This is a genomic window from Sphaerisporangium rhizosphaerae, assembly GCF_042665155.1.
GTDB lineage: Bacteria > Actinomycetota > Actinomycetes > Streptosporangiales > Streptosporangiaceae > Sphaerisporangium > Sphaerisporangium rhizosphaerae.
The window spans coordinates 1-53,460 of the sequence record NZ_JBHTCG010000045.1; the positions used below are offsets into that span (position 1 = coordinate 1).

Annotated in this window: 49 protein-coding genes; 14 read left to right on the forward strand and 35 right to left on the reverse strand. The window is 72.1% G+C overall.

All coding sequences use genetic code 11. From position 1 onward, the window contains the following. Window positions 1-189 precede the first annotated feature (189 nt). The 3 genes from aspS to ACFQSB_RS36845 are packed head-to-tail and all read right to left on the reverse strand — an operon-like array spanning window position 190 to window position 3,908. Window positions 190-1,968: an aspartate--tRNA ligase gene (gene aspS / locus ACFQSB_RS36835; protein WP_380831718.1), complete on the reverse strand. Its 1,779-nt coding sequence runs from the start codon at window positions 1,966-1,968 to the stop codon at window positions 190-192. Beyond that, window positions 1,965-3,224 (reverse strand): histidine--tRNA ligase, encoded by a 1,260-nt coding sequence (hisS, locus tag ACFQSB_RS36840; RefSeq protein WP_354923672.1) that lies wholly within the window; start codon window positions 3,222-3,224, stop codon window positions 1,965-1,967. The genes aspS and hisS overlap by 4 nt, the downstream gene beginning before the upstream one ends. Beyond that, window positions 3,225-3,908, reverse strand: a complete 684-nt coding sequence (locus ACFQSB_RS36845) for an MBL fold metallo-hydrolase (protein ID WP_380831720.1) — start codon at window positions 3,906-3,908, stop codon at window positions 3,225-3,227. Between the two features lie 192 nt (window positions 3,909-4,100). Between ACFQSB_RS36845 and ACFQSB_RS36850 the strand changes: the two genes are divergently transcribed. Continuing rightward, window positions 4,101-4,973: a peptidylprolyl isomerase gene (locus ACFQSB_RS36850; RefSeq protein WP_380831721.1), complete on the forward strand. Its 873-nt coding sequence runs from the start codon at window positions 4,101-4,103 to the stop codon at window positions 4,971-4,973. A 59-nt stretch (window positions 4,974-5,032) separates the two neighbouring features. Then, window positions 5,033-6,262: a DUF349 domain-containing protein gene (locus tag ACFQSB_RS36855; RefSeq protein WP_354847855.1), complete on the forward strand. Its 1,230-nt coding sequence runs from the start codon at window positions 5,033-5,035 to the stop codon at window positions 6,260-6,262. A gap of 70 nt (window positions 6,263-6,332) precedes the next feature. Here ACFQSB_RS36855 and ACFQSB_RS36860 read toward each other — a convergent pair whose 3' ends face one another. From ACFQSB_RS36860 to ACFQSB_RS36940, 17 genes are all read right to left on the reverse strand, one after another. Next, the gene (locus ACFQSB_RS36860; protein WP_380831724.1) at window positions 6,333-8,519 is read right to left on the reverse strand and encodes a RelA/SpoT family protein; all 2,187 of its coding nucleotides are present in this window, start codon (window positions 8,517-8,519) and stop codon (window positions 6,333-6,335) included. A gap of 236 nt (window positions 8,520-8,755) precedes the next feature. Beyond that, a complete protein-coding gene (locus ACFQSB_RS36865) occupies window positions 8,756-9,274 on the reverse strand; it encodes an adenine phosphoribosyltransferase (RefSeq protein WP_354847849.1) in 519 nt (172 codons plus the stop codon). A 123-nt stretch (window positions 9,275-9,397) separates the two neighbouring features. After that, entirely contained in the window at window positions 9,398-10,474 is a 1,077-nt protein-coding gene (secF, locus tag ACFQSB_RS36870) for a protein translocase subunit SecF (RefSeq protein ID WP_380831726.1), read from the reverse strand. Continuing rightward, window positions 10,474-12,222: a protein translocase subunit SecD gene (secD, locus tag ACFQSB_RS36875; protein ID WP_380831728.1), complete on the reverse strand. Its 1,749-nt coding sequence runs from the start codon at window positions 12,220-12,222 to the stop codon at window positions 10,474-10,476. The genes secF and secD overlap by 1 nt, the downstream gene beginning before the upstream one ends. Window positions 12,223-12,303: 81 nt before the next feature. After that, window positions 12,304-12,678: a preprotein translocase subunit YajC gene (yajC, locus tag ACFQSB_RS36880; RefSeq protein WP_354847841.1), complete on the reverse strand. Its 375-nt coding sequence runs from the start codon at window positions 12,676-12,678 to the stop codon at window positions 12,304-12,306. Window positions 12,679-13,095: 417 nt separating this feature from the next. Beyond that, on the reverse strand, window positions 13,096-14,154 hold the full coding sequence (gene ruvB / locus ACFQSB_RS36885; RefSeq protein WP_354923680.1) for a Holliday junction branch migration DNA helicase RuvB: 1,059 nt from the start codon (window positions 14,152-14,154) through the stop codon (window positions 13,096-13,098). A 195-nt stretch (window positions 14,155-14,349) separates the two neighbouring features. Further along, window positions 14,350-14,970, reverse strand: coding sequence for a Holliday junction branch migration protein RuvA (gene ruvA, locus ACFQSB_RS36890; protein ID WP_354847832.1), 621 nt, complete (start codon window positions 14,968-14,970; stop codon window positions 14,350-14,352). Then, the gene (gene ruvC, locus ACFQSB_RS36895) at window positions 14,967-15,572 is read right to left on the reverse strand and encodes a crossover junction endodeoxyribonuclease RuvC (protein WP_380831779.1); all 606 of its coding nucleotides are present in this window, start codon (window positions 15,570-15,572) and stop codon (window positions 14,967-14,969) included. The genes ruvA and ruvC overlap by 4 nt, the downstream gene beginning before the upstream one ends. A 142-nt stretch (window positions 15,573-15,714) precedes the next feature. Continuing rightward, window positions 15,715-16,878: a GNAT family N-acetyltransferase gene (locus tag ACFQSB_RS36900; RefSeq protein ID WP_380831731.1), complete on the reverse strand. Its 1,164-nt coding sequence runs from the start codon at window positions 16,876-16,878 to the stop codon at window positions 15,715-15,717. 77 nt (window positions 16,879-16,955) lie between these two features. Next, entirely contained in the window at window positions 16,956-17,705 is a 750-nt protein-coding gene (locus tag ACFQSB_RS36905) for a YebC/PmpR family DNA-binding transcriptional regulator (RefSeq protein WP_354847827.1), read from the reverse strand. A gap of 3 nt (window positions 17,706-17,708) precedes the next feature. After that, a complete protein-coding gene (gene pdxT / locus ACFQSB_RS36910) occupies window positions 17,709-18,299 on the reverse strand; it encodes a pyridoxal 5'-phosphate synthase glutaminase subunit PdxT (RefSeq protein ID WP_380831733.1) in 591 nt (196 codons plus the stop codon). 133 nt (window positions 18,300-18,432) lie between these two features. Continuing rightward, a complete protein-coding gene (locus tag ACFQSB_RS36915; protein ID WP_380831735.1) occupies window positions 18,433-19,941 on the reverse strand; it encodes an alkaline phosphatase D family protein in 1,509 nt (502 codons plus the stop codon). Between the two features lie 199 nt (window positions 19,942-20,140). Further along, complete coding sequence (pdxS, locus tag ACFQSB_RS36920; protein WP_354923688.1) at window positions 20,141-21,058, reverse strand: pyridoxal 5'-phosphate synthase lyase subunit PdxS; 918 nt, start codon at window positions 21,056-21,058, stop codon at window positions 20,141-20,143. A 139-nt stretch (window positions 21,059-21,197) separates the two neighbouring features. Beyond that, a complete protein-coding gene (locus ACFQSB_RS36925; RefSeq protein WP_380831737.1) occupies window positions 21,198-22,220 on the reverse strand; it encodes a DUF3048 domain-containing protein in 1,023 nt (340 codons plus the stop codon). Window positions 22,221-22,433: 213 nt separating this feature from the next. Then, window positions 22,434-23,492: a hypothetical protein gene (locus ACFQSB_RS36930; protein WP_380831739.1), complete on the reverse strand. Its 1,059-nt coding sequence runs from the start codon at window positions 23,490-23,492 to the stop codon at window positions 22,434-22,436. Continuing rightward, a complete protein-coding gene (locus ACFQSB_RS36935) occupies window positions 23,489-24,037 on the reverse strand; it encodes an RNA polymerase sigma factor (protein ID WP_380831741.1) in 549 nt (182 codons plus the stop codon). Before ACFQSB_RS36935 ends, ACFQSB_RS36930 begins: the two co-directional genes overlap by 4 nt. A gap of 170 nt (window positions 24,038-24,207) precedes the next feature. Continuing rightward, window positions 24,208-24,840 carry a TetR/AcrR family transcriptional regulator gene (locus ACFQSB_RS36940; RefSeq protein ID WP_380831746.1) on the reverse strand — a complete coding sequence of 211 codons (633 nt, stop codon included), beginning with the start codon at window positions 24,838-24,840 and terminating at the stop codon, window positions 24,208-24,210. A 60-nt stretch (window positions 24,841-24,900) separates the two neighbouring features. Here ACFQSB_RS36940 and ACFQSB_RS36945 point away from each other — a divergent pair, with 60 nt between their 5' ends. Then, window positions 24,901-25,245 carry a hypothetical protein gene (locus tag ACFQSB_RS36945; RefSeq protein WP_380831748.1) on the forward strand — a complete coding sequence of 115 codons (345 nt, stop codon included), beginning with the start codon at window positions 24,901-24,903 and terminating at the stop codon, window positions 25,243-25,245. Window positions 25,246-25,292: 47 nt separating this feature from the next. Here the strand turns inward: ACFQSB_RS36945 and ACFQSB_RS36950 are convergent, their stop codons facing one another. Next, window positions 25,293-26,669: a helix-turn-helix domain-containing protein gene (locus ACFQSB_RS36950; RefSeq protein ID WP_380831750.1), complete on the reverse strand. Its 1,377-nt coding sequence runs from the start codon at window positions 26,667-26,669 to the stop codon at window positions 25,293-25,295. A 256-nt stretch (window positions 26,670-26,925) separates the two neighbouring features. Between ACFQSB_RS36950 and ACFQSB_RS36955 the strand changes: the two genes are divergently transcribed. Then, window positions 26,926-27,783 (forward strand): ATP-binding protein, encoded by an 858-nt coding sequence (locus ACFQSB_RS36955; RefSeq protein ID WP_380831752.1) that lies wholly within the window; start codon window positions 26,926-26,928, stop codon window positions 27,781-27,783. A 30-nt stretch (window positions 27,784-27,813) separates the two neighbouring features. On the opposite strand, the gene ACFQSB_RS36960 is transcribed toward ACFQSB_RS36955, so the two are convergent. The 4 genes from ACFQSB_RS36960 to pgsA all read right to left on the reverse strand — a co-directional run bounded on the left by ACFQSB_RS36960 (window position 27,814) and on the right by pgsA (window position 31,150). Next, window positions 27,814-28,350: a hypothetical protein gene (locus tag ACFQSB_RS36960; RefSeq protein WP_380831780.1), complete on the reverse strand. Its 537-nt coding sequence runs from the start codon at window positions 28,348-28,350 to the stop codon at window positions 27,814-27,816. A 5-nt stretch (window positions 28,351-28,355) separates the two neighbouring features. Continuing rightward, window positions 28,356-29,513, reverse strand: a complete 1,158-nt coding sequence (locus tag ACFQSB_RS36965; RefSeq protein ID WP_380831754.1) for a glycosyltransferase family 4 protein — start codon at window positions 29,511-29,513, stop codon at window positions 28,356-28,358. A 43-nt stretch (window positions 29,514-29,556) separates the two neighbouring features. Further along, complete coding sequence (locus ACFQSB_RS36970; RefSeq protein WP_354847792.1) at window positions 29,557-30,459, reverse strand: phosphatidylinositol mannoside acyltransferase; 903 nt, start codon at window positions 30,457-30,459, stop codon at window positions 29,557-29,559. 91 nt (window positions 30,460-30,550) lie between these two features. Next, the gene (gene pgsA, locus ACFQSB_RS36975; RefSeq protein WP_354847790.1) at window positions 30,551-31,150 is read right to left on the reverse strand and encodes a phosphatidylinositol phosphate synthase; all 600 of its coding nucleotides are present in this window, start codon (window positions 31,148-31,150) and stop codon (window positions 30,551-30,553) included. A gap of 299 nt (window positions 31,151-31,449) precedes the next feature. Between pgsA and ACFQSB_RS36980 the strand changes: the two genes are divergently transcribed. The 3 genes from ACFQSB_RS36980 (at window position 31,450) to ACFQSB_RS36990 (ending at window position 37,906) form a co-directional block, all read left to right on the forward strand. Further along, entirely contained in the window at window positions 31,450-33,609 is a 2,160-nt protein-coding gene (locus ACFQSB_RS36980) for an elongation factor G-like protein EF-G2 (RefSeq protein ID WP_380831756.1), read from the forward strand. Between the two features lie 386 nt (window positions 33,610-33,995). Next, window positions 33,996-35,642, forward strand: coding sequence for a glycoside hydrolase family 10 protein (locus tag ACFQSB_RS36985; protein ID WP_380831758.1), 1,647 nt, complete (start codon window positions 33,996-33,998; stop codon window positions 35,640-35,642). Between the two features lie 98 nt (window positions 35,643-35,740). Next, window positions 35,741-37,906: a hypothetical protein gene (locus ACFQSB_RS36990; protein WP_380831760.1), complete on the forward strand. Its 2,166-nt coding sequence runs from the start codon at window positions 35,741-35,743 to the stop codon at window positions 37,904-37,906. A 90-nt stretch (window positions 37,907-37,996) separates the two neighbouring features. Here the strand turns inward: ACFQSB_RS36990 and ACFQSB_RS36995 are convergent, their stop codons facing one another. From ACFQSB_RS36995 to ACFQSB_RS37005, 3 genes are all read right to left on the reverse strand, one after another. Further along, the gene (locus ACFQSB_RS36995) at window positions 37,997-38,539 is read right to left on the reverse strand and encodes an HIT family protein (protein WP_354847778.1); all 543 of its coding nucleotides are present in this window, start codon (window positions 38,537-38,539) and stop codon (window positions 37,997-37,999) included. A gap of 71 nt (window positions 38,540-38,610) precedes the next feature. Then, the gene (gene thrS, locus ACFQSB_RS37000; RefSeq protein WP_354847775.1) at window positions 38,611-40,578 is read right to left on the reverse strand and encodes a threonine--tRNA ligase; all 1,968 of its coding nucleotides are present in this window, start codon (window positions 40,576-40,578) and stop codon (window positions 38,611-38,613) included. Window positions 40,579-40,664: 86 nt separating this feature from the next. Then, on the reverse strand, window positions 40,665-41,282 hold the full coding sequence (locus ACFQSB_RS37005) for a glycoside hydrolase family 25 protein (protein ID WP_354847773.1): 618 nt from the start codon (window positions 41,280-41,282) through the stop codon (window positions 40,665-40,667). 144 nt (window positions 41,283-41,426) lie between these two features. Between ACFQSB_RS37005 and ACFQSB_RS37010 the strand changes: the two genes are divergently transcribed. The 3 genes from ACFQSB_RS37010 to ACFQSB_RS37020 all read left to right on the forward strand — a co-directional run bounded on the left by ACFQSB_RS37010 (window position 41,427) and on the right by ACFQSB_RS37020 (window position 43,031). Next, a complete protein-coding gene (locus ACFQSB_RS37010; RefSeq protein ID WP_354923706.1) occupies window positions 41,427-41,693 on the forward strand; it encodes a DUF1876 domain-containing protein in 267 nt (88 codons plus the stop codon). 177 nt (window positions 41,694-41,870) lie between these two features. Then, window positions 41,871-42,296 (forward strand): Hsp20/alpha crystallin family protein, encoded by a 426-nt coding sequence (locus ACFQSB_RS37015; protein ID WP_380831763.1) that lies wholly within the window; start codon window positions 41,871-41,873, stop codon window positions 42,294-42,296. A 93-nt stretch (window positions 42,297-42,389) separates the two neighbouring features. Next, window positions 42,390-43,031 carry a response regulator gene (locus ACFQSB_RS37020; RefSeq protein WP_380831765.1) on the forward strand — a complete coding sequence of 214 codons (642 nt, stop codon included), beginning with the start codon at window positions 42,390-42,392 and terminating at the stop codon, window positions 43,029-43,031. Here the strand turns inward: ACFQSB_RS37020 and ACFQSB_RS37025 are convergent. The 6 genes from ACFQSB_RS37025 to ACFQSB_RS37050 all read right to left on the reverse strand — a co-directional run bounded on the left by ACFQSB_RS37025 (window position 43,009) and on the right by ACFQSB_RS37050 (window position 49,540). Next, on the reverse strand, window positions 43,009-44,442 hold the full coding sequence (locus ACFQSB_RS37025; protein ID WP_380831766.1) for a GAF domain-containing protein: 1,434 nt from the start codon (window positions 44,440-44,442) through the stop codon (window positions 43,009-43,011). The two genes, ACFQSB_RS37020 and ACFQSB_RS37025, sit on opposite strands and share 23 nt — an antisense overlap. Window positions 44,443-44,503: 61 nt before the next feature. Beyond that, a complete protein-coding gene (locus tag ACFQSB_RS37030) occupies window positions 44,504-45,418 on the reverse strand; it encodes a universal stress protein (protein ID WP_380831768.1) in 915 nt (304 codons plus the stop codon). An 82-nt stretch (window positions 45,419-45,500) separates the two neighbouring features. Continuing rightward, on the reverse strand, window positions 45,501-46,178 hold the full coding sequence (locus ACFQSB_RS37035; protein ID WP_380831769.1) for a CBS domain-containing protein: 678 nt from the start codon (window positions 46,176-46,178) through the stop codon (window positions 45,501-45,503). Window positions 46,179-46,401: 223 nt separating this feature from the next. Further along, complete coding sequence (locus ACFQSB_RS37040; RefSeq protein ID WP_380831770.1) at window positions 46,402-47,577, reverse strand: zinc-dependent alcohol dehydrogenase; 1,176 nt, start codon at window positions 47,575-47,577, stop codon at window positions 46,402-46,404. Continuing rightward, window positions 47,574-48,047 (reverse strand): hypothetical protein, encoded by a 474-nt coding sequence (locus ACFQSB_RS37045; RefSeq protein WP_380831771.1) that lies wholly within the window; start codon window positions 48,045-48,047, stop codon window positions 47,574-47,576. The genes ACFQSB_RS37040 and ACFQSB_RS37045 overlap by 4 nt, the downstream gene beginning before the upstream one ends. A gap of 1,160 nt (window positions 48,048-49,207) precedes the next feature. Beyond that, on the reverse strand, window positions 49,208-49,540 hold the full coding sequence (locus ACFQSB_RS37050) for a histone-like nucleoid-structuring protein Lsr2 (protein WP_354847746.1): 333 nt from the start codon (window positions 49,538-49,540) through the stop codon (window positions 49,208-49,210). Window positions 49,541-49,862: 322 nt separating this feature from the next. Here ACFQSB_RS37050 and ACFQSB_RS37055 point away from each other — a divergent pair, with 322 nt between their 5' ends. Beyond that, window positions 49,863-50,726, forward strand: coding sequence for an NAD(+)/NADH kinase (locus ACFQSB_RS37055; RefSeq protein WP_380831772.1), 864 nt, complete (start codon window positions 49,863-49,865; stop codon window positions 50,724-50,726). Between the two features lie 15 nt (window positions 50,727-50,741). On the opposite strand, the gene ACFQSB_RS37060 is transcribed toward ACFQSB_RS37055, so the two are convergent. Next, window positions 50,742-52,094 (reverse strand): MFS transporter, encoded by a 1,353-nt coding sequence (locus ACFQSB_RS37060; RefSeq protein ID WP_380831773.1) that lies wholly within the window; start codon window positions 52,092-52,094, stop codon window positions 50,742-50,744. 106 nt (window positions 52,095-52,200) lie between these two features. Here ACFQSB_RS37060 and ACFQSB_RS37065 point away from each other — a divergent pair, with 106 nt between their 5' ends. The 3 genes from ACFQSB_RS37065 to crcB are packed head-to-tail and all read left to right on the forward strand — an operon-like array spanning window position 52,201 to window position 53,377. Beyond that, window positions 52,201-52,620, forward strand: a complete 420-nt coding sequence (locus ACFQSB_RS37065) for a fluoride efflux transporter FluC (protein ID WP_380831775.1) — start codon at window positions 52,201-52,203, stop codon at window positions 52,618-52,620. Further along, a complete protein-coding gene (locus ACFQSB_RS37070) occupies window positions 52,617-53,018 on the forward strand; it encodes a DUF190 domain-containing protein (protein WP_380831776.1) in 402 nt (133 codons plus the stop codon). Before ACFQSB_RS37065 ends, ACFQSB_RS37070 begins: the two co-directional genes overlap by 4 nt. Beyond that, window positions 53,015-53,377, forward strand: a complete 363-nt coding sequence (gene crcB, locus ACFQSB_RS37075) for a fluoride efflux transporter CrcB (protein WP_380831778.1) — start codon at window positions 53,015-53,017, stop codon at window positions 53,375-53,377. The genes ACFQSB_RS37070 and crcB overlap by 4 nt, the downstream gene beginning before the upstream one ends. Window positions 53,378-53,460: the final 83 nt, after the last annotated feature.

Genomic DNA, 53,460 nt, shown 5'->3' on the forward strand with positions numbered 1-53,460 from the left:
TGTCGCTGCCCGGTTGAACAGCCGGCCACGCAAAACGCTCGGCTGGGAAACCCCAGCCGAGCGTCTCACCAAGCTCCTGGCACTCGCCAGTTGATCGATCAGTGTTGCGACGACCCCTTGAATCCGCCCACGCGGCCGGGGCTCTCTGGCGTCTCAGCGGACCGGCGTCTCAGCGGACCGCGGCGGCGGTCACCCGGTGGCCTTGCGCGCCTCCGTGGGGGCCCCAGGGGCTCGTCCGGCGTCCACCCCGGCCTCCTTGCGCTGCTCGGGGGTGATGGGCGTCGGAGCGGCCGTCAGCGGGTCGAAGCCGGAGGCGGTCTTCGGGAAGGCGATGACGTCGCGGATGGAGTCGCCGCCCGCCAGCAGCATGCAGATGCGGTCCCAGCCGTAGGCGATGCCGCCGTGCGGCGGCGGGCCGTACTTGAACGCCTCCAGCAGGAAGCCGAACTTGCTCTCGGCCTCCTCCTTGGAGATGCCGAGCACCTCGAAGACCCGCTGCTGCATCTCGGCCCGGTGGATACGGATCGAACCGCCGCCGATCTCCATGCCGTTGCACACCATGTCGTAGGCGTAGGCCAGAGCCTCGCCGGGACGCTCGTGGAAGGTGTCGGCGAACTCGGGCTTGGGGCCGGTGAACGGGTGGTGCACGGCCGTCCAGCCGGTCTGGCGGCCCACCTCGTCCACCACCGGCTCGAACATCGGCGCGTCGACGACCCACAGGAAGCTCCACAGCGACTCGTCGATCAGGCCGCAACGCCGGCCGATCTCCAGGCGGGCGGCGCCCAGCAGGTCGCGCGAGGGGCTGCGCGGGCCGGCGGCGAAGAACACCGCATCGCCCTCCGAGGCGCCGACGGCCTCGGCCAGCCCGGCGCGCTCGCCGTCGGAGAGGTTCTTGGCGACCGGGCCGCCGAGCTCGCCGCCGGCCTGGACCAGCACGTACGCGAGGCCCCTGGCGCCGCGGGCCTTGGCCCAGTCCTGCCAGGCGTCCAGCTCCTTGCGGGTCTGGGAGGCGCCGCCGGGCATGACGACCGCGCCGACGTAGGGCGCCTGGAAGACCCGGAAGGTGGTGTCGGCGAAGTAGCCGGTCATGTCGACCAGCTCGCAGCCGAACCGCAGGTCGGGCTTGTCGGAGCCGTAGCGGGCCATGGCGTCGGCGTAGGTCATGCGGGGAAGCGGGGTGGGCAGCTCGTAGCCCACCGTCTCCTTCCAGATGCGCCCGATCAGCGCCTCGCCCAGGGCGATGACGTCGTCTTGGTCCACGAAGGACATCTCGACGTCGATCTGGGTGAACTCCGGCTGGCGGTCGGCGCGCAGGTCCTCGTCGCGGAAGCAGCGGGCGAGCTGGTAGTAGCGCTCCAGGCCGCCCACCATGAGCAGCTGCTTGAACAGCTGAGGCGACTGCGGCAGCGCGTACCAGTTGCCCGGCTGCAGCCGCACCGGCACCAGGAAGTCGCGGGCGCCCTCGGGGGTGGACCGCGTGAGGTCGGGGGTCTCGACGTACAGGAAGCCGTGCTCGCGCATGACCTCGTGGGCCAGGTAGGTGGCGGTGGAGCGGATGCGCAGGGCGTTGCCGACCTGCTGGCGGCGCATGTCCAGGTAGCGGTACTTCAGCCGCGCCTCCTCGGAGACGCCGGTGCCGCCCTCGATCGGGAACGGCAGCGGCGCGGACTCGCTGAGCACCTCGACCTCCGAGGCCACGACCTCGATCTCGCCGGTGGGCAGGTCGGGGTTCTCGTTGCCCTCGGGCCGGGCGCGGACCTCTCCGACGATCCTGACGCAGTACTCCGAGCGGAGGTCGTGCGCGTGGTCCTCCTCGCGGAAGACCACCTGCGCCGAACCGGACGCGTCGCGCAGGTCGATGAAGACGACGCCGCCATGGTCGCGGCGGCGCGCCACCCAGCCGGCCAGCGTGACCTGCCGGCCGGCGTGTTCTCTGCGCAGCGATCCGGCGGTGTGCGTGCGGATCATTTGGTCAGTTTCTCCTTCAGAGTCGAGACGATCTCGGCGAGTGGCACGGCGGTCTGTTCGCCGCTCGCCAGGTCCTTCACCTGCGCGGACCCGGCGGCGATGTCGCGCTCGCCGAGGATCACCGCGTACGTGGCCCCGGAGCGGTCGGCGCCCTTCATCGCGCCTTTGAGCCCCTTGCCGTCGAAGGCCATGTCGGCGGACACGCCGGCGGCGCGAAGCGCGTTGACGAGGGTGAACATCCGCCGCGCGGCCTCCTCGCCGAGCGGCACGCCGTACACCGCGACGCGGGCGGGCGCCCGCTGGGCCAGACCCTCGGCCTCGACGGCCATGATGATGCGGTCGACGCCCACGGCGAAGCCGATGCCCGGCAGCGCCGGCCCGCCGATGTCCTCCGACAGCCCGTCGTAGCGGCCGCCGCCGCCGATGCCCGACTGGGCGCCGAGCAGCGGGTGGTCGAACTCGTAGGTCGTGCGGGTGTAGTAGTCGAGGCCGCGCACCAGCCGGGGGGTGTCCTCCCAGGGGACCCCGAGGTCCTCCAGCAGGGAGCGCACGCGGTCGTGGTGGGCCTTGCAGGACGCGCACAGGTGGTCGGTGATCAGCGGCGCGTTCTCGACCTGCGCCCGCACCTCGGGGCGCTTGTCGTCGAGCACCCGCAGCGGGTTGACCTCGATGCGGGCCCGGGTGGCCTCGTCCAGGTCGAGCCCGCGCAGGAAGTCCTGCAGGGCTGCGCGGTAGGCCGGGCGGCACTGCTTGCAGCCCAGAGTGTTGAGCAGCAGCCGCACTCGCCTCAGGCCGAGGGCCTGGTAGCCGGCCCAGGCCAGGGCGATGGTCTCGGCGTCGACCGCGGGGTCCTCGGTGCCGATGGCCTCGACGTCGAACTGCTGGAGCTGGCGGTAGCGGCCCGCCTGCGGGCGCTCGTAGCGGAAGGCCGGGCCGGTGGTCCACAGCTTGACCGGGAGCTGGCCGGTGTGCAGGCCGTGCTCCAGCGTGGAGCGCATCACCCCGGCGGTGAACTCCGGCCGCAGCGTCACCGACCGGCCGCCCCGGTCGGCGAAGGTGTACATCTCTTTGGTCACGACGTCGGTCGACTCGCCGACGCCGCGGGCGAACAGCTCGGTGTCCTCGAAGACCGGCACCTCGATGTAGGAGTAGCCGGCGTTCTCGGCCGCCGTGGAGAAGGCGTCGCGGACCGCGAGGAAGATCGCGGAACGCGGCGGCAGATATTCTGGTACGCCCTTGGGCGCCTGAAAGCTCATCTACAGTCCCCTGGTTGGGCCCGCGAACGGCGCCGCCTCGGCGAGGTACGGGTTCGTCGCGCGTTCGCGGCCGATCGTCGTCTGTGGTCCGTGACCGGGCAGCACCGTCGTGTCGTCCGGAAGCGTCAGGCAGACGCTCCCCAGACTGCGCAAGATGGTCGGATAGTCACCGCCCGGGAGGTCGCTGCGCCCGATGGAGCCGGCGAACAGCAGGTCCCCGGAGAACATCACACGCTCTCCTGGAAGCCTGAACGTCACCGACCCCCTGGTATGCCCGGGCGCGTGGTCGACGGTGATGGCCATGCCGGCGATGTCGAGCACCGCGCCGTCCGACAGCTCGCGCACGTCGTCCGGCTCGGTGAAGCTCAGCCCGCCGAAGAGCTGCTGACGGGTCATGAGCGACAGGCCCTTGCCGGGGTCGGTCAGCAGATCACGATCTTCGGGGTGGATCCAGGCGGGCACGTCCCTCGCTCCGCAGACCGGCGCGACCGACCACATGTGGTCGATGTGACCGTGCGTCAAAAGCACGGCGACCGGCTTGAGCCGGTGCTCGCGCAGCATGTCGTCCAGGCCCCGGACGGCGTCCTGACCTGGGTCGACGATCACGCACTCCTCGCCGGCGGCGGGCGCGACCACGTAGCAGTTGGCCTGCAGGGAGCCTGCGGGAAAGCCGTCGATGAGCACGGAAGCGGTCCTCGGTGTGATCGATCTCGTCAAGGAAAGCGGATGGGAATGTAACCGAAGGGTACCGGTGCGGGTCGCCGGGCTGCGAACCATGACCCGTGGGCCGATACGATTCGCCCACTCCATAAAGGTGGCGGTCGTCCAGTGAGGCGACCAAACACGACCAACTCGGACAGTCGGGAGGGCACAGCGGTGGCGACCGGCAAGGACCGTCAAAAGCAGCTGGCACGAGAGCATTACGAACGGCAGATACGCCGGCGCGCCGAGCGGCAGACCCAGCAGAAGAAGGTGGCGGTCGTCGCCACCACCGTGGGTGTCCTGGTGGTGGTCGGCGGCATCTTCACGGCCGTGGCGGTGGTCGGGGGCGGCGACGCCAAGACCCAGGCCGCGGCGGCGACGCCCTCGGCCCCCACCTCCACCTCCGCCGCCCCCTCGGCGGCGGCGGGACCCAAGCCGTACGACGCGGCCACCGGCACCTGTGACTACGTCGCCGACGCCAACGGCGGCCCGGCCAAGAACGTCGGCATGCCGCCCGCGAAGCCGGACAAGAACGCCAAGACGATGACCCTGGAGACCAACCACGGCGACATCGTGGTGGCCCTGGACACCGCCAAGGCGCCCTGCACGGTCAACTCCATGGCGTTCCTGGCCAAGAAGAAGTTCTTCGACGGCTCCAAGTGCCACCGCCTGGGCCCGGCCAACTTCCCGATGCTGCAGTGCGGCGACCCGCTGGCCAAGGCGGACGGCAAGAACCAGACCGACGGCCAGGGCGGGCCGGGCTACCGGCTGGCCGAGGAGAACCTCTCGGGCGCCAAGTACACCCGCGGCGTGGTCGCCATGGCCAAGAGCCAGGCGCCCGGCACCACGGGCAGCCAGTTCTTCATCATCTTCGGCGACCTGCAGCTCCCCGCGGAGTACACACCATTCGGTACCGTCACAAAGGGGATCGAAATCCTCGACGATGTCAGCAAGAAGGGCGTCCTGCCCGGGGGCATGGGCGACGGCTCCGGGGCTCCGAAGGACCCGGTCGACATCAAACACGTGACAATCTCTGGCAAGAGCTGACGTAATACAACCAAGGACGCGTGGCGTCCTGGAGGCTGATTCGAGTGCGGGAGGACACGGTGAGCACCGACCCGTGGGGCCGGGTAGACGACGACGGCACCGTCTACGTTCGTACGGCTGAGGGAGAACGGGCCGTCGGGTCCTGGCAGGCCGGTGAACCGGAAGAGGCCCTGGCCTACTTCCATCGCAAGTACGACGAGCTGGCGACCCAGGTTGAACTGCTGGAACAGCGGCTTCGCGGCACCGACCTGCCACCCGCCCAGGCGGAGGCGACGATCGTCAAGCTGCGCGAGTCGATCACCGAGGCGCACGCGGTCGGCGACCTCGGCGCGCTGGAGGACCGCCTGGCGGCGCTCAGCGAGCTGGTCGGCAAGCGCCGCGAGGAGGTCAAGGCCGCCCGCGACCAGGCGCGCGCCCAGTCGCGGGAGATCAAGGAACGCATCGTCGCCGAAGCCGAGCGCATCGCCGAGGACACCACCCACTGGAAGTCCGGCGGCGAGCGGCTGCGCCAGCTGGTCGAGGAGTGGAAGACCGCCGAGCGCATCGACCGCGTGACCGAGGCGGCCCTGTGGAAGCGGCTGTCGGCCGCCCGCACGGCGTTCGCCAAGCGGCGCAAGTCCTACTTCGCCGGGCTCGACGAGCAGCGCGAGTCGGTGCGCAGCATCAAGGAGCGCATCGTCGCCGAGGCCGAGCAGCTCGCCACCTCCACCGACTGGGGTGACACCGCCTCGGCCTACCGCGAGCTCATGCGGCAGTGGAAGAACGCCGGGCGGGCATCACGCGAGGCCGAGGACGAGCTGTGGGGCCGCTTCAAGGGGGCCCAGGACCAGTTCTTCCAGGCCCGTTCCGCGGTGTTCGCCGAGCGCGACGCCTCCCTGCGGGAGAACGCCGAGGCCAAGGAGCGCATCCTGGCCGACGCCGAGCGGATCCTTCCGGTCACCGACGCCCGGTCCGCGCGCGCCGCGCTGCGCGGCGTGCTGGAGCGCTGGGAGGCCGTCGGGCCGGTGCCCCGGGAGTCCAGAGACAAGCTCGAAGGCGGGCTGCGCCGCATCGACGAGGCCGTCCGCAAGGCCGAGGAGACCGAGTGGAAGCGGTCCAACCCCGAGGCCCGCGCCCGGGCGCAGAACACCGTCGACCAGCTCCGCAAGTCCATCGAGCAGCTCGAGGGGCGCCTGGCCAAGGCGAGCGCCGCGGGCAAGGACAAGGACGTCAAGGAGGCCGAGGAGGCCATCGCCGCCCGCCGTTCCTGGCTGGAGGAGGCCGAGCGCACGCTGGCCGAGTTCTCCTGACCGCCGCCCCGGGAGCCGTCCATCGGGGGGGACGGTCCGGGGCCGGTCAGCCGGTGACGCGGTAGAGGTCTCAGTTGGTGACGCGGTAGACGTCGTAGACGCCCTGGATGTTGCGCACGGCCTTCAGCACGTGGCCGAGGTGCTTGGGGTCGCCCATCTCGAAGGTGAACTTGCTGACCGCCGTGCGGTCACGGGAGGTCGTCACCGACGCCGACAGGATGTTGACGTGCTGGTCGGACAACGTGCGGGTGACGTCCGACAGCAGGCGCGGCCGGTCCAGGGCCTCCACCTGGATCGCCACCAGGAACACCGAGTCGTCGCCGGGCGACCAGCTCACCTCGACCAGCCGGTCGGGCTCGGAGCGCAGCTGCTCGATGTTGGGGCAGTTGGTGCGGTGGACCGACACCCCGTGCCCCCGGGTCACGAAGCCCACGATCTCGTCGCCGGGCACCGGCGTGCAGCAGCGCGACAGCCGCACCCACACGTCGGAGTCGCCCGCCACGATCACTCCGGCGTTGGTGCCGGTGCGCGGGCGGCCGCGCATCTTGGTCGGGACGGCCGCCTCGGCGATGTCCTCCTCGGCGGCGTCCACTCCCCCGAGGGACTGGACGAGCTTCTCGACCACCGACTGAGCGCCTGTGTGGCCCTCTCCGACCGCCGCGTACAGCGCCGAGACATCGGGGTAGCGAAGGTCCCTGGCGAGGGCCAGGAGCGTCTCTCCGGACATCAGGCGCTGCAATGGGAGGCCCTGCTTGCGCATCGCCCGCCCGATGGCCTCCTTGCCCGCCTCGATCGCCGTCTCGCGGCGCTCCTTGGAGAACCACTGGCGGATCTTGTTGCGCGCCCGGCCGCTCTTGACGAACTTCAGCCAGTCGCGGGACGGGCCGGCGTCGGGCGACTTGGAGGTGAAGATCTCGACGGCGTCGCCGTTGCTCAGTCGCGACTCCAGCGGCACCAGGCGGCCGTTCACCCGGGCGCCGATGCACCGGTGGCCCACCTCGGTGTGCACGGCGTAGGCGAAGTCGACCGGCGTCGCCCCCTCGGGCAGCGCGATGACCTGGCCGCGGGGGGTGAAGACGAAGACCTCCGACACCGACAGGTCGAACCGCAGCGACTCCAGGAACTCGCCCGGGTCGGAGGTCTCCTTCTGCCAGTCGAGGAGCTGGCGCAGCCAGGCCATGTCGCCGGCCTGCTTCACCCGCGCCCCGGCCGCGCCGGCGGCGCCCATCTCCTCTTTGTACTTCCAGTGGGCGGCCACGCCGTACTCGGCGCGGTGGTGCATCGCGCGGGTGCGGATCTGCAGCTCGACCGGCTTGCCCTCGGGCCCGATGACCGTCGTGTGCAGCGACTGGTACATGTTGAACTTGGGCATCGCGATGTAGTCCTTGAACCGGCCGGGCACCGGGTTCCACCGAGCGTGGATCGTTCCTAGCGCCGCGTAGCAGTCGCGCACGGTGTCGACCAGCACGCGGATGCCCACCAGGTCGTAGATGTCGTCGAACGCGACCTCGCGGGCGATCATCTTCTGGTAGATCGAGTAGTAGTGCTTGGGCCTGCCCTTGACCGCCGCGCGGATCTTGGCCTCGCGCAGGTCGGCCGAGACCTTCTCGATGACCTCCTGCAGGAACAGGTCGCGGCGCGGCGCGCGCTCGGACACCATGCGGGCGATCTCGTCGTACCGCTTGGGGTAGAGCATGCCGAAGGCGAGGTCCTCCAGCTCCCACTTGATGGTGTTCATGCCGAGCCGGTGGGCCAGCGGCGCGAAGATCTCGAGCGTCTCGCGGGCCTTCTGCTCCTGCTTGTGGCGGGGCAGGTAGCGCAGGGTGCGCATGTTGTGCAGGCGGTCGGCGAGCTTGATGACCAGCACCCGGATGTCGCGGGACATCGCCACGACCATCTTGCGCACGGTCTCGGCCTGCGCGGCGTCGCCGAACTTGACCTTGTCGAGCTTGGTGACCCCGTCGACCAGCAGCGCGATGCTCTCGCCGAAGTCGGCGCTCAGCTCGTCCAGCCCGTAGGCGGTGTCCTCCACGGTGTCGTGGAGCAGCGCCGCGCACAGGGTCTCGTCGTCGGTGCCGAGTTCGGCGAGGATCGTCGCCACCGCCAGCGGGTGGGTGATGTAAGGATCGCCGCTCTTACGCTTCTGATCACGGTGGTGGTAGGCGGCGACGTCGTAGGCGCGCTCGATCACGCGCAGATCCGCCTTGGGATGCGTGGCGCGGACCGTCTTGAACAGCGGTTCCAGGACCGGATTCATCGCGCCACCCCATTGCCCCCCGAACCGGGAAAGCCTGCGGCGTGCGGCAGGCGCCGGCTTGTCGTCGGTGCCTGCGGACGTGGCTAAACCCGTATCGTCCGCGGGCGCGGAAACCGGCTCAGGCGTGTCGGTCACTTCGGGCAAGGCCACATCACGGGGCACTCAGACTCCTCACGTCGAGTCCAGATCCTCCAGTGTATCCACGCTGGAGAACGCCGACCTCGCGGAGGAGCCGATCAGACCACCACCAGGGCGCGCAGGTCGACGTCGGGAAGACGGTCGCGCCCCTTGAGGAAGGCGAGTTCCATCAGCACGGACACGCCGACGACCTGCGCGCCGGCCCGGCTGACCAGCTCCACCGCGGCCCGGGCGGTGCCGCCCGTGGCCAGCACGTCATCGACGATGAGCACGCGCTCGCCCGGGGAGAAGGCGTCGCGGTGCACCTCGATGACGGCGGAGCCGTACTCCAGATCGTAGGACGCTTCCAGCGCCTCGGCAGGGAGTTTGCCCTTTTTCCGGACCGGCACAAACCCGGCTCCCGCGCGGTAGGCCACCGGGGCGGCCACGATGAAGCCGCGGGCCTCGATGCCGACGACCTTGTCCACCGCGAGGCCGTCGGCCAGCGCGTCGACCACCGAGGAGAAGGCCCCGTGGTCGCCGAGCAGCGGCGTGATGTCCTTGAACATCACCCCCGGCCGGGGGTAGTCGGGCACGTCCCTGATGCGGTCGAGGATCGTCGTGGTGAGGTCGCTCATAGGGGGTCCTTTCCGGCGGCGGTGCGGCGCCCAGCGATCCTAGGGGACCGCCCGGCGACCCGCAGACGAGCGCCCCCGTGGCGGCGAGCTCACGGGGGCGCTGAGGGACGTGCAGGTGCGGGGCTAGCGCTTCTTGCGCTTGCCCGTGGCCACCGACCCGTTCGCCGAGCCGGAGGTGGAGGCGGCGGCGGGCTCCTTGCCCTTGGCCTTGCCCGGGGACGCGGCGTCCTTGGAGGCGGCGGCCCGGTTGGCGTGGACCCGCTTGGCGATCGCCAGGTACTTCGGCTCGCGCTCCTTGAGGTTGGCCAGCAGCGGCGTCGCCACGCACAACGAGGAGTACGTACCGACGATCATGCCGACGAACAGGGCCAGCGACAGGTCCTTCAGCGTGCCCGCGCCGAACAGCGTGGTGCCGATGAACAGGATCGCGGCGACCGGCAGAATGGCCACCAGCGAGGTGTTCAGCGAGCGGATCAGCGTGTGGTTGAGGGCGTTGTTGGCGGCCTCGGTGTAGGTCATCTTGGCGGTCGTGCCGAGCTTGGCGGTGACCTCCTTGATCATGTCGAACACGACGACGGCGTCGTAGAGCGAGTAACCGAGGATCGTCAGGAAGCCCAGCATGGTCGCCGGAGTGACCTCGAAGCCCGACCAGGCGTAGATGCCGGCCGTGATGACCAGGTCGTGGATGAGCGCGACCACCGCGGCCAGCGCCATCTTCCACTCGAAGGCCAGCGTGAGGTACAGGATGATCGCGATCATGAACACGATCAGGCCGATGATGGCCTTGTTGAGGACCTCACCGCCCCAGGTGGCGCCGATGATCTGCTTGGAGATCTGGTTGTCGGGCACGCCGTACTTGGCGGAGATGGCGTCGGCGACCTTCGTCACGCCCTGTTCCGGCAGGCTCTGGGTGGTGACCCGCCAGCGCGTGCCGGCCTCCTGCACGATCACCTGGTGGCCGCCGACCGCCTCGACGGTGTCGCGGACGTCGGCGATGGAGGACGCGGCCGGCTTGTCGAAGCTGAAGACCGAACCGCCCCGGAACTCGATGCCCAGGTTGAGCCCCTGGATGACCAGCCCGAGGATGGAGATCAGCAGCAGGACCCCCGACAGCGTCGCCCAGAGCTTGTACCTGCCGACGAAGTCGACGTTGACCTCGCCACGGTACAGACGGCGCCCGAGCGCCCCGATGGCAGACATCAGCCCTCCTGCGGAACGGTCGTGCGAGCGGCCGGCGCCTCGCGGCTCATGCGCTCGGCGTCGAGGCCCGACAGCTTGTGCCCCTTGGCGAAGAACGGGAGCTTGGCCAGCAAGGCGACGAACGGCTTGGTGAACAGGAACACCACCGCGATGTCGATCAGGGTGGTCAGGCCCATCGCGAAGGCGAACCCGGCCACGCCGCCGACCGCGAGGAAGTACAGCACCACGGCGGCGATGAACATGACCGCGTCGGCGATCAGGATGGTGCGCCGGGCCCGGGCCCAGGCGACCTCGACGGCGACCCGCAGCGACCGCCTGCCCTCCTTCATCTCGTCTCGCATGCGTTCGAAGTAGACGATGAAGGAGTCGGCCGTGATGCCGATCGACACGATGAGGCCGATGATGTGCGGCAGCGAGAGCCGGAAGTTGGCGTTGTGGCCCAGGATGACCACCGTGCTGTAGGTCAGGATGGTCGCCACCACGAGGCTGGCCACCGCGACGAGGCCGAGGCCCCGGTAGTACAGCAGGCAGTAGAGGACCACCAGGACCAGGCCGATGGCGCCGGCGAGCAGGCCGCCCCTGAGCTGGTCGGCCCCGAGCGTGCCGGAGACCTCCTCGATCGAGCTCTGCTTGAACTTCAGCGGCAGCGCGCCGTACTTGAGCTGGTTGGCCAGGTCGGTGGCGGACTTCTGGGTGAAGCTGCCGGAGATGCGGGCCTGGCCGCCGGGAATGGGCTCCTCGATGACGGGAGCCGAGATGACCAGGCCGTCCAGCACCATGGCGAGCTGGTTGCGCGGCTGCGGCGCGCTGGTGATCTGACCGGTGGTCTTGGCGAACTCGCTGGCGCCCTTGCTCTTGAAGGTGACCTGGACGATCCACTCGCCGGTGGTGGAGTCGACGCCGGAGGTGGCGCCGGACACCTCGGTGCCCTTGACGGCGGCCTTCTCCAGGATGTACCTGGCGTCGCCGTCCTTGCTGCACGCCGCGAGCTGCTTGTCCGGGTTGTCCTGGACGCCCTGGCCGCGGTCCTTCTTGGTGCAGTCGATCTTCTTGAACTGCTCGGCCACGGCCGGGTCGACGCCGGTGAGGTCCACGCCCGCCATCGGGTCGTCGGAGGGCTGCGCGGTCGGCTGGCCCGAGGGCGCCGAGGCGCTCGGCGCCGGAGTGGCCTTGGCGCTCTTGTCGGCCTTGCCGGAACCCGAGGCCGAAGTGGACGGCGCCGGGGTCGGGGCGGTCAGCGCCGACGACAGGGCGCGGCCCGCGGGCGTCGCGCTCGTCGCGGGCTTGGCCGTGGCGGCGGGCTTGGCGGTCGATGACGGCTGGCCGCTCGCGCCCGGCTTCGGAGTGCCGGTGCCCGAGGGCGCGGGCGTCGCGGGCGTGGTCGGCAGCGGGCTCGGGGCGATGACCGCCGGGGCCACCGCGAGCACTTGACGGAAGCGGAGCTCGGCCGTGGTGCCCAAGCGCCCGACGACCTCCTTCTGCCCGGCGCCGGGAACCGAGATGACGATGTTGTCACCCGATTTGGCGACCTCGGCATCGGAGATGCCCGTACCGTTCACCCGGTCGCGGAGGATGTTGACGGCCAGGTCGAGGCTCTCTTGGGAGGGAGCCGCACCTGCCTCCGTGACCGGAGACAGCGTCACCGTGGTGCCGCCGGCGAGGTCGAGGCCGAACTTGGGCACGAAGGCCTTCTGCAGTGCCATCACCCCGCCCATGGCGAGGATGAGCACCAAGAGGGCCAGGAGCACGCGTCCCGGCCTGCTCTGGCTACTGGTCGATGGGGCCACTGGTGGTCGATTCTTTCGTCAAGGGGTTTGCGGTGAGCCTACTCAGGACTTCTTGTCGCTCGGACCTTCGTCTCCGCGGATCTCCGGTGCGTCGGCCGGCTTGACGTCGGTGACGGGTTCCGGCTCGACGATTCCATTGTCCACCGTCTCCTCCTCGACCGGGACGAGCACACGGCCGATGGCCGCCTTCGTCCAGCGGGTCTCGACGCCGGGCGCGACCTCGAGGATCACGTCGTCGTCCTCGACGGCGATGACGGTGCCGAACAGGCCGGTCGTGGTCATCACACGGGTGCCCGGCGTCACACTGCTCTGCATCTGCGCCTGCTCCTGCGCCCGCTTACGCTGCGGGCGGATGAGCAGGAAATAGAACACCACGACCAGCAAGATCAGTGGCACGAACGATCCAAGGCCCTGCACGGGGCTTCCTTCCGGTTAAGAATTGACCGGCCTGGCGCCGGCGGTCTGGCGGCGATCGGCACGGCCACACACTGATCGCGTCAGCGTACACAGCCAGCCAAGCCACGGAGTTTAGGCGAGCTTGTCAAAGCCCGGCAACGAACCCACGCTCTTGCAGGCGGGAAAGTTCCCGTTGTCACCGATCTGTGACCGGCGGATACGACCGGCTTGAAACTTTCAGTGCCCGCGCCGCCATGCTGCGACGGCATCCCCGAACAGCCCGAATGATCCGGCGTATCCCCCCAAACATGTGCACAGCTCGCAAGCAGCACCGCGGCCTCTGTCAACCTCCCAGTCAGAACGCGCGCGGGCCGTCACCTGCCACCGCCCCGCGCCGGGCGCCCGAGGCCGGCCTCCCCCGGCTCGGCCCTGCCTCGCTCAGGAGGCACCGGGGTCCTCGAACAGGACCGGCTGGGCCGCCGCGCCGAAGGCGTCCGGCGGGGGGACCATGCCGAGGTGCGTCCAGGCCGAGGCCGTGGCCACCCGGCCGCGCGGCGTGCGCGCGATCAGGCCCTGGCGCACCAGGAACGGCTCGGCGACGACCTCGACCGTCTCGGGCTCCTCCCCCACCGCCACGGCCAGCGTCGACAGCCCCACCGGACCGCCGCCGAACTTGCGCAGCAGCGCGCCCAGAACGGCGCGGTCGAGCCGGTCGAGCCCTTCGGCGTCCACCTCGTACAGGTTCAGCGCGGCCGAGGCGGTGTCCCTGGTGATCACGCCGTCGGCGCGGACCTCGGCGAAGTCGCGCACCCGCCGCAGCAGGCGGTTGGCGATGCGGGGCGTGCCCCTGGACCTGCGGGCGATCTCGTGCGCGCCCTCGTCGGGGAGCTCCAGCCCGAGCAACCGTGCCGAACGGCGCAGCACCTGTTCGAGCTCGGCCACGTCGTAGAAGTCCATGTGGGCGACGAAGCCGAACCGGTCGCGCAGCGGAGCGGGCAGCAGCCCAGCGCGGGTCGTGGCCCCGACCAGGGTGAAGGGGGCGATCTCCAGCGGGATCGCCGTGGCCCCCGGGCCCTTGCCCACGACGATGTCGACCCGGAAGTCCTCCATGGCGAGGTAGAGCATCTCCTCGGCGGGGCGGGCCATGCGGTGGATCTCGTCGATGAACAGCACCTCGCCCTCGGACAAGGTGGACAGGATCGCCGCGAGGTCCCCCGCGCGCTCCAGGGCGGGGCCGGAGGTCAGCCGCAGGGGCATGCCCAGCTCGGCCGCGATGATCATGGCGAGGGTGGTCTTGCCGAGCCCCGGCGAACCGCTCATCAGGACGTGGTCGGGCGGCCGGCTTCGGCGCAGCGCGCTTTCGAGCACCAGCGACAGCTGCTCGCGCACCCGGCCCTGGCCGATGAACTCGCCGAGGCGCTTGGGGCGCAGCGCCGACTCGACGGCCTGCTCGTCGCCCTCGGCGTCGGGGGACACCAGGTCACGCTCAAGGCTCACCGCAGGGCCTCCGTCACATGAGTAGGGCTCACCGGCAGCGCTTCCGTCACATGAGTAGGGCTCACCGCAGGGCCTCCGTCACAGGGGCTCGGCTCACGCGGCGGGGCCCGCCCGCGAGGTCGATGCTCGCCGCCACGGGCCGGGACGTCCACCCCCCGGCGGGCGCGCCGGCGCCGCCGATCGCCTGAACGGCGCTCATCGCACGCTCAGGGCCCGCAGGGCGGCCTTCAGCAGGGCGGCGACCGCGGGGGTGCGCCCGGCGGCCAGCTCGGCGTCGGCCTCGGGGGACACGATGGAGATCGCCTCGTCGGCGTCCTTGGCGGAGTAGCCCAGCCCGACCAGGCCGGCGTGCACCTGCTCGCGCCAGGCAGGCTTGCTCGCCTTGCCGTTCAGCGCCGCGGCGACGGCCGCGTCCGGGGTGCCGAGCTTGTCCTTCAGCTCCAGGATGATGCGCTGCGCCCCCTTCTGGCCGATGCCGGGGACCATGGTGAGCGCCTTGACGTCGGCCCCGGCCACCGCGACCCGCAGGGCGTTCGGCGCGTGGACGGCGAGCATGGCAAGGGCGAGCCGCGGGCCGACCCCCGAGGCGGTCTGGAGCATCTCGAACACCACGCGCTCGTCGTCGGAGCCGAAGCCGTAAAGAGTGAGCGACTCCTCGCGGACCACCAGCGAGGTGGCCAGGCGGGCCTGCTCGCCCACCCGCAGCCCCGCCAGCGTGCCGGGAGTGCAGTGGACCAGGACGCCGACGCCGCCCACCTCGACCACCGCGGAGTCGGGGGCGAGCGCGGCGACGCGGCCGGAGACCGAAGCGATCACTGGCCGACTCCTTTCGCGGGAAGGCCGGAGGGCGGCGCCGCGGCGGGCCTGGCGCCGCGCGGGCCCGCCGACGGCGGGCGCGTGCCGGTGGATCTGGCCTTTGCGAGGGCGTCGGCGAGGCGGTTCTGGGCGCCGCCGCGCCAGATGTGGCAGATGGCCAGGGCCAGCGCGTCGGCGGCGTCGGCGGGCTTGGGCATGGCGTCGAGCCGCAGCAGCCGGGTGACCATGGTGCCGACCTGCGCCTTGTCGGCGTTGCCGAACCCGGTGATGGCGGCCTTGACCTCGGAGGGGGTGTGCAGGGCGACCGGCAGCCCCCGGCGGGCGGCGCAGACGATCGCCACGGCGGAGGCCTGGGCCGTGCCCATGACCGTGCGCAGGTTGCTCTGGCTGAAGACCCGCTCGACCGCGACGGCGTCCGGCTTGATCTCGTCCAGCCAGCGTTCGATCTCGGCCTCGATGGCCACCAGGCGCTCGCCGATGCCCTCGTCGGCCGGGGTGCGGGCGACGCCGACCTTGACCAGCGACAACGGGGCGCCGGCCCGCCCCTCGACGGCGCCGAGACCGCATCGGGTCAGCCCGGGATCGACCCCCAGCACCCGCAGCTCAGGCAGCCGCACCCGCACGCCTCCAACCTCGCCGAACACCTGTTCGGAGGAACTGTACCGGCATCGGCGGCCCCGCGCACGCACCGGCCGCGCCGCCGTGTCCCGTCCCCGCACGGTGGCAGAGGCGCCGAGGCCGGGGTCAGAAGTAGTCGATCATGTAGGGCTTGGCGGCGAAGACGGCGCCGAGCCGGTCGTCGCCGGCCGGGGTGCCGCCGGTGAGCAGCCCGGCGCGGCGCAGGGTGCTGGTCTGGACGCCCGCGAACAGGGCCGACATGCCGCCGATGGTGAGGCGGGCCACCTCGTCCCCGGCGGGGCCCTCGGCGGGGGTGGCCGTGCCGGCTCCGTCGTGGACGCGCAGCCGCCAGGCCCCGGAGTTGGACGGGCGCATGCGGTCCTCGACTCGGACGACGGTGTCGAGGCCGGTCCCGGCCGGGTAGCCGCGGGCGGCGACGGCGGCCGGCAGGTCGATGAGGCGGAGCATCCAGCGGGTCTGCTCGACCGAGTCGCGTGAGCGCTCGCGCAGCAGCCACAGCATCGGGTCGTCCGGCTCGACGCTGGCCCTCACCGTGGCGGCGACCGAGGAGGCCGTGCCGACCAGGGACCACAGCGCTCTGGCCGTCGCCTCCGAGCCGGCCACCAGGTTCTTCACCTCGATGTTCCCCTGGTGCCAGCGGTAGACGACGTAGCCGTCCTCGGCGAGGTAGGCGAAGTCGTCCTCATCGGCCAGCCACCGGCGGGCGGCGGACTCCTCCCACCCCAGCGGCCCGCAGGCGCGCGTGGAGGCGTAGACGCGTGCCATCGTGGCGAGCAGCTCGGGGGCGTCGCCGGGGCCCATCCTGCGCAGCTTCACGCCGTCGCGGGCCCCGAGGGCGCGCAGCGCCTCGGTGGGGACGGTGACGCGGCTGCGCGCGCCGGCGTGCTCGTAGCCGGCGCCGCGGTACACCGGGGTGGTGGCGGGGTACAGCGCCGAGATCGCGTGGCCGAGGTCGGCGCAGCGGTCGACGGTGGCCTGGATGAGCAGGCGTCCGACGCCGCGGCCGCGGTCCTCGGGGGCGACGGTGACGCTGGCGACCCCGCCCATCGAGACGGGCCGGCCGTGCCACCACTGGTCGAAGCGGATGATCCTGCTGGTGGCGACCAGGCGCGCGCCGTCGAAGACGCCGAGGTAACGGCCGTCGCCCAGGGCGGCGGTCGCCATGGCGCGCCACTGCTCGGCGCTGCCGGGCGGAATGGGGCCGAAGGCGCGTATGCGGTTGTCGAGCACGGCGCCGAGGTCGCCGACCGTCACGTCACGAATTTCCACAACCGCCCAACCTAGGGCCCCGCCCCGACCAGGTCGAACCGTTTTCCATCCCAGTCGGCGGCCCGGCCGGACCGGCGTCAGTCGAGCTTGGCCAGCACGTCGTCGGAGACGTCGAAGTTGGCGTAGACGTTCTGGACGTCGTCGCTGTCCTCCAGGGCGTCGATGAGGCGGAAGACCTTGCGGGCCGAATCCTCGTCCAGGGGCACGCTCAGCGTCGGCATGAAGCTGCTCTCGGCGGAGTCGTAGTCGATGCCGGCGTCCTGCAGGGCCTTGCGGACCGGGACCAGGTCGCCGGCCTCGGAGACGACCTCGAAGGAGTCGCCGAGGTCGTTGACCTCCTCGGCGCCGGCGTCCAGGACGGCGACCAGCACGTCGTCCTCGCTGAGGCCGCCCTTGGGCACGATGACGACGCCCTTGCGGTTGAACATGTAGGACACCGAGCCGGGGTCGGCCATGGAGCCGCCGTTGCGGGTCATGGCGACGCGGACCTCGGAGGCCGCGCGGTTGCGGTTGTCGGTGAGGCACTCGACCAGCACCGCGACGCCGCCCGGCGCGTAGCCCTCGTACATGATCGTCTGGTACTCGGCGCCGCCCGCCTCCAGGCCGCCGCCGCGCTTGCGGGCGCGCTCGATGTTGTCGACGGGCACCGAGCTCTTGCGCGCCTTCTGGATGGCGTCGTACAGCGTCGGGTTGCCGTCCGGGTCAGGACCACCGGTACGGGCCGCCACCTCGACGTTCTTGATGAGCTTCGCGAAGAGCTTGCCGCGCTTGGCGTCGATCACGGCCTTCTTGTGCTTCGTCGTCGCCCATTTGGAGTGGCCGGACATCGGCTAGAGCTCCCTCACCATCTCGACAAAATACGAATGAACCCGCGTGTCCCCGGTCAGCTCGGGATGGAAGGACGTCGCGAGCAGAGGTCCCTGCCGGACCGCGACGATCCTATCCCCAGGCTCGGCCCGTCCCAGCACCTCGACATCCGCGCCGACGGACTCGACCCACGGAGCCCGGATGAAGACGGCGCGCAGCCGACCGCGTCCGGCGAAATCCAAGGATGCCTCAAAAGAGTCGACCTGGCGGCCGAAGGCGTTGCGACGCACGACCATGTCGATGCCGCCGAGGGTCTGCTGGCCCTCGACGCCGCCCTCGATGCGGTCGGCCAGCATGATCATCCCGGCGCAGGAGCCGTAGGTCGGCATGCCGGACTTGACGCGCATGCGCAGCGGTTCGAGCAGCTCGAACGCTTCGGCGAGCTTCCACATGGTCGTGGACTCGCCGCCCGGGAGCACCAGCGCGTCGACCGCCTCCAGCTCGGCCTGGCGGCGAACGGCCACGGCTCTGGCGCCGGAGGCCGAAAGGGCCCGGACGTGTTCACGCACGTCGCCCTGGAGGGCGAGCACGCCGATCGTCGGCGCAGAGGTCACCGGTCTTCCTCCCCGTTCGGTCCGTTGGTGGTGGCGCGGATGTCGTTCCCGACCGCCGAAGCGTACGGCCAAGCGGAACAACGTCCCAAACGGGCCCGGACTTCCCGGAGCGGGGCCGAGGCCGGCGGCCGGGTCAGGCCTGGCGGACCAGGCCGGGGATCCGGTCGGCGACGGTGAAGCCGGCGGCCAAGAGGGCCGGGGCGCCGGGGGTGTTCACGTACTTGACGATCTTGAACTCGGCCCTGACCTCGGCGGGCTCCACCTTGAGCAGCAGGTAACCGCGGCGGCGCAGATGGAACCGCAGGTGGGGGTTGGTGTCCAGCAGGGCGTCTCTGGCGCGGTCGTGGTCGTGGCCGTTGCCGCCGCTGCTGACCGAGGTCACGGCCAGCTCGGTGCCGATCAGGGGCGAGTCCTCGTCGTCGTAGTCCAGGGCGAGGTCGCCGGCCCAGTGGGAGTGCACGTCACCGGTCAGCACGATGGCGTTGCGCGTGCCGGCCTCCAGCCAGCCGCGGGTGACCCTGGTGCGCGAGGCGGTGTAACCGTCCCATGCGTCCTGCCGCACGACCCTCTCGGGGCCGGGGTACTTGGTCCGCTGGCCGAAGAAGACCTGCTGGCCGATGATGTCCCACCGCGCCCTGGACTCGCGGAAGCCCTCCAGCAGCCATCGTTCCTGGGCTTTCCCGGTGATCGTGCGGCCGGGGTCGTCGGCCTTGGGGCACTCGGCGAAGCCGGAGCCGCACAACGGCCGGTCGCGGTACTGGCGGGTGTCGAGCAGGTGCAGGGTGGCCAGGCTTCCCCAGTGCAGGCGGCGGAACAGGTGGATCGCCGCCCCCTTCGGGATCGACGCGCGGCGCAGCGGCATGTGCTCGTAGTAGGCGCGGAAGGCGGCCGCGCGCCGCGCGGCGGGCAACCGGCTCGTCCAGTTGTTGCGCACCTCGTGGTCGTCCATGATCGGCACCCAGGGCGCCGCCGCGTGGGCGGCCCGCAGGTCGGGGTCGGTCTTGTAGAGGGCGTGCCTGCGGCGGTAGTCGGCCAGGCTGGTGGCCTCGCCGCCCTCGTGGTCGCGCACGTTGCCGCCGGGGCACGGCGCCTGGCCCTTGCCGTGCTCGTAGATGTAGTCACCAAGGTGCAGCACCATGTGCGGGCGCTCCTCGGCGACCCTGGTGTAAGCGGTGAAGTGCCCGTGCTGGTAGTTGGCGCAGGAGGTCACCGCGAGGGTGAGCGAGGCGGCGGGCGCGCCGGCGGGGGGCGCGGTCACCGCGCGGCCGGTCGGCGAGATGTAGGGGCCGGCCTTGAAGCGGTACCAGTAGTCGCGGCCCGGCTCCAGCCCGCCGACCTCGGCGTGCACGGCGTGGGCCCATTCGCGCACGGCGTTCTCGCTGCCGCGCCGCACGACGCGGGCGCAGGCGGGGTCGGTGGCGACCTCCCAGTACACCGGCACCGGGGCCGCCGGCATGCCGCCGTACCCGTCCTCGGCGAGCGGGGCCGGCGCCAGGCGGGTCCACAGGACGAAGCCGTCGGGCGCGGGATCGCCGGAGGCGACGCCGAGCGTGAAGGGCTCGCCGTAGGGAGCGCTCAGGGGTGGCACCCCCGGCACTCCGGCTATGAGCCCCATCACGAGGAACGATCGCCTGTCGATCACATGACGATCATCAACTATGCCCAGCAAACGCCAGGTATAGCCATACCCAGGTCAGAGCGGATATTTCCGGACGATCAACGCGCCTCGACCGTTCAGGGCGCCCGTCTCGGCCGACATGTCACGATTCCAGGCGACAAATCGCCATGTAAGCCACACACCGTCCCGATGGCCGCGATAGGGCACCGGGACGGCGGGAAGATCACCAGCCGCGCGTGGCCAGGCGCTCGCTGTCGGGCAGCGTGGCGACGTTGATGCCGACCATGGCCTCGCCGAGCCCGCGGGAGACCTTGGCGATGACGTCGGGGTCGTCGTAGAAGGTGGTGGCCTTGACGATCGCCGCCGCCCGCTTGGCCGGGTCGCCGGACTTGAAGATGCCCGAGCCGACGAACACGCCTTCGGCGCCGAGCTGCATCATCATGGCGGCGTCCGCCGGGGTGGCGATGCCGCCGGCGGTGAACAGCACCACGGGCAGCTTGCCGGTCTTGGCGATCTCGGCGACCAGCTCGTAGGGCGCGCGCAGCTCCTTGGCGGCGGCGTAGAGCTCGGCCTCGTCCAGGGCGCCCAGGCGCTTGATGTCGCCGCGGATCTGCCGCATGTGGCGGGTGGCCTCCACGACGTTGCCGGTGCCGGCCTCGCCCTTGGAGCGGATCATCGCGGCGCCCTCGGCGATGCGGCGCAGGGCCTCGCCCAGGTTGGTCGCCCCGCAGACGAAGGGCACCGTGAAGGCCCACTTGTCGATGTGGTTGGCCTCGTCGGCGGGGGTGAGCACCTCGGACTCGTCGACGTAGTCGACGCCGATGGCCTGCAGGACCTGGGCCTCGACGAAGTGGCCGATGCGGGCCTTGGCCATGACGGGGATCGAGACGGCGGCGATGATGCCGTCGATCATGTCGGGGTCGCTCATGCGCGAGACGCCGCCCTCGGCCCGGATGTCGGCGGGCACGCGCTCGAGGGCCATGACGGCGACGGCCCCGGCGTCCTCGGCGATCTTGGCCTGCTCCGCGGTGACGACGTCCATGATCACACCGCCCTTGAGCATCTCGGCCATGCCGCGCTTCACGCGGGCGGTGCCGGTGACGGCGGTGGTCTCGGCGACTTCGGGGGTGCTGCTGGACACGGTCTTACCTCACGAGCGTGACGACGGGTTCCCGTCCCATGGTAGGCGCTGATCAGCCCGGCGCTCGCCGTCCGGATCGTCGCAACTCCACGGGCGCTTTGGACATGTTGTACGGGTACGACGATCCGTGGCCCCCGGATCAGGGCTGCACGGGCTTGGGCGCCGCCAGGACGATCCACACCTGGCCGGGGCTGAGGTTCATCGGCTCGCCGCCCTCGGTGGTGAACGTGGCGCCCTCCTTCTCCGAGGAGCGCGACCATTCCGCCTTGTAGGCCTTGCCGTCGCGCAGGACGACCGCCTTGCCGGTCCCGGTGGTGTGGATGAGAGGGGTGTAGCTGCCGGTGAAGTCGTGGAACTGCGAGCGGGTGGTCTTGGCGTACTGGACGACGATGGTGGGGGCGCCGAGCTGACCGCCCTCGGCCGCCATGTCCTTCTTGCCGTCCTGCGTCACCAGCCAGCGCTTCTGGGAGGCCGCCCAGGTGAAGGTGAAGGTCGCCGCCGGATATCTCACGGTGAACGACTTCTTGGGGGTGCCGCCCTCCGGGGCGTCGCCGAAGGTGAGGCCGATGTCGCGCGCCTTGGTGGCCTTGGGCGCCTTCGCCAGCAGCTTCCTGGTGTCGGCGAACAGGTTGTAGGGGGCGACGCGGCCGGGCTGGCGGAAGTAGGCGCCCGGCGCGGCGCTGTCGGAGACGTCGTACAGCGACGCCTGCTGGACCAGCGGCACCATCTTGCTCTGCACGCCCGAGTAGGCCAGGGCGGGCTTGCCGAACATCGGCAGCAGGTGAAGGTCGGAGATGCGGGCGCTGCGCACCGGGCCGACCTTGGCGGGGATCTTGGAGGAGAAGACCGCCATGAGGCGGGTCAGGCCGCCCTCGACCTGCTCGACGAACACCAGGTCGGCGCTGCGCAGCCCGAGCTGCGGCTTGCCCGAGGAGGTGTTCTCGATCTTCACGGCGAGCACCGGCCGGCGCCCCGCCACCGGCTGCCCGGTGAACGGGTGCTCCGGCGGCGGGGTCGGGGAGGCGGAGGCCGAGGCCACCGGCTCCGCGCCCTGCGACGCGGGCGCCGCGCCGCCGCCGCCGCCGGAAGAGGAGCACGCCACGGCGGGCACCAGAACGGCCGTCCCCGCCAACGCGATGCCAATCACCCGTTTTGCTGGCACAGCTGCGGCTCCTCCCGATTCGTCGCGAAACGCCACGAAGCTTACCGACGGAGGCCCCTGCGAATACGCAAGATCGGTCGTATCCCCCGAATAGAGGGCAAGTCGTTGCCAGGACTTGCCGCAATCCCTACCAAGGACGCCCTCCTACGGCCTGCCCACCCCGCACGATGGGCGCCTCCGGCACCGCCGGGACCTGCTCGGCCGGGCCCTCTGTCAACCCGAGGCAGGTGGTGGGGCGCTCCCGTTGTAGAAGGGATTCTCGGGCAGGCGCCCGGGCGTGACCAGCAGCCGGACCACCCCGGCCTTCACCTGCCAGGCGTTCCACACCGTCCAGCCCCCGCCCACCCGGTCCGCGGGCAGCGGCTCGAAGGACAGGCCGCCGGTCTTCGGGTCGATGCGGATGAGGCTGAACACCGCCGACAAATCGCGCTTACGCGCCTCGGCGAGGATCTCCCTGACCGGGCGGCCGTCCCGCAGGCGCACCCCGTGGAACATCCCCCCCGGCGCCAGGGCCGCGTCGAAGTTGGCGTACTCCTCCCCCGGCCTGGCCTGGCGGCCGATCCGGACGTCCACCCTCCCGGTCAGCCCGGCCGGGACCCGGATCACCATGACGCAGCCGGCGGACCGTCCGGGCTCGCACCCCCGGGGATCGGTTCCCAGCGTCAGCGGGACGCCGCCGAACCGGGGGCCGGAGGGATCCGGCGTGGCCTGCCGGTCGGGAGCCTGCTTCGACCCGATCACCATGCCGAGGATCGTCCCCTCGTATCCCGGAGAGACCGGCACCGGGCGCAGTTCGACCCGCAGGCCGACCGCCCGGAACGCCTCGGTGTACAGGGCGTACTCGGCGAACGGGTCCTTGATGCGGGCGACGTACTGGTCACCGTCCCGTCTGATGTCCACCGCCGCGTTGGCGTAGGACACCGCGACACCGCCGCCGTCCCGCACCAGGCTCGGCCCCACGACGACGCCCGTCGCGAGCAGGGCCGCGGCGGTGAGGCCGAGCGCCAGGCGACGGGGGCCGAGCAGGAGGGACCGGCGCCGCGGCCCGGCCAAGGACCCGGCCGAGGGGGCGCCTGGGCTCCCTGCGGCCACCGCCTCCGGCCGCGCGACGACCGTGTCCGGCCCAGGAACCGCCGACGCGTCGCTCCGCCGGCCCGTGATGGAGGCCAGCAGCGCCTGCGCCCCCGCGCCGGACCCCCCGCTTCCCTTTCTTCCGGGCTCCACCCGGGCCAGCGGCCGCAGCAACCGGCTGATCTCTTCCGCGTCGTTCACAGCGGCCTCCCCGCCGGGATCATCCGGCTGCCCGTCGTCAGGTGGACATCGGCCGCGCTCAGCGCGGCGGCGAAGCGTCTGCGCGCGCGGTGCAGCCTGACGCGCACCGCGTTGCGCGACACTCCGAGCATCGTGGCGATCTCGTCCCGGCCGAGCCCTTCCCAGGCGACCAGCGACAGCAGTTCGCGATCGTCGTCCGGCATGCTCCGGAACACCGCCGCGACCGCCCTCAGCTCGGCGCCGGCCTCCGGCGGATCGCCGTAGAGATCGGCCATCTCGGCGTCGAGCTCCACGTCGCGCATCCGCCGGCGGACCGACTTGCGGCGCTGGTCGGCCAGCACCCTGCGCGCCACGCCGTACAGCCAGAGCCTGGCCTCTCCGCCTCGCGGCAGGTCGGCCAGCTTGCGCCAGGCGATCGCGAAGGTCTCGGCCACGACGTCCGCCGCGTCCTGCGGCGAGTCGCAGCGCCGCACCGCGTAGGCCGTGATCTGGTCGTAGCACTCCCTGTAGACGGCCTCGAACCGGGCCACCTCGTCATCATCCACGCGCCGTCCTCATGGGCGTCTCCTTCGTCAGTACCGGATGCGGACATCCCGTACATGGCGCGAGCGGACCCATCATTTCCGGCGAGCTACGCCAGGACGGCGGTCATGGTGCGCCGGCCGCCTGGCACCGCAGGCTCGCCATCCGCTACGAGGCCGGCCGCCACATCGCCTTATCGACGACCGGCCGCCGACCTCGCCTCGCGACCGGCCCTCGGTGGCGGGCACACGTCGTCCAGCGCGGCGCGGAGGATCGCGTGGGCGTTCGCGCGCAGCATCTCGGCCGCGTCCTCCCGGGTCAGGCCCGCCACGTCGATCAGCCACACCAGGGCCTCGATTCCGGTGGCGGCGCGGATCGCGATCGCGAGCCGCCGGGTGTCGAGGTGCGGCCGCAGCGGGACCAGGGCGTCTTCGATCCAGCCGATCGCCCGGCCCTGGCGGAGGGTCGGGCTCGGCGCGCCGGGCTGGAGCGCCAGGCGCAGCGAGGCGCGCAGTTGCGGCTCCCACTCCAGGGTGAGGCGGATGAACTCCCGGATCGCGAGGTCCAGGCGGGCGGCCGGGGCGTCCGGGGCGTCGTCGGGCAGGAGCGAGGACCGGCCGGTCTCGGGATGGGCGGCGGCCACCAGGGCCGACTGATTGGGGAAGTACCGATAAGCCGTGGTCCGGGAGATGCCGGAGGCGGCCGCGGCCTCCTCGACGCTCGGCTCGTGCCCGTCGGCGAGGAGGCGGCGGGCGGCGTCGAGGAGTTCGCGGCGGGTGCGCGCCTTCTGGCCGGTGCGGCCGGTCGCCTCGTAGGGGACTTCCATTCGTTCACGGTACTACGTATCCTTCATGGTACTTGTATCCCATGAAGGGCCGGAGGTCCCATGAGCATGGATCCAGCCGTCACCGACCCCGCCCTCTACAGCGTGATCTTCGAGAACGAACGCGTCAGGGTGCTGGAATACCGGGACCGTCCGGGCGACAAGACCTCCCCGCATTCCCACCCCGACACCGTCATGTATCCGCTCGCGTCGTTCCGCCGCCGTGTCTCCAGCGGCGACCGCGCCGTGGAGGTCGCGCTGGAGCCCGGTGCGATCCGGTGGGTCGCCGCCCAGACCCACCAGGGCGAGAACATCGGCGACACCCCGTCGCACGCGCTGTTCATCGAGCTCAAGGAGCCCGCCCCCGCCCCCGCCCCGGGCACCGCGCTCGGCCCGGAGGAAGGCTAGGACGATTTCACCGCCATCCGCCCTACTACGCGTCGCCCGGGCTCCCGTCAGGCGGTGAGCTCGGCGGCCAGGTGGGCGCGGAACTCCTTGACATGGACGGTGTCGGCGTAGGGGTCGAGGCGGTCGGAGAACTGCCTGACGCGCTCGACGGCCCGGACGGAGGTCAGCGACCGGGCCGCCGGAATCGCCTTCCGGGCCATATCGACGGCCCGCTCGACCTCTCCCATGCTCAGGTAGGCGTCGGCGGCGTTCACCCGGTTCAGCTGCGCCGAGCGTGGCCGGGCCTCCGCGAACTCGCGTACCGCCAGCTCGGCGCAATCGGCTGCCCGCTCGTGCTCGCCCAGCAGTTCCCAGCACATGCCCGCACGGGCGATCAGTTCCGGCTCGTCGTTCCAGGTGGCCCAGGCCGGGTCGCGGTCGCTCCGGCCCCGGGCGTGGACACGCTCGGCCTCGGCGAGCTTCAACTGGACGGTGCGTGCGCCATGTCCGTCCCGGCTCTCGCCAGGCCGGGTCCGCAGTGCCGTCGCCCAAGCCTCCTCGACCAGCAGCATCGCCGCCACCCACGGCGGCGCGTCCACGCGCCGGGCGGCTTCCACGGCGGCCCCGGTCAGCCAGACGGCCTGCGCCGAATGCCGCAGGTACAAGGCCTGATGGGTCATGCCCTCCAGGATGAGGGAGCCGATCATCGGGTCGCTGCCCAGTTTCGCCAGCTTGAGGGCCTGCCCGAAGTACTGCTGTGCCTGCCCATGACGGTGCAGGTCGAACGCGGTCCACCCGGCCATCCCCGTGAGCCCGGCGGCGGCCGACATGAGGGCGGCGCCGACCTTCTCGGTGTAGCGGCCGCGGAGCAAGGGGTGGACCACGGTGCCGAGGTAGTCGACCACGGCGGGCCGGACCAGGCCGGCGCCGAACCGATGGTCCATCTCCCCGAACGCCTGCGTAGCTTCCTCGATGCGCTGGACGTCCGACAGGCCCACGGAGGGGCCGGAGCCGTCGTGGACGGCGGAGGCGACCGGGGCGCCGTAGCTCCAGGCCGACAGCCAGCTGCCGAGGGCCGCGGGCACGAAGGGCAGGGCGGCGAGCACATGACGGCGATCGGGGTCCATGTCGCACCTCCACAGGCGTCCGGCGGCCTCGACCGTAGCCGCGAGCGACAGGTCGCTGAAGTCCGGGCGGAGCCAGGCTTCCGTATCGACCGGGGCACCGCCTTCGATCCACCGCTCGACCTCGGCCGGGTCCACCGCGAACACCTCGGCCATCCGCGCCCGGTACACCGGCCGGATCGCCTGCCTGCCGCGCTCCCAGCGGCTCCAGGTGGTCGGCGACACCCACAGCGCCTCGGCGACCTCCTCCTGGCTCATGCCCATCCGCCTGCGCGCCCGCGCCAGCTCCGGCCTTGCCGCACCACGCTTCGACCCGCCCACGACCACCTCCATGACCACGCGTAATCAGACGGCGACCCATTGTCAATAGGGACGGCACGGATTCCCGGCCCCCCGTCCGAAACGACCGGGAAACGACCACTGGGCGCGCAGACGCGCACGGCGGGCGACGGAAAGGTCCCCGGGACGCTTGGACGGCGCGGCGAACGGCGACGCCGGAGAGGGGACCTGTCGTGCGGGCGTTCGGTCGGGTCTCCTGCTGGAGCACCGTCGCCGAGAGCCGAGAAGGAGCAGCCCGATGCGGCCGATCCCCCACTGGTCAGCGGACGCACCCGGCGTCCCCTCAGGACGCCCGACGATCCCCGCCCAGAGAGACCCGGGCGCCGACGGGCGCACCGTCGCGAACCCCGTGGACGGCATGAACGCCGGTCCTCGCCCCGGGCGGTCGGCCTCGGCCGGCACCTGCTGGGGCGAGGCGCCCCGGCGCGACCGCGTCCCCGAAGGGGACGGGCACCGGGTCATGGGAGGGGACGAGCACGGACGCGTCATCGAAGGAGATGGGCTCGGAGGCGTTCGCGAGGAGACGGCGGACCGTCGTGCCGCCGAGCGGGGAGCCGGTTTCGCCGCGACCGGCGGGGCGGGCGGGGAGTTCCCGTTCGCGCTGGTGAGCGTGATGGTCGCGGTGCTCCATCCCGGTTCGGCGTGCCGCCGTGGCCGCGCCCTGGTCCGGGAGGCGCTCCAGGCCGAAGGGCTGTCCGGCGAGGAGGTGCTGGACGCCGAGACGATCGTGGCCGAGCTGGTGGCCAACGCCGAGCGGCACGGCCTGCCGCCCTACGAGCTGCGGCTCTATGAGCTCGGCGGCGTGCCGACCTGGTGCGAGGTGGTGGACGGCGACCCGGATCTCGGCTGGATCCCGGCGGTCCTGGGCCGTCGGCACGGGCGGGTGGAAATGGATCTGTTCTCCGAAGGCGGCCGGGGGCTGCTGCTGACCCGCGAGCTGTCGCAGGGCCACTGCCGCGCGTACGTCACCACGGCCTTCGCCGGCGGCGAGCCCGCCAAGGCCGTGGCCTTCGCCCTGCCGACCCGATCAGGCACCCGCCTGACCTGCCCTCCGCTGCTGCGCCACGCCCGGTCCCGGGCCCGCCTGCTGCCCTGACCGGGACCGCCGGGCTCAGGACCGCCGGGCTCAGGTCTGCTGGGCGAAGGAGGCGGGTTCGGCGTCGTCGATCTCGAAGAAGGACGGGGGGTCGGTGTGGCCGGCCAGCCGCAGGGTGCGGGCCAGCCAGCGGCGCTGGGCCCGCCGGGTCACCTCGGCGGCGTTGTTGTAGAAGCGGCGCGAGTAGATGACCTTGGTGACGGCGGTGTCCAGCTCGGCCGCCAGGGCGGCCCCCTCGGGGGTCTCGGCCAGGCGCTCCCTGAAGCGGTCCTGGTCCATGACGGCCCTGATCGTGCGCGACAGGTCGCTCTCGGCGTGCTCGCGTTCCTCCGGCCCCGCCGAGCGGGCCTCGTGGGTGGCCGCGGCCAGCACCAGGCTGGTGGCCGGGTCCAGCACCCGTGAGGCGGCCAGCTCCATGCACACGGCGGCCCGGCTGATGAGCGCGGCGTCCAGGGCGGCCCGCGCGGTCTCCAGGCGGATGTGCATGCGGTCCAGCCGGCCGGCCCGCCAGGAGATGTAGACGGCGGTCAGCACGATGACCGCGCCGACGACCAGGCTGATGGTCATGGCGCTCACAGGACCACTCCGCGGCTCTCCTCTTCGACGCCGCCGGTGGTGGTCGCGGCGACCGTCTCGTAGACGCGCACGACGTCGCGGGCCACCGTGGACCAGTCGTACTTGCGCACGGCCACGCGGGCCTCGTCGGACAGCTTGGCGCGCCGCTCGGGGTCGTCCAGCAGGGACGCGGCCTCGCGGGCGAGGGAGGCGGCGTCGCCGGTGGTGAACAGCGCGCCCGCCTGGCCCTCGCCGAGCACCTTGCGGAAGGCGGGGATGTCGCTGGCCAGCACGGTGGCCCCGGCCGCCATGGCCTCGGCGAGCACGATGCCGAAGCTCTCGCCGTGGGTGTTGGGCGCGCAGAACACGTCCACGGAGTGGTAGGCGCGGGCCTTGTCCTCCTCGCTGACCATGCCGAGGACGCCCACCCGGTCGCGCAGCGCCGCGGGCACCTTCGACAGCACCTCGTCGGCGTCGCCCGGCCCGGCCACCAGCAGCCGCAGGCCGGGACGCTCAGGGGCGAGCCGGGCGAAGGCCTCCAGCAGCACCGGCAGGCCCTTGCGGGGCTCGTCCATGCGGCCGAGGAACCCGATGACGCCGCCGCCCGAGCCGCCGTCGGGGCCCCAGCCGGGCAGCGGCTCGGCGTCGGTGTACCGGCTGACCGTGACCCCGTTGGGGATGAGGACCGCGTCGCCTCCGATGTGCTCGACGAGCGTCTTTCGCGCGGCGTCGGACACGGCGATGCGGCCGGAGATCTTCTCCAGCGCGGTGTGCAGCACGGGCGCGGTGACGGCCACGACCCGCGAGCGCTGGTAGGAGGCGTGGAAGGTGGCCACGATGGGCCCGCTCGCCGCCCACACGGCCAGCAGGCCGACCGAGGGGACGGCCGGCTCGTGGACGTGCAGCACGTCGAACCGGCCCTCGCGCAGCCACTTGCGCGTCCGGCCGGCCGACAGGAAGCCGAACGCCAGCCGCGCCACCGAGCCGTTGTAGGGCACGGGGACGGCCCGGCCGGCGGAGGTCACGTAGTAGGGCAGCGGCGCGTCGTCGGAGGCGGGCGCGAGCACCGACACGTGGTGCCCGTCGGCGATGAGCGCCTCGGCCAGGTCGCGGACGTGGGCCATCACCCCGCCGGGGACGTCCCAGGTGTAGGGGCAGACCATGCCCACCCTCACGGCGCGCTCACCCCGCCCCGGGCAGGCCGGGCCGCGGGCGCGGTCACCGGGGCTCCAGGTCGTCCAGCCAGAGCCGCTGGAGCATGTGCCAGTCCTCCGGGTGCTGGGAGATGCCCTCCTGGAAGACGCGGGCCATGCTCTGGGTCATGACGGCGACCTTCTCCTGCCGCGTCCCCTCGGCCGGGACGGGGATCTCCTCGTGGATGTGGATCGCCCAGCCGGCGTCCTCGAACCAGATGGTCGCCGGGTGCAGCGCGGCGCCGGTCTGGACGGCCAGCAGCGCCGGGCCGGCGACCATGCGGGTCCTGCCGTCGAAGAAGTCGACCTCGATGCCCTTCTCGGTCAGGTCGCGCTCGGCGGGCAGGCAGACCGCGCGGCCGGCGCGCAGCCGCTGGGCCAGGGTGCCGAAGGCGTGCGCGGTGCCGCCGCCCTGGGCCGTCAGCGGCAGCACCTCCATGCCCAGGCTCTCGCGGAAGGCCACGAACCGCTCGTACAGCGACTCGGGCTTGAGCCGTTCCATGACCGTGGTGAAGGTGTGGCCGCTGTGGACCAGCCAGGCGCCGGACAGGTCCCAGTTGCCCATGTGGGGCAGGGCGAGCACGATGCCCCGGCCGCTGTCGAGGGTGTCGAAGATGCGCTCACCGTGGATGGCGCGCGTGCCGGTGAGGATGCGCTCCTTGCCGATCACCGGCAGGCGCAGCGCCTCCATCCAGTAGCGGAAGTAGGAGCGCATGCCGGCCCTGCTCAGGTCGCGGACCGAGGGGTCGGCGACGTCCTTGCCGGTGACCCGCGCCAGGTTGGACTCAAGGCGGCGCACGAGCTTGCCGCGCCTGCGCCAGATGAGGTCGGCGATGAGGCGGAAGGCCCACGCGGCCACCGGCTCGGGCAGCTTGGGCACCAGCACCCAGCCGAGGTGGAAAGCCCATACGACGAGCCGATCAGTCAACGCGAGGTTCACCCCCATGGGTAGGTCACAGGCTCCGGCGGGGCGCCGGTCGGAACTTCAGGGCATCATCGCCGATGCGCGGCCCGTAGGTTCATGTTGGCACCGTCTGGCGGTAAACGTGCACGATGCGCTGCACGGCGGTGAACGCGCTGGCGGCGGCGAGCAGCCACAGGCCCACGGCCAGGATGTAGGGCACGCCGAGCCCGCCGAGGCCGGCGGCGACCAGGACGACCACCAGACGCTCGGAGCGTTCGGCCAGGCCGACATCACAGGTGAGGCCGAGCCCTTCGGCCCGCGCCTTGGCGTAGGAGACCACGGCCCCCGCGACCAGGCAGAACAGCGCGACGCAGGCCAGCACGGCCTGCCCGGTGGACATGAACCACAAGATCAGCCCGGAGAAGACGGCGGCGTCGCCGACGCGGTCGAGGGTGGAGTCCAGGAAGGCCCCGAACACGCTGCCGTTGCCGAGCATGCGGGCCAGGACGCCGTCCAGCAGGTCCGCCAGGACGAAGAAGGTGATGACGACCGACCCGAGGAACAGCTGGCCGCGCGGATAGAAGCCGAGGGCTCCGGCGGCGACCCCGAGCGTGCCGAGGACGGTGATGACGTTCGGGCTGATCCCCCGGCGGGCGAGCGCCCGGCCGAGCGGGGACAGGACACGGGTGACGGCGGGGCGCAGGAGCTTCAACATCGCCGTCCGATCGTAGCCACTCCGGCCACGGGGTCCGAACCGAGCGCCGTCCCCTCACCTGGGCCGCTTCCCCTGGCGGGGAGCGGCACGGCGGGGGCCGGAGAACGGCGGGGAACGACCCGGGGAACGGGTCAGGAAGTCCACATGTCTTCTCGCGAGCACTTTTGCCTTTAGACCCTTGTGATCCGCGCCGGACGGGTGAAGGGTGAATGCACCGCGCTCTTTTTCGGGCGGCGGGCGCGGCGGCGGACGATGCGACCGCGCGCGGCCGCATCTCACGGCGAGACGCGGGAGGCGTTATGCCAGAGAGAACAGCGGGAGGACCAGCGGGAGCCGCGGGCAGGGCACCCTCGGCCGACCGGCCGGATGCCGTGCGCAACGTCGTGCTGGTCGGCCACTCGGGGTCCGGGAAGACGACGCTCGTGGAGGCCCTGCTGGCCGCGACGGGCACCATCCAGCGCACCGGCCGGGTCGAGGACGGCACGACCGTCAGCGACTTCGACGAGGTGGAGGTGCGCCAGCAGCGTTCGGTCAACCTGTCGGTGGCGCCGCTCACCTTCAACGGCATCAAGATAAACCTGCTGGACACCCCCGGTTACGCCGACTTCGTGGGCGACCTGCGGGCGGGCCTGCGCGCCGCGGACGCGGCGCTGTTCGTGGTCTCCGCGGCCGAGGGCATCGACGGGCTGACGCGCATGCTGTGGGAGGAGTGCGCCTCGGTCGGCATGCCGCGCGCCGTCGTCATCACCAAGATCGACCATCAGCGGGCCGACTTCGACGACGTGGTCACCGCCTGCCAGGACGCCTTCGGCGACGGCGTGGCGCCCCTCTACCTCCCGGTGGTCACCAACGGCCACGTGAACGGCCTCATCGGGCTGCTGTCGCAGAAGTTCTACAACTACGCGACCGGCACGCGCACCGAGAACCAGGCGGGCGCGGCCTACCAGGAGCAGATCGACGTCTACCGGGGCACGCTGATCGAGGGCATCATCCAGGAGAGCGAGGACGAGTCCCTCATGGACCGCTACCTCTCCGGCGAGGAGATCGACACCAAGGTCCTGATCGACGACCTGGAGAAGGCCGTGGCCAGGGGCGGCTTCTACCCCGTGCTGGCGACGTGCGCCGTGCAGGGGTCGTGCGCGATCGTCGGCATGCAGGAGCTGCTGGAGATCATCACCCAGGGTTTCCCCTCCCCCATGGAGCACCCGCTGCCCGAGATCACCACGATCGGCGGGAAGCCGGCGCCGGGCCTCGCCCGCGACCCCGACGGGCCGCTGGTCGCCGAGGTGGTCAAGACCACCAGCGACCCCTACGTCGGCCGCATCAGCCTGGTCCGGGTCTTCTCCGGCACGCTGCGCCCCGACATGGTGGTCCACGTCTCCGGGCACGGCCTGACCGAGCGGGGCCACGAGGACCACGATCTGGACGAGCGCATCGGCGCGCTGTCCTCCCCGCTGGGCAAGCACCAGCGCACCACCACCAAGTGCGTCGCCGGCGACATCTGCGCGGTGGCCAAGCTCAGCCGGGCCGAGACGGGCGACACGCTGTCCGACAAGGACCAACCGCTGCTGGTGACCTCCTGGACCATGCCCGACCCGCTGCTGCCCGTCGCCATCCGCGCCAGGTCCAAGGCCGACGAGGACAAGCTCTCGCAGGCCCTCGGGCGCCTGGTGGCCGAGGACCCGACCCTGCGCCTGGAGAACAACCCCGAGACGCGCCAGCTCGTCCTGTGGTGCATGGGCGAGGCCCACGCTGACGTGCTGCTGGACCACCTGGCCAAGCGCCACGGCGTCGAGGTCGAGCGCGTCGAGCTGCGGGTGCCGCTGCGCGAGACCTTCGGCGGCAAGGCCCAGGGCACCGGCCGCAACGTCAAGCAGACCGGCGGGCACGGGCAGTACGCCATCTGCCATGTCGAGATCGAGCCCCTGCCCTCCGGCGGCGGCTTCGAGTTCGTCGACAAGATCGTCGGCGGCGTGGTGCCGAGGCAGTTCATCCCCTCGGTGGAGAAGGGCGTTCGGGCCCAGATGGAGCGCGGCGTGCTGGCCGGCTACCCGGTGGTGGACATCCGGGTGACGCTGTTCGACGGCAAGGCCCACTCGGTCGACTCCTCCGACATGGCCTTCCAGATCGCCGGGCAGCTCGCCCTGAAGGAGGCGGCGGCCAAGGTGCCCGCCCTGCTGCTGGAGCCGGTGGACGAGCTGTCGGTGCTGGTCGAGGACGAGCACGTCGGCGCGGTGATGTCCGACCTGTCCTCGCGCCGTGGCCGCGTCCTCGGCACCGAGCCGGTCGGCACCGGGCGCACGCTGGTCAAGGCGGAGGTCCCCGAGCTGGAGATCACCCGGTACGCCATCGACCTGCGGTCCATGTCGCACGGCACGGGCACCTTCCACCGCTCGTTCCTGCGGTACGAGCCCCTGCCCTCCCACTTGGCCGACAAGCTCAGATCGGCCGCCGACTAGGCCCTCCCCCGGCGGTCCCCGGGCTTCACGGGGATGGCCGCCGGACGCGGTGCGTGCGGGCCGTACGACACCGGCCGGCCCGCACGCACCGCGCGTCGACTCCGCCGCGGGGCGCCCGGAGCCCTCGGAGGTAAGGCAGTTGTCACCCGCGCCGGAGGCCGGAGCCGATCCGGCGTCCGCTCCGGAGGATCGCCGGGCGGGCCGGGACGCCGAGGCGCAGGTGCCGGCCGGGAAACCGCCGTGTCCGTGCCGGACGGCGGCCGCCGTCATGGGCCGGCACTCCCCGCCACGGCGGCCTCATATACCTCGCGTGTCACCGTGGCATCACGGTGCGATTTCTTTTATCGGGCCTTACCAGTGTTTGGCCGATGCCAGACTGATGTCCCATGCGAAACGGACATCGGCCTCTGCTCGCCGCCACCACCATGGCGGTGGTCACCACCGGCGTCGCCTATCTCTTCGGGCCTGGCGCCGCTCCCGCCGACAGCGAGGCCAAGCGCCCTGCCGCCGAAGCCAAGCGCCCTGCCGCCGAAGCCAAGCCCGCGACCGGCCAAGCCAGGTCCGCGGCCGCCCACCCCGCTGCGGCGAAGCAGGAGCAGGCGTGCGAGGCGAGCCCCAAATACCCCAAGCGGCAACTGCGGGGCGTGTGGATCGCGACCGTGCACAACGTCGACTGGCCGTCCAAGACCGGCCTGGACGCGGCGCGGCAGCAGGCCGAGTACGTCCGCATTTTGGACAACGCGGTCAAGCGCCACCTCAACGCGGTGTTCGTCCAGGTCCGCCCGGCCTCCGACGCGATCTACAAGTCGCCCTACGAGCCGTGGTCCCAGTGGCTGACCGGCACCGCGGGCCGCGACCCCGGGTGGGAGCCGCTGCCCTTCCTCATCGACGAGGCGCACAAGCGCGGCCTTGAGTTCCACGCCTGGTTCAACCCCTACCGCGCCGCCGACAAGGACGACGTGTCCAAGCTGCCGGCGAACCACCCGGCGCGCGTGCACCCGAAGTGGGTGGTCAAGCACGAAGGGAAGCTGTACTACAACCCCGGCCTGCCGGAGGTGCGCGCCTACACCGTCAAGGTGATCAAGGACGTGGTGCAGCGGTACGACATCGACGGGGTGCACTTCGACGACTACTTCTACCCCTATCCCGGCCGGGGCACGAAGTTCGGCGACGCCGCCGCCTTTACAAAGTACGGCAAGGGCATGTCGCTCGCCGAGTGGCGGCGGGAGAACGTCAACACGCTGGTCTCCCAGGTCGGCGCGGCCGTCCACCAGGCCAAGCCGTACCTCAAGTTCGGCATCAGCCCGTTCGGCATCTGGCGCAACAAGTCCGACGACCCCACGGGCTCCGACACCAAGGGCCTGTCCGCCTACGACGCCATCTACGCCGACGCGAAGGCGTGGATCAAGTCCGGGTCGATCGACTACGTCATGCCGCAGATCTACTGGCCGCGCGGCTTCGCCGCCGCCGACTACGCCAAGCTCGTGCCGTGGTGGGCCGACCAGGTCAAGGGCACCGGAGTGCACCTCTACATCGGCCAGGCGCTGTACCGCGTGGGCACCAAGGACACCGCGGCCTGGACCAGGGCCGGCGAGCTGCCCGCCCACCTGACCCTCAACCGCAAGTACCCCGAGGTGCGGGGGGACGTCTACTTCAGCGCCGCCCAGCTCGCCAAGAACCCGCTGGGCGTGCTCGACGCGCTGGTCAAGGACCACTACCCCCGCCCCGCGCTGCTTCCGCTGGTCCAGGACCGCGGCGGCAGGGCCCCGGCGGCCCCCACCGGGCTGACCCTGGCGGGCGGCGCGCTCAGCTGGAAGTCCTCCCCCGAGGCCCGGTCCTACGCCGTGTACCGGGTCACGGGCGCCAAGCCGGACGCGTGCGCGACCACCGACGGCCGCAACCTGGTGGCCGTGGCACCGGCCGCCCCGGCCGCCGTCCAGTCCTTCGCGGTCACGGCCGGCGGCTCCTACCTGGTGACCGCCCTCGACCGCCTCGGCAACGAGAGCGCGCCCGCCACCGTCGTCCTGCCCTGATCCGGGGCCACGCCGGGCCGCGGGCGATGTTCACCGCGATTTCCTGGACCGCGCGGCGCGCTTTCCCGTACGGTTCCATGGATTCGCGGGTGGACGTCATGGGAGGTCAGTCAGTGGTGAGGCGGGCGCTGGGCGCATTGGCGGTGATCACGCTGTGCATGGTCACGACCGGCGCCGCGTGGGCGCATGCCCCCGGGCGGGCGGAGGCCGCGGGACGGGCCGACGCCCCAGGGCGGGTAGCGCTGATCGGCGTGCCGGGGCTCCACTGGGACGACGTGAGCGCCGAGACCACCCCGAACCTGTGGCGGCTCGCGGCGCAGAGCGCCATCGGTTCGCTGTCGGTGCGCACCGTCGGCCGCGTCACCTGCCCCTACGACGGGTGGCTGACGATCTCCTCGGGCGTTCGCTCCTCGGTCGGCGCCCGCTGCGGGCCGCCGCCCGCCGTCGAGCGGCAGGGCGGCAAGGCCGTCATCCCCGGCTTCGACTGGCTGTGGACGGTGCGCGACGCCGACTACGCCGGCTCGCTCGGCGCGGCCGTCCACGCGGCCGGTGGCTGCACCTCGGCCGTCGGCCCGGGGGCGGCGCTCGCGCTCGCCGACCGCTCCGGCGCCGTCGACCTGTACGCCCCGGCGCCCGACGGCGTCCGCGACTGGTCCGCCTGCCCCGTGCTGGCCGCCGACATCGACGACCTGGTGCGCCCCTACTACGACGGCGAGCTGCTGGCGGACGCCCCCGACAAGCTCACCCCCGCCGCCCGCCGGGCGGCGCTCGCCGCCGCGGACGCCGGCGTCGGCGAGGTCGTCGGGCACCTGCCCGCCGACACGCGGGTCGTGCTGACCGGGCTGTCCGACCACGGCTCCGAGCCGCACCTGCGGGTGGCGATGTGGCGGGCGCCCGGCGCTCAGGACCACTTCCTGGGCGCCACCTCCACCCACCGCGACGACATGGTGATCCTGCCCGACGTGACCGCGACGATCCTGCGGGCGGCCGGGGCGGCCGTCCCCGGCACCGTCATCGGGGTGCCGTGGGCGCCCACCGGCGCGACCGGCACCGAGGAGGGTGTCGCCGCCCTGCGGCACGCCGACGTCGCCGGGCAGACCATCCGCGCCGTCGGCGGCGGCTTCTTCACCGGCCTCGCCGTGCTGCAGGTGCTGTTCTACCTGGTCGCCTTCCTGCTGCTGCGCCGCCGCCGGGCCCTCGGCGGAGTGCGCGTCGCCGCGCTCGCCCTGGCCTCGCTGCCGGTCTCGACCTACCTGGTGAACCTCGCCCCGTGGGAGCGCGCCGCGGCGCCGGCGGTCACGCTGGTGGCCGGGGTGCTCGCCTGCGCCGCCGCGCTCACCGTGCTGGCCCTCGGCGCGCCGGTCGCGTGGGCGCGGCTGCGCGGCCGTCCCGGCGCGGGCGGGGTGCTCGGGCCGCCGTCGGTGATCGCCGGGGTCACGGCCGCGGTGCTGGTGGGCGACCTGCTCAGCGGCACGCCCCTGCAGCTCGACAGCATCATGGGGTACACCGGCGTGGTCGGCGCCCGCTACTACGGCCTGGGCAACATTCCCTTCGCGCTGATGGCCACCGCCGTGCTGCTGCTGACCACCGCGGTCGCCGACGGGCTGGTGCGGGCCGGGCGCCGGCGGGCGGCCGTCCTCCTGGTGGCCGGGCTGGGCGGTTTCGCGATGATCCTGGACGGCTGGCCGGGGGTGGGCAGCGACTTCGGCGGCGTCATCGCCTTCGTGCCGGGCATCGCGGTCACCGCCCTGCTGGTGGCCGGCAAGCGGGTCTCGGTGATCAGGCTCGGGGCGTTCTGCGTGGCCGGCGGGGTCCTGGTGATGGGCATCGCCTACCTGGACCACCTGCGGCCGCCCGCCTCGCAGACCCATCTCGGGCGGTTCGCCGGTCAGGTGATCGACGGCACGTTCCTGCCGGTGATCGGGCGCAAGCTCGGGGCCATGCTGAGCACGCTGCTGTCGCCCAACCTCATGCCGATCGTCATCGCGGCGTTCGCGTTCCTGGTCTTCGCGCTGCTGCGGCCGGGCACCGCCAGCGCCGGGGTGCTGCCGGTGGCCTTCGAGCGGGCGCCGATGCTGCGCGCCGGGCTGATCGGCGCGCTGGTGAGCGGCGTGGTCGGCATGCTGGTCAACGACTCGGGCGCGGCCGTGCTGTCGATGGCCCTGGCGCTGGCCGTGCCGCTGGTGCTGTCGGCCGGCATCCGCGCCCTGGCCCCGCAGGCGCCGGCCCGCCCGGCCCCGGCGCTGAGCCCGCTGCCCACCTGAGCCCGCTGCCCACCTGAGCCGGGAAGGGCGGGCGCGTCCGCCCCGCCGCCCGTCCGAGCCGCCCGCCTGAGGTGACGACCGGTCGGCGGGTCAGGCGGGCCAGGCGCCGGCGAGCAGGTCGCGGGTGTCCTGCAGGAGCTGGGGCAGCACCTTGGTGTGGCCGACCACCGGCATGAAGTTGGTGTCGCCGCCCCAGCGGGGCACGACGTGCTGGTGCAGGTGGGCGGCGATGCCGGCGCCGGCGACGTGGCCGAGGTTCATGCCGACGTTGAACCCCTGCGCGCCGCTGGCCTTCCTCAGCGACAGCACCGCGCGCTTGGTGAAGTCGGCCAGCTCGGCGGTCTCCGCCTCGTCCAGGTCGACGTAGTCGGCGACGTGGCGGTAGGGCACCACCATCAGGTGCCCGGAGTTGTAGGGGTAGAGGTTGAGCACCGCGAAGACCGAGGAGCCGCGGGCCACGATGAGCCCGTCCTGGTCGCTCATCTTGGGGATCTCGCAGAACGGGCAGCCGTCGCCGGGGCCCGAGCCGCTCGGCTTGTTCTCTCCCTTGATGTAGGCCATGCGGTGCGGGGTCCACAGACGCTGGAAGTTGTCGGGATCTCCCGCACCGGGCTGCTCAATCGGCTCCTGCATGCCTTGCAGCATAGGACGCGGGGCGCCGGCCGCGCCCGCCGGGCACCGCCGCCGCCCGCCTCCTTCGAGCCTCAGACCTGGACGCGGCGCTCGACGGCGTCGACGATCTCGGCGATCGCGTCGTCCACGGGGACGCCGTTGTTCTGCTCGCCGCTGCGGTAGCGGAAGGAGACCGCGCCGGCCGCGACGTCGTCGTCACCGGCCAGCAGCATGAACGGCGCCTTGGCCTTCTGCGCGTTGCGGATCTTCTTCTGCATGCGGTCGGCCGAGGCGTCGACCTCGACCCTGATGCCCCGCTCGCGCAGCCGGGCCGCGATCTGCGAGAGGTAGTCGACGTGGGCGTCGGAGATCGGGATGCCGATCACCTGCACCGGCGCGAGCCAGGGAGGGAACGCCCCGGCGTAGTGCTCGACCAGCACGCCGAAGAACCGTTCGATCGACCCGAACAGCGCCCTGTGGATCATGACCGGGCGCTGGCGCGCCCCGTCCGCCCCCTGGTACTCCAGCTCGAACCGCTCGGGCAGGTTGAAGTCGAGCTGGATGGTGGACATCTGCCAGGAGCGGCCGATGGCGTCCCGCACCTGCACCGAGATCTTGGGGCCGTAGAAGGCGGCGCCCCCGGGGTCGAGCACCAGCTCGAGCTTCTCGGACTCGGCGACCTCGCGCAGCGTCTGGGTGGCCTCTTCCCAGTCTTCGTCGGTGCCGACGAACTTGACCGGGTCCTTGGTGGACAGCTCGAGGTAGAAGTCCTCCAGGCCGTAGTCGCGCAGCAGCTCGAGCACGAAGCGCAGCAGCGAGGTCAGCTCGTCGCGCATCTGCTCGCGGGTGCAGTAGATGTGCGCGTCGTCCTGGGTCAGGCCGCGCACGCGGGTGAGGCCGTGCACCACGCCGGACTTCTCGTAGCGGTAGACCGTGCCGAACTCGAACAGCCGCAGCGGCAGCTCGCGGTAGGACCGCCCGCGCGCCCTGAAGATCAGGTTGTGCATCGGGCAGTTCATGGGCTTGAGGTAGTAGCGCGCGCCCTCCAGCTCCATGGGAGGGAACATGCCGTCGGCGTACCAGTCGAGGTGGCCGGAGACCTGGTAAAGGTGCTCCTTGGTGATGTGCGGGGTGTTGACGAAGGAGTACCCGGCCTCCTCGTGCCGCTTGCGGGAGTAGTCCTCCATGAGCTTGCGGATCACCCCGCCCTTGGGGTGGAACACCGGCAGGCCCGAGCCGAGCTCGGGCGGGAAGGAGAACAGGTCGAGCTCGGCGCCGAGCTTGCGGTGGTCGCGCTTCTCGGCCTCCTCCAGCAGGCGGAGGTACTCATCCTGCCGGTCGCGCGACTCCCAGGCGGTGCCGTAGATGCGCTGGAGCTGCGGGTTCTTCTCGCTGCCCCGCCAGTAGGCGCCGCCCGAGCGCATCAGCTTGAACGCGGGGATGGACCGGGTGGAGGGCACGTGCGGCCCGCGGCACAGGTCCTTCCAGCAGAGCTCGCCGGACTTGGGGTCGAGGTTGTCGTAGATGGTGAGCTGGCCGCCGCCCACCTCGACGCTCTCCTCCTCGCCGGCGCCGCCCTTGAGGCCGATGAGCTCGAGCTTGTAGGGCTCGGCGGCGAGCTCCTCGCGCGCGGCCTCGTCGCTGACGGCGCGCCTGGCGAAGGTCTGGCCCTGCTTGACGATCTCGCGCATGCGCTTCTCGACGCGCTTGAGGTCGTCGGGGGTGAAGGGCTGCTCGACGTCGAAGTCGTAGTAGAAGCCGTTCTCGACGGGCGGGCCGATGCCGAGCCGGGCGCCGGGGAAGATCTCCTGGACGGCCTGGGCCATGACGTGCGCGGTGGAGTGGCGCACGATCGCCCGGCCCTCCTCGCTGTCGATGGCGATGGGCTCGACGACGTCGCCGTCGGCCACCTCGGCGGCGAGGTCGCGCGGCTCGCCGTTGATCTTGGCGGCGACGACCGACCGGCCGTCGGCCGCGAGCGCCTCTCCGGCCGTCGTGCCGCCCGCCACCACACGCTCGGCTCCGGCGAGGGTGATGCGTATTTCGAGGGCGGCAGACACGGTTGCTCCAAGGAGATGGGTGGGCGCGGGCACTCCGCTTGTCGTGCCCGATGCTACCGGGAAACCAGGCGGCGTTATCGCGCTCCCTACGCCTTGCTGCGGCGGTCCTCGGCCGGTTGCAGGCCGAGCGCGGTGAGCTGCGCGCGGGTGCCGCGGAAGACGTTGCGGTCGATCGGGCCGTGCGCGTACTGGTGGATCGCCCAGCGGTCCCACGGCGGCGGCACGACGGGGTGGCCCTTGGGATGGCTGGGCGCGGCGATCCACAGCGGGTAGTCCTCAAGACCCGCGCAGTAGCCCTTCTTGGCGAAGGACAGGAAGGTGTAGATGAGCGGCCGCACCCCGGTGACGATGTTCACCACGTGGCACCAGCGCCGGGCGAAGGCGGCCACCCGCTGGGGCGGCAGGTGCCCGGAGTGCTCCAGGTCCAGGGCGATCAGATCACCGCGCCGCAGGCCGCCCGCCGCGTCGACCACGTCCAGGAAGTGGCGCACCTGGTCCTCGGCGTCGCCCTTCGGATGGGCGAAATGGTAGGCGCCGCAGACCAGCCAGTTCTCCCGCATGGCCGCCCAGTTGCGGGCGAACCACTTGTCGGTGAAGCCGGTGCCCTCGGTCGCCTTGGCGAATCCGAAGTCGACGCCGTCGCCGGCGTGCCCCGCCCAGTTGACGGCGCCCTGCCAGTTGGACACATCGATGCCGTGCAGCATGAAGCCTTCCCACATCCCCCGAACTCGCCCCCGGGGATTGTAGTGAGGACACCCCCGCTGAGGCGGCCGGACACGCCCGGGGCGGCGTCCCGGCGCGCGAGCGGGTGAGAGATGGTGGAGGTAGGACACTGGAAGGAGGCCCCCATGCAGGTCAAGCAGTGGACAGTGGAGATCTACATAACCGAGGACGACAACGACGACCGCACCGTCGCGCGGGCCGTCCTGATGAACCGCGCCGGTATGCGGCGCGAGGGAGTCGGGTACGCCCGGCGCAACCCGGTCGACCGGCCCGTCCCGGAGATCGGCGACGAGCTGGCCGTGGGGCGCGCTCTGGCGGACCTGTCGGCCAAGCTGACCGAGGACGCAGCCGAGGACGTCGCCCAGATGGCGGGGCAGTCCCGGCGCGTGTGAGCGCCACCACGAGGGAAGCGTGACGGTCCGCGACGCGGGGCGAAGGGGCGGCGCGTCGGCCGTCCGCTCCGCGCGAGGCGAACGTCACGCGCATTCGGGACCTACGACCGTGACCCCGGCGCGGTTCGGGGAGTCGGATGGAACTGATGGTCCCGCGAACTATCCAGGGAGGTTCTCATGTCCATGCAGACGCGAAGCACGTCCAGGGGCCTGGTACCCGACCTGCTGGACTGGCTGGAGGCGCCCTTCACCGGAGGCGGCCGCCCCTACACCGCGGGCCAGATGGTCCGGTTCGAGGACACCGTGCGGGACGGCCACTACATCGTGCGCGCCGAGCTGCCCGGCATCGACCCCGAGCAGGACGTCGAGGTGGTGGTGTCCAACGGGATGCTGACCATCCACGGCGAGCGCAAGGAGGAGCGGTCCGAGCCGCACCGCACGGAGTTCCGGTACGGGGAGTTCAGCCGGTCGGTCCCGCTGCCGGCCAACGCCGGGGAGCAGGACGTCAAGGCCGTCTACCACGACGGCATCCTGGAGGTGGACATCCCGCTGGCGGAGGAGAGGCAGCAGAGCAAGCGCGTGCCGGTGGAGAAGGCCGACTAGCGCCGGACGCTCCGGACCCGGCCCGCGGGGACACGGGCCGGGCCCGGAGCGGTACTGCGGGCCGCGCGCGGGAGAGGTCACTGGAGTCGCCTTATGATTCGCGTGTTCCTGCTGGACGATCATGAAGTGGTCCGCCGGGGGGTCGCCGCCCTGCTGTCGGCCGAGGGCGACATGGAGATCGTCGGAGAGGCCGGCACGGCCGAGCAGGCCGTGGCGCGCATCCCGGCGCTCAGGCCGGACGTGGCGGTGCTGGATGTGCGGCTGCCCGACGGCAACGGCGTGGAGGTCTGCCGCGAGGTGCGCGCGAGGACGCCCGGGCTGGCCTGCCTGATGCTGACCTCCTTCGCCGACGACGACGCCCTGTTCGACGCCGTCATGGCGGGCGCGGCCGGTTACGTGCTCAAGCAGATCCACGGGTCCGACCTGGTCGGCGCGGTGCGGACGGTGGCGGCCGGCCAGTCGCTGCTGGACCCGGAGAGCACCGCGTCGATGCTGCGCCGCCTGCGCGAGCAGGCCGCCAGGAAGAGCCCGCTGGCGGCGCTCACCGGCCAGGAGCGTCACATCCTGGAGCTCATCGGGGAGGGGCTGACCAACCGGCAGATCGGCGAGCGGCTGTTCCTGGCAGAGAAGACGGTCAAGAACTACGTCTCCAACCTGCTGGCCAAGCTGGACATGCAGCGGCGCACGCAGGCCGCGGCGCTCGCGGCGCAGCTCAAGGCCGGCCGCCACGACTGATCCCGCCCCCGCCGTCCGGCAGGTCACGGGCGGCCGGGGCCGCCTTTGACGGGGTGGCGTGGCGCCAGGCCATGCGCGCGCCCGGCGGGGAGGCGCCGGGGGCGGGAGGGCTCTGGAGGGCGAAGATGGCCGAGCGGATGCGCCGGATGGTGCCGTCCAGCTCGTCGATGGCGTGCCGCACCCTCGTGCGGGCCTCGGGCCGGTCGAGCAGGCGCATCGCGCCCATCAGCGTCATGGCCACCCCGAACAGCCGCTGGATGACGACGTCGTGCAGGTCCTTGGCGATGCGGTCGCGGTCCTCCAGCAGCAGCAGCCGCTCGGCGTCCGCGCGGGCCTCGGCCAGTTCCAGGGCGAGCGACGCCTGCCCGGCGAAGGAGTGCAGCATGCGCACGTGGGGCCCGCCGAAGGGCGGCCGGCCGGGGCGCCTGCCGAGCGACAGCACCCCGCGCACCGCGCCGGCGGCGCCCAGCGGCACGGCGACGGCCGGCCCCGCGCGCGAGCGCTCGCACACCAGGGCGGGGATCGCCGTCTCCGCCAGGTCGGCGACGACGACCGGCTCGCCGGAGGTGTAGGCGCGGCCCGGCAGCGAGTCGGTGACCGCGACCTCCGCGGGGCTGACCCGCCCGGCCGGCACGCCGTCGGCGACGGTGACGCGCAGCCGTTCCCCGCCGGCGCAGGGCAGCAGCACCACCGCGACGTCGGCGCCGGACATCTCGCGCGCCCGCCGGGCCACCAGCGCGAGCACCTCGGCCGAGCCGGCCCCCGACAGCAGGCGGGTGGTGACCTCCGAGGACGCCTGGAGCCAGATCTCGCGGCCGCGGGTCTCCTCGTACAGGCGGGCGTTCTCGATGGCGACGCCCGCCGCGGCGGCGAGGGCGACCACGACCGCCTCGTCGTCCTCCCCGAAGTCGCCTCCCCCGCGCTTCTCGGTCAGGTAGAGGTTGCCGAAGACCTTCTCGCGCACCCTGATCGGCACGCCGAGGAAGCCGCCCATGGGCGGGTGGCCGGGCGGGAAGCCGGAGGACTCGGGGTGCTCGGCGATGCGGTGCAGCCGGAGCGTGCGCGGCTCCTTGATCAGCAGGCCGAGCAGGCCCAGCCCGTGCGGCCAGTGCTCGACGCGGGCGATCTCCTCCTCGCTCAGCCCGACCGGGATGAACTGCACCAGGGTGTCGTCCTCGCCGATCACGCCGAGGGCGCCGTAGGTGGCGTCCACCAGGGTGGTGGCCGTCTCGACGATGCGACGCAGGACGGTCTGCAGGTCCAGGTCGCCGCCCACGGAGACGACCGCGTCCAGCAGCGCGTGGACCCGGTCACGGGTGGCGAGCACGGTCTCCAGCCGGGCCCGCAGCTCCGACAGCACCTCGTCCAGCCGCGTGTGCGGCATGAGGGAGCGCGGTGGGACGTTCGCCATACCAGGAGTGTCCCCATCCCGACCGCTCCACGAATCCGGATAAAAGGGATATTCGACATATTTACCTATTAATGGCGCCTCCGCCCGGCCGTGATCCGGCCGTCTCCCGGGGATGGACCACGGCGACCGGGCAGCGGGCGTGCCGCAGCACCTCGTAGCCGACCGAGTAGCCCGCCGAGCCGCCGAAGCCCGCGCCCGTCGCGTCGCCGTGCGCGCCGGAGCCCACGACCACCAGATCGGCCCGCCGGGAGGCGTCCGACAGCGCCGTGACCGGATGCCCGCGCATGGGGCGCAACCGGGCGGTGACCCCCGGGCACCGCTCCCGCCACATCGCCAGGCGCAGCCGCACCTCCCGCGTCACCTCGCCCATCGCCTCGGCCAGGCCGCCGGCGCAGGCGGTCGCGTACGGGGAGAACGGCGGCGCGCTCCAGGCGTAGAGCACGCACACGCGCGCGCACCGCCGGGCCGCCTCGCCGAGCGCGTACTCCATGGCGGCCTCCGACACCGGGGACCCGTCGTAGCCGACGACGATCTCGCCATGACGCCGCCCGGGCGAGCGGTTGACCACGACCACCGGCGCCATGGCGTGCCAGGCGACATCGCGGCCCACCGAGCCGAGCACCGCCCCCACGAAGCCGCCCGGCCCGCCGCCGCCCAGGATCAGCTCATCGGCGTCCTCGGCCTCGGTGCACAGCCGCTCGGCGGCGGCGCCGGTGAGCAGGGTCGCGCTCACCTGCAGGCCGGGCGCGTAGCCGCGCACCCAGTCGACGGTGGCCGCCAGCACCGCCCGCCAGTACGCCGTCAGCGCGTCGGGCAGCCACGGCGCGGACCGGTAGGGGTAGTCCATCGACCAGGGCTCGCGCACGTGCACGACGCGCAGCCGGGCTCCTCTGCGCACCGCGTCGTCCGCCGCCCATTCCACCGCGGCCGCCGCGGAGTGGGAACCGTCGACGCCGACCACGATCTGTCCCGCCATGGCGCACCTCCCCCTCGCCTACCACCCTCACACGAGGCGCCACCGGACCGGCGCGCGCCCTCCCCGGGGCGGCGGAGTGGGCTCACAGGTACAGCGGCGGCACGGTGATCAGGTCGTCGGTGGCGAAGCCGAGCCGGTCGTCGACCTCGATCACGCCGTCCACCGCGTGCACGGACTCCACCACCAGCGGGATCTGCGAGCGCCTCGGGACCGTCCCGGTGAGCGCGACCAGCCCGTGCTCGACGAGGATCGACAGGGTCCGCGGCTCGACACCGGCCCCGCGCACGGCCTCCTCGACGTCGTCGAGCACCTCCGCGGGCGGCCGGACGAAGATCTTGAGCAGGTCGGCCTGGTGCACGGTGCCGACGATCTTGCCGGTGACGCGGTCCACGACGGGAAGCTGCCTGATCCGGTGCTCGTGCATGAGGCGGGCCGCCTCCCGGACCGGCGTCACCTCGGTCACGGTGATCGCGGGACTGCTCATCACCTGGGCGGCCGTGCCCCCCTTGTCCCCCGCGACCTTCGTGTTCCCGCGGCCCGGCCCGCGGCCCTCGATGACCGCTTCGACGCGCTCGGCGCCGATCTCCCGCAGCAGCAGGTCGTCCGCCGACACCACTCCGACCGGCCGGCGGCCGGAGTCGACGACGGCCACGGCGCCGACCTTGAAGCGGCGCATCGTCTCCACCAGGTCGGCGAAGCAGGTGTCCGGCCTCACCGCGATGGCGACCCTGCCCATGACGTCGCCGACATTCACGACCATGGCTGCCTCCCCTGTCCAGCGCCCTGATATCGATCGTCCCGCCGGCCGGGAAGGGCTGTCAGCGGCGAAGGTCCCCAGCTCAACGGGACCTTCGGCTCGCCCGCGCACGCCACAGGCAGGGCACCCGTCGAGCACGGCCTCAGCGGGCCCCAGAGACGTCCCCCTCCGGCGGGGGGCGGTCCGGACGCCCGGGCGGTGGCCGTGAAGGCATGCGGTCACCGCACTAGGCCCAGGGGCGGAAGACCGCGCGCACGCACCCGTCCTTCTTGTTCTTGAACAGGTCGTAGCCGTGCGGCCCGTGCTCCAGCGGCATGGTGTGGGTCGCCATGTGGGCCGTGCGCAGCTCGCCGTTGCTCACCATGTCGAGCAGTCTCGGGATGTAGCGCTGTCCGTGCTGCTGGGCGCCCCTGACGGTCAGGCCCTTGTTCATCATCGCGCCGAGCGGGAACTTGTCGACCAGGCCCGCGAAGACGCCGAGCACGAACACCGAGCCGCCCTTGCGGCAGGCGTAGATGGCCTCGCGCACCGCGGCCGGACGGTCCAGCGTGAGGCCCGCCCGCTGCTTCACCCGGTTGTACAGGCGTTTCGGCCCGGCGCTGTCGGCCTCCAGCCCGACGGCCTCGATGCAGACGTCCGGGCCCCTGCCGCCGGAACGCTCCTTGAGCTCGGCGATCACGTCGGTGCGGGTGTAGTCCAGGGTCTCGGCGCCCACGTGGCGCTCGGTCATGGTCATGCGCTCGGGGTGGCGGTCGATGGCGATCACCCGCTCGGCGCCCAAGAGCATCGCCGCGCGGGCCGCCATCTGGCCGACGGCGCCGCAGCCCCACACCGCGACCACGTCGCCGGGCTTGACCCCGCCGAGGTCGGCGCCCATCCAGCCCGTGGGCGCCGCGTCCGAGCAGAACAGGGCGTCCATGTCGCTCACGCCGTCGGGCACGGCGAAGGCGCCGTGGTCGGCGAAGGGGACGCGGACGTATTGGGCGTGGCTGCCCTTGAACCCGCCGGTGGCGTGGGAGTAGCCGTAGATGCCCGCGGACGGCTGCCCCCACAGCATGTCGGTCAGGCCGGGATCGGGGTTGGAGTTGTCGCAGGCCGACCACAGGCCGTTCTCGCAGTTCCAGCAGCGGCCGCAGCCGATGATCGAACACACCACGACCCGGTCGCCGACCTTGTGCCGGCGCACCTCGGTGCCGACCTCGACGACCTCGCCGAGGAACTCGTGCCCGATCACGTCGCCCGCGCGCATGGCCGGGATGTAGCCGCCCAGCAGGTGCAGGTCGGAACCGCAGGTCGTGGTGAGGCCGACCTTGACGATGGCGTCCTGGGCGTTGAGGATCCTGGGGTCGGGGACGCGCTCCACCGACAGCTCGTTCACGCCCTGCCAGCACAGTGCCTTCACAGCCGCCCCTCCCCGCCCGCGCGCTGCACGGCGAGATCCAGGATCCTCCCTGCGGGAGTGGGCCGCGTTCTCGGCGGCGCGTCCGGCAGCAGCACCTCCCCCGTCTCCATCAGGCACTTGGACTCCCGCAGCGCCCTTCGCACCGCCTGGCGCGGATCCTCGCCGCCGAGCCGGGCGAGCACCTGCGTGGCGCCGGTGGGCACCCCCGCGAGCGGGCGGGCGCCGAGTTCGGTGCCGCGGCCTCCGGGCGCCTCGCGCACCCGCACCTCCACGGTGTCCCCCAACCTCGCCAGCGGCTCGGGGAGCCGGCCCTCCGCCAGCACCTCCTCCGGCCGGCGGTTGATGGTGACCATCAGCCAGCGGGCGGCCTCCCGCCGCGTCCTGGCCTTACTCCGGCGCGAGGAGCGCCATCGCATCACGCCCAGACCGATGCCGCCGAGCGACACCGCCCCCAGAACCGCACGTTTCATTGCCCTCTCCCCCTTGATGGACAACTGCTCCCATGGCTACCCGCTCGCACCGGGCGCTACCTCGGCTCCAGCGGCACTTGAGGAGGAGTTGACGACCCGCTGATCGCGTCGTGGCCCCGCGTGCGGGCGGCCCCCGGTCACGCCCCCGGTCACCACGCCCTCGGTCACCATGCCCCGTTCAGCGCGTCCAGCGGGCGGTCCAGGGGCGCGGAGGCCATGCTCCTATGACTTATAGGAGCGGAAAGGTACGACAAACCGCCATACGCGGGTACGCGGAGCCGCTAAGGATCCACGGGCATTCACCGGCACGACGACCGGTCAATAGGCTCGCCGGAGGGCATTGCATATCGCGATCGCATGTAACGCGGCGGATTGGGTGCGGGACGGCGGCGAATGTCCGGAAGCGGACAGCGGACGCCCGCCGGGCCGCCGCGATAGGCTCCGCGCCGGAAAATGCCCGGGCAATCGCCCCGGCCGCGGCGGGCATTCCCATTACGGCCGGTGAGACGGCATGCGGTCGGACAGGACCTCCCGGCGGGTTCGGGCCGGCCGCGGAGTAGGCGGGTGAGAGCGGCGTGACGGCAGACGCTATCGCAAGATGGTGACGTCGGTAAGGCGGATGCGTCAAGTCGTCATGTCCCGGCCGGATCGGTTCGATTGACATGGCCGAGGGCCGGCATACCCGGCGCCCGGGCGCGGCAAGGCGCACACGGCGGTTGTCACGCGGCGATCCCGCGACCTCTCGCACCTGTTAAGCATCGGTTACGGGTGGAAAGCCGCCTTGCCGGCGGTGTGCTGCCTGCCCATGATTTCCGGGGACTCCTCCAGAGCCGGGCGGCGGCACGGCTAACACGTAACGACGGTAAGGAATAGTGCTCATTGTGACAAAGTGACTGAAGTCAGCACTACCCTTCCGCGAATGGCGACCCGAGCACGCTCGGCGGGGCCGCCCCTGGACGCGCACCGACCAGCGCCGCGGATCCGCAGGTCAACCCCGTCGTCCACGAGGACCGCGGAGGCCGGGCGGGGCCGTCCTCCCCACTGGGACGGCCTCTGCCCGCTGCGAGCACGGCGGCCGCAAACGCGGTCCGCGTGCGGCGACCCGCGCGGCGGATCACATGCTCGCCGGGCGACTAAACCGGGCGGGACGGCTTAATCAATCACTGAGCCTGTTCGTACTGTGCCACGATGTGCGAGGCGATGCGGCCCCGCTCGCTGACGTTCAGGCCATGCGCCTTGGCCCAAGCGCGGATCTCGGAGCTTTTGTCGCGAGAGGGACGCTGAGAGCCGCCACGCTTGCGCCCCCGGGCGGGAGCGCTCTCAGCCCGGCGCGCGCTGGACACGAAAGGCGAAAGAGCCTCGCGGAGATTCCTGGCGTTTTTGTCGTTCAGATCGATCTCGTAGCTGGTGCCGTCAATCGCGAAGGACACCGTCTCTTTTGCTTCGCCACCTTCCAGGTCGTCGATGAGAAGCGTCTGGATCTGTGTCGCCATCTTCCACTCCTTTCACAGGGCATAGTTTGACCCCTCAAGAATATACCCGATTTCCGCCGCCTCCCACGTGTGGAACAGGGCGGCGCATTGGCCGGCTCTTGGGGCTAAGTTAGCGCGGTTTCCGGCTCGCCCTCGGTTTACCACGTCGATCAGCGCGTCATCGGCCCGGAACGACGCCACATCGGCCACCAAACTGGTGTCAGCACCACTTAATTAGGCGATGGCGGATAGTGTCGACTACACAATCACCCGGGCCGCCTCCCGCCCACCATGGCGGGGACACCGGCGCCCGCAGGCGGCGAGCGGCCGTACAGTTGCGTGCATGGGCATGGTCAAGACCGTAGGGCTGGTGCTGCACCCGCAGCGGGACTCCAAGGAGGCCATCGACACCATCATCGAGTGGGCCCGCACCAGGAGCGTCACCGTGCTCGGCCTGCCCGACGAGGTGGGCCGCATCGACTGCAGTGCCGTGCGGGTCGACGCCGCCACGCTCGTCGAGCGCGCCGACCTGCTGGTGAGCCTGGGCGGCGACGGCACGATGCTGCGCACCATGCGGCTGGCCTCCGAGCGCATCACCCCGGTCCTCGGCGTCAACCTGGGCAAGCTGGGCTTCCTCGCCGAGATCGACGTCGAGGAGCTGCCGCCGGCGCTGTCGGCCATCGACAACCACCGCTTCACCGTCGAGCCGCGCATGGCCGTCCGGGCGTCCATGCCCGACGGCGAGACGGTCACCGCGTTCAACGACATCGCCCTGGTGCGCATCCCCGGCGAGGGGCTGTCGGCGGTGTCGATCTCGGTGGCGGGCCAGCCCTTCGTCCGGTACGCCTCCGACGCCGTCATCGTGGCCACCTCGACCGGTTCGACGGCCTACAACTTCTCCGCCGGCGGCCCGCTGGTCTCGCCGCTGGTCGAGGGGTTCCTCGTGGTCCCGGCCGCGGCCCACTCCTCCTTCAACCGGGCCCTGGTGCTGTCGGCCGACGAGGAGGTCACCCTGGAGCTGCTGCCCTCCAGCGGGCAGCTCGCCGTCGAGGTGGACGGCTCGGTCGGCGCGCGGCTGTCGCCCGGCGACCGCCTCACCGTGACGGCGGTGCGCTGCGCGGGCCGCGTGGTCCGCCTCGGCACCACCACCTTCTACGAGCGGGCCCGCCGCAAGCTGCGGGTCAGCGGCAGCGCCGAGGTCGACTGACGCACCGGCGGGCCGTCAGTAGGCGGCGTGGTCGGCGATGTCGACCTTCGAGCGGTCGGGCAGCAGCAGAGTCGCGGTGAAGCCGACGACCGCCCCCGCGATCATGAACAGCGCGATCGCCTGCCAGCCGAAGTCGTGCAGCAGCCAGGTCGCCACCAGCGGCGCCGGGCCTCCCGCGATGAGCGAGGAGAGCTGGTACCCCAGCCCGGCGCCGCCGTACCGCAGGCCGGTCGGGAAGCTCTCGGCGATCATCGCGGCCTGCGGGCCGTACTCCATGGAGTGCTGGATCTGCACGATCATGATGGTCAGGAACACCACGACCGGGATGGCCGTGTTGAGCGCCATGAAGTACGGGAACGCCACGACCGCCAGCACCACCGCCCCCGTCGCGTACACCTTGCGCCGGCCGACCCGGTCGCTCAGGTGGCCGAAGGCGGGGATGGCCGCCAGCTCCAGCGCCGCCGCGCAGGTCACCGCCGCCAGCGCGAACCCGCTGGACAGGCCGACCTCCTTGACGACGTAGGTGAGCGCGAAGGTGGTGAAGATGTAGAACGGCAACTGCTCGGAGGCCCGGGCGAGCGCGCTCAGCACGACCTCCTTGGGGTGCCGGGTCAGCACCTCGGCGATCGGCAGCCGCGCCACCTGGCGCCGCTCGATCACCTGGGCGAACAGCGGCGTCTCCATGACGCGCAGGCGCACCCACAGGCCGACGGCGACCAGCAGGACGCTGGCCAGGAAGGGCACCCGCCAGCCCCACTCGACGAAGGCGTCGCCGGCGGTGGTCGCCAGCAGGGACATCATGCCCGTTCCGAGGATCAGCCCGATCGGGACGCCGGTCTGCGGCCAGCTCGCCATGAGCCCGCGGCGCCTCTGGTCGCCCCATTCCATGGACAGCAGCACCGAGCCGCTCCACTCGCCGCCGACCGCGATGCCCTGCAGGACGCGCAGCACCACCAGCAGCACCGGCGCCGCGACGCCGATGGACGCGGTGCCGGGGAGCACGCCGATCAGGGCGCTGGACACCCCCATCAGGGCGAGGGTGACGATGAGCGTCGCCTTGCGGCCGATGCGGTCGCCCCAGTGCCCGAAGATCGCCGCTCCGACGGGCCGGGCGGCGAAGCCCACCGCGTAGGTGGCGAAGGAGGAGAGCGTCCCGGCGTACTCGCTGGACTGGGGGAAGAAGACCTGCGGGAAGACCACCGCGGCGGCCGTCCCGTACAGGAAGAAGTCGTACCACTCGATGGCGGTGCCGACGACGCCGGCGAACGCGGCCTTGCGCCGCTGTGACCGCATGTCCTCGGCGTGGAGATCGCTGTCCAGGGGCACCTGATCCTCCTCAGAAGCGGAGATGGTGACTGCGATCTTCACTCCGCGCCGCCTCCGTCCGCAAGGGCCCCTGTGATGTGGTTCACATCCGGTCCGCTCACCGGCCCGGCGATCCGGCCGTCCGGCTCCCGCCGATAGGGTCGGTGCCATGGACGGCTCGCCGGTCCCCTGGGACACCCTCGGCGTGATCTCCGCGGGCGGGGTGATCGGCGCGCTCGCCCGCTTCTGGCTCGGCGCCGCCTTCCCGCATCCGCCCGGCGGGTTCCCGTGGACGACCTTCGGCATCAATGTGGCCGGATGCCTGCTGATCGGCCTGCTGATGACCACGATCGCCGAGGCGGGCCAGGTCCACCGGCTGCTGCGCCCCTTCCTCGGGGTGGGCGTCCTCGGCGGGTTCACCACCTTCTCGGGGTACATCGTGGACATCGGCCGCGCGACCGCCGCCGGAGCGCCCGGCGTCGCGCTCGCCTACCTGGCGGGGACGGTGCTGTGCGCCGTGCCCGCCGTGTACGCGGGCGCCGTGCTCACCCGCGCGGCGCTGCGGCTGCTCCGCACGGGGCGGTCATGACCAGGGACGAGGCCGGCATGGCGGACACGGTGGACATGGTGAAGACGGTGAAGCTCCAGGGCCCCGCCCTCCGGCTGTCGGTCTTCGTCGGCGAGTCCGACCAGTGGCACCACCGGCCGCTGTACCACGAGATCGTCCGCCGCGCCCACGAGGCGGGGCTCGCCGGGGCGAGCGTCGTGCGCGGCATCGAGGGCTTCGGCGCGACCTCGCGCATCCACACCTCCCGCATCCTGTCGCTGTCGGAGGACCTGCCCGTCGTGGTCATCATCGTGGACGCCGAGGAGCGCGTCCGCGCCTTCCTGCCCCGCCTGGACGAGCTGGTGACCGAGGGGCTGGTCGTCCTGGACCAGGTCGAGGTGATCCGCTCCACCGCCCGGCCCGGCGGGACCGCGCCGTGAGCGTACTGCTGGTGATCCTCGGCGCGGCACTGGGCGCCCCGCTGCGCTACCTGACCGACCGCTTCGTGCAGGCACGGCACGACGCGGCCTTCCCGTGGGGCACCCTCACCGTGAACGTCTCCGGCTCGGCGCTGCTCGGCTTCCTCGTGGCGCTGCCCGCGGGCGACGGGGTGATGGCGTTGCTGGGCACCGGGTTCTGCGGCGCGCTGACCACGTACTCGACCTTCGGCTACGAGACGCTCCGCCTGGTCCAGAACGGCGCACGGCTGCTGTCGACGCTGAACGTCGCCCTGAGCGTGGCGGCGGGGCTGGCCGCCGGCGGCGGCGGCGCGCTGCTGGCCCGCCTCATCGCCGGCTGACCGCCGCGCCGCCCGCCCGCCGCGGCCGCGGCGGGCACGGCGGGCACGGCGGGCACGGCGGGCACGGCGGGCACGGCGGGCAC

Excerpts from the sequence above, each read along its gene's own strand:
- pgsA (WP_354847790.1), bottom strand. The coding sequence starts at position 31,150 with ATGTTGAAGCTCCTGCGCCCCGCCGTCACCCGTGTCCTGTCCCCGCTC.
- ACFQSB_RS37035 (WP_380831769.1), bottom strand. The coding sequence starts at position 46,178 with ATGGTCGTGAATGTCGGCGACGTCATGGGCAGGGTCGCCATCGCGGTG.
- ACFQSB_RS37025 (WP_380831766.1), bottom strand. The coding sequence starts at position 44,442 with ATGGCGAACGTCCCACCGCGCTCCCTCATGCCGCACACGCGGCTGGAC.
- ACFQSB_RS36980 (WP_380831756.1), top strand. The coding sequence starts at position 31,450 with ATGCCAGAGAGAACAGCGGGAGGACCAGCGGGAGCCGCGGGCAGGGCA.
- ACFQSB_RS37045 (WP_380831771.1), bottom strand. The coding sequence starts at position 48,047 with ATGAAACGTGCGGTTCTGGGGGCGGTGTCGCTCGGCGGCATCGGTCTG.
- ACFQSB_RS37015 (WP_380831763.1), top strand. The coding sequence starts at position 41,871 with ATGTCCATGCAGACGCGAAGCACGTCCAGGGGCCTGGTACCCGACCTG.
- ACFQSB_RS37010 (WP_354923706.1), top strand. The coding sequence starts at position 41,427 with ATGCAGGTCAAGCAGTGGACAGTGGAGATCTACATAACCGAGGACGAC.
- aspS (WP_380831718.1), bottom strand. The coding sequence starts at position 1,968 with ATGATCCGCACGCACACCGCCGGATCGCTGCGCAGAGAACACGCCGGC.
- ACFQSB_RS36940 (WP_380831746.1), bottom strand. The coding sequence starts at position 24,840 with ATGGAAGTCCCCTACGAGGCGACCGGCCGCACCGGCCAGAAGGCGCGC.
- ACFQSB_RS36905 (WP_354847827.1), bottom strand. The coding sequence starts at position 17,705 with ATGTCCGGCCACTCCAAATGGGCGACGACGAAGCACAAGAAGGCCGTG.
- ACFQSB_RS36960 (WP_380831780.1), bottom strand. The coding sequence starts at position 28,350 with ATGACCATCAGCCTGGTCGTCGGCGCGGTCATCGTGCTGACCGCCGTC.
- ACFQSB_RS37005 (WP_354847773.1), bottom strand. The coding sequence starts at position 41,282 with ATGCTGCACGGCATCGATGTGTCCAACTGGCAGGGCGCCGTCAACTGG.
- ACFQSB_RS36860 (WP_380831724.1), bottom strand. The coding sequence starts at position 8,519 with ATGAATCCGGTCCTGGAACCGCTGTTCAAGACGGTCCGCGCCACGCAT.
- hisS (WP_354923672.1), bottom strand. The coding sequence starts at position 3,224 with ATGAGCTTTCAGGCGCCCAAGGGCGTACCAGAATATCTGCCGCCGCGT.
- ACFQSB_RS37055 (WP_380831772.1), top strand. The coding sequence starts at position 49,863 with ATGGGCATGGTCAAGACCGTAGGGCTGGTGCTGCACCCGCAGCGGGAC.
- ACFQSB_RS37070 (WP_380831776.1), top strand. The coding sequence starts at position 52,617 with ATGACCAGGGACGAGGCCGGCATGGCGGACACGGTGGACATGGTGAAG.
- ACFQSB_RS36945 (WP_380831748.1), top strand. The coding sequence starts at position 24,901 with ATGAGCATGGATCCAGCCGTCACCGACCCCGCCCTCTACAGCGTGATC.
- ACFQSB_RS36865 (WP_354847849.1), bottom strand. The coding sequence starts at position 9,274 with ATGAGCGACCTCACCACGACGATCCTCGACCGCATCAGGGACGTGCCC.
- ACFQSB_RS36955 (WP_380831752.1), top strand. The coding sequence starts at position 26,926 with ATGCGGCCGATCCCCCACTGGTCAGCGGACGCACCCGGCGTCCCCTCA.
- ACFQSB_RS37020 (WP_380831765.1), top strand. The coding sequence starts at position 42,390 with ATGATTCGCGTGTTCCTGCTGGACGATCATGAAGTGGTCCGCCGGGGG.
- ACFQSB_RS37065 (WP_380831775.1), top strand. The coding sequence starts at position 52,201 with ATGGACGGCTCGCCGGTCCCCTGGGACACCCTCGGCGTGATCTCCGCG.
- ACFQSB_RS36995 (WP_354847778.1), bottom strand. The coding sequence starts at position 38,539 with ATGCAGGAGCCGATTGAGCAGCCCGGTGCGGGAGATCCCGACAACTTC.
- ACFQSB_RS37030 (WP_380831768.1), bottom strand. The coding sequence starts at position 45,418 with ATGGCGGGACAGATCGTGGTCGGCGTCGACGGTTCCCACTCCGCGGCG.
- ACFQSB_RS36990 (WP_380831760.1), top strand. The coding sequence starts at position 35,741 with ATGGGAGGTCAGTCAGTGGTGAGGCGGGCGCTGGGCGCATTGGCGGTG.
- ACFQSB_RS36985 (WP_380831758.1), top strand. The coding sequence starts at position 33,996 with ATGCGAAACGGACATCGGCCTCTGCTCGCCGCCACCACCATGGCGGTG.
- secF (WP_380831726.1), bottom strand. The coding sequence starts at position 10,474 with ATGTCTGCCATCGGGGCGCTCGGGCGCCGTCTGTACCGTGGCGAGGTC.
- ACFQSB_RS37050 (WP_354847746.1), bottom strand. The coding sequence starts at position 49,540 with ATGGCGACACAGATCCAGACGCTTCTCATCGACGACCTGGAAGGTGGC.